This window comes from Cupriavidus oxalaticus, from assembly GCF_038900635.1.
In the GTDB taxonomy this organism is placed as follows: Bacteria; Pseudomonadota; Gammaproteobacteria; order Burkholderiales; family Burkholderiaceae; genus Cupriavidus; species Cupriavidus oxalaticus_B.
The window spans coordinates 511,632-566,087 of record NZ_JAYMRX010000001.1; the positions used below are offsets into that span (position 1 = coordinate 511,632).

Annotated in this window: 56 protein-coding genes, 1 tRNA gene and 1 riboswitch (2 of these 58 running past the window's edge); of the genes, 30 read left to right on the forward strand and 27 right to left on the reverse strand. The window is 67.5% G+C overall.

Going from position 1 to position 54,456, the window contains the following annotated elements; translation table 11 throughout:
• Positions 1-467 carry the 3' portion of a PhzF family phenazine biosynthesis protein gene (locus tag VSR71_RS02360; protein WP_342912329.1) on the forward strand. The gene continues 394 nt to the left of window position 1, outside the view, so 467 of the gene's 861 nt are visible here — the last part of the coding sequence; the start codon falls outside the window, past its left edge; the stop codon is at positions 465-467.
• A gap of 76 nt (positions 468-543) precedes the next feature.
• Positions 544-1,161, forward strand: a complete 618-nt coding sequence (locus VSR71_RS02365; protein WP_342912330.1) for a pyridoxamine 5'-phosphate oxidase family protein — start codon at positions 544-546, stop codon at positions 1,159-1,161.
• Here VSR71_RS02365 and VSR71_RS02370 read toward each other — a convergent pair.
• Positions 1,158-2,603: a CoA transferase gene (locus tag VSR71_RS02370; protein WP_342912331.1), complete on the reverse strand. Its 1,446-nt coding sequence runs from the start codon at positions 2,601-2,603 to the stop codon at positions 1,158-1,160. The genes VSR71_RS02365 and VSR71_RS02370 overlap by 4 nt on opposite strands.
• Before the next feature lie 271 nt (positions 2,604-2,874).
• On the opposite strand from VSR71_RS02370, the gene VSR71_RS02375 reads away from it, so the two are divergent.
• From VSR71_RS02375 to VSR71_RS02405, 7 genes are all read left to right on the forward strand, one after another.
• Positions 2,875-4,632: a glutamine--tRNA ligase/YqeY domain fusion protein gene (locus tag VSR71_RS02375; RefSeq protein WP_342912332.1), complete on the forward strand. Its 1,758-nt coding sequence runs from the start codon at positions 2,875-2,877 to the stop codon at positions 4,630-4,632.
• Entirely contained in the window at positions 4,632-4,868 is a 237-nt protein-coding gene (locus VSR71_RS02380) for an RNA-binding S4 domain-containing protein (RefSeq protein ID WP_029045503.1), read from the forward strand. Before VSR71_RS02375 ends, VSR71_RS02380 begins: the two co-directional genes overlap by 1 nt.
• Before the next feature lie 73 nt (positions 4,869-4,941).
• Positions 4,942-5,325, forward strand: coding sequence for an MAPEG family protein (locus VSR71_RS02385; RefSeq protein WP_342912333.1), 384 nt, complete (start codon positions 4,942-4,944; stop codon positions 5,323-5,325).
• Positions 5,326-5,327: 2 nt separating this feature from the next.
• The gene (locus VSR71_RS02390; protein WP_428979333.1) at positions 5,328-5,933 is read left to right on the forward strand and encodes a YceI family protein; all 606 of its coding nucleotides are present in this window, start codon (positions 5,328-5,330) and stop codon (positions 5,931-5,933) included.
• Positions 5,934-6,032: 99 nt separating this feature from the next.
• Complete coding sequence (locus tag VSR71_RS02395) at positions 6,033-6,341, forward strand: hypothetical protein (protein WP_342912334.1); 309 nt, start codon at positions 6,033-6,035, stop codon at positions 6,339-6,341.
• 141 nt (positions 6,342-6,482) lie between these two features.
• On the forward strand, positions 6,483-7,031 hold the full coding sequence (locus tag VSR71_RS02400; RefSeq protein ID WP_063240456.1) for a YaeQ family protein: 549 nt from the start codon (positions 6,483-6,485) through the stop codon (positions 7,029-7,031).
• Between the two features lie 71 nt (positions 7,032-7,102).
• A complete protein-coding gene (locus tag VSR71_RS02405) occupies positions 7,103-7,450 on the forward strand; it encodes an FKBP-type peptidyl-prolyl cis-trans isomerase (protein WP_342912335.1) in 348 nt (115 codons plus the stop codon).
• Positions 7,451-7,521: 71 nt separating this feature from the next.
• Here VSR71_RS02405 and VSR71_RS02410 read toward each other — a convergent pair whose 3' ends face one another.
• Positions 7,522-7,842: a hypothetical protein gene (locus tag VSR71_RS02410; RefSeq protein WP_063240457.1), complete on the reverse strand. Its 321-nt coding sequence runs from the start codon at positions 7,840-7,842 to the stop codon at positions 7,522-7,524.
• A 267-nt stretch (positions 7,843-8,109) separates the two neighbouring features.
• Here VSR71_RS02410 and VSR71_RS02415 point away from each other — a divergent pair, with 267 nt between their 5' ends.
• Both VSR71_RS02415 and VSR71_RS02420 read left to right on the forward strand, forming a co-directional pair.
• Positions 8,110-8,901 (forward strand): gamma-glutamylcyclotransferase, encoded by a 792-nt coding sequence (locus VSR71_RS02415; RefSeq protein ID WP_342912336.1) that lies wholly within the window; start codon positions 8,110-8,112, stop codon positions 8,899-8,901.
• A gap of 17 nt (positions 8,902-8,918) precedes the next feature.
• Entirely contained in the window at positions 8,919-9,716 is a 798-nt protein-coding gene (locus tag VSR71_RS02420) for an ankyrin repeat domain-containing protein (protein ID WP_342912337.1), read from the forward strand.
• Positions 9,717-9,779: 63 nt separating this feature from the next.
• On the opposite strand, the gene VSR71_RS02425 is transcribed toward VSR71_RS02420, so the two are convergent.
• A complete protein-coding gene (locus tag VSR71_RS02425) occupies positions 9,780-11,495 on the reverse strand; it encodes a long-chain fatty acid--CoA ligase (protein WP_342912338.1) in 1,716 nt (571 codons plus the stop codon).
• A gap of 186 nt (positions 11,496-11,681) precedes the next feature.
• On the opposite strand from VSR71_RS02425, the gene trxA reads away from it, so the two are divergent.
• Positions 11,682-12,527 carry a thioredoxin gene (trxA, locus tag VSR71_RS02430; protein ID WP_342912339.1) on the forward strand — a complete coding sequence of 282 codons (846 nt, stop codon included), beginning with the start codon at positions 11,682-11,684 and terminating at the stop codon, positions 12,525-12,527.
• A gap of 17 nt (positions 12,528-12,544) precedes the next feature.
• Positions 12,545-12,922 carry a cupin domain-containing protein gene (locus tag VSR71_RS02435; RefSeq protein ID WP_342912340.1) on the forward strand — a complete coding sequence of 126 codons (378 nt, stop codon included), beginning with the start codon at positions 12,545-12,547 and terminating at the stop codon, positions 12,920-12,922.
• 21 nt (positions 12,923-12,943) lie between these two features.
• Here VSR71_RS02435 and VSR71_RS02440 read toward each other — a convergent pair whose 3' ends face one another.
• Entirely contained in the window at positions 12,944-13,384 is a 441-nt protein-coding gene (locus VSR71_RS02440; RefSeq protein ID WP_342912341.1) for a bacteriohemerythrin, read from the reverse strand.
• Between the two features lie 135 nt (positions 13,385-13,519).
• Here VSR71_RS02440 and VSR71_RS02445 point away from each other — a divergent pair, with 135 nt between their 5' ends.
• Complete coding sequence (locus VSR71_RS02445) at positions 13,520-14,098, forward strand: ATP-binding protein (protein WP_342912342.1); 579 nt, start codon at positions 13,520-13,522, stop codon at positions 14,096-14,098.
• A gap of 22 nt (positions 14,099-14,120) precedes the next feature.
• Here the strand turns inward: VSR71_RS02445 and tcdA are convergent, their stop codons facing one another.
• Positions 14,121-15,014: a tRNA cyclic N6-threonylcarbamoyladenosine(37) synthase TcdA gene (tcdA, locus tag VSR71_RS02450; RefSeq protein ID WP_342912343.1), complete on the reverse strand. Its 894-nt coding sequence runs from the start codon at positions 15,012-15,014 to the stop codon at positions 14,121-14,123.
• Positions 15,015-15,253: 239 nt separating this feature from the next.
• On the opposite strand from tcdA, the gene VSR71_RS02455 reads away from it, so the two are divergent.
• The 5 genes from VSR71_RS02455 (at position 15,254) to VSR71_RS02475 (ending at position 22,450) form a co-directional block, all read left to right on the forward strand.
• Positions 15,254-17,602, forward strand: coding sequence for an AsmA family protein (locus tag VSR71_RS02455; protein WP_342912344.1), 2,349 nt, complete (start codon positions 15,254-15,256; stop codon positions 17,600-17,602).
• A gap of 325 nt (positions 17,603-17,927) precedes the next feature.
• Positions 17,928-19,076: an MFS transporter gene (locus VSR71_RS02460; RefSeq protein WP_342912345.1), complete on the forward strand. Its 1,149-nt coding sequence runs from the start codon at positions 17,928-17,930 to the stop codon at positions 19,074-19,076.
• A 156-nt stretch (positions 19,077-19,232) separates the two neighbouring features.
• Entirely contained in the window at positions 19,233-19,871 is a 639-nt protein-coding gene (gene pdxH, locus VSR71_RS02465; protein ID WP_342912346.1) for a pyridoxamine 5'-phosphate oxidase, read from the forward strand.
• A gap of 212 nt (positions 19,872-20,083) precedes the next feature.
• On the forward strand, positions 20,084-21,325 hold the full coding sequence (locus tag VSR71_RS02470) for a cyclopropane-fatty-acyl-phospholipid synthase family protein (protein WP_342912347.1): 1,242 nt from the start codon (positions 20,084-20,086) through the stop codon (positions 21,323-21,325).
• 147 nt (positions 21,326-21,472) lie between these two features.
• Positions 21,473-22,450, forward strand: coding sequence for a DUF72 domain-containing protein (locus VSR71_RS02475; protein WP_428979334.1), 978 nt, complete (start codon positions 21,473-21,475; stop codon positions 22,448-22,450).
• Here the strand turns inward: VSR71_RS02475 and msrA are convergent.
• From msrA to VSR71_RS02500, 5 genes are all read right to left on the reverse strand, one after another.
• A complete protein-coding gene (gene msrA / locus VSR71_RS02480; protein ID WP_342912348.1) occupies positions 22,378-22,920 on the reverse strand; it encodes a peptide-methionine (S)-S-oxide reductase MsrA in 543 nt (180 codons plus the stop codon). The two genes, VSR71_RS02475 and msrA, sit on opposite strands and share 73 nt — an antisense overlap.
• A 114-nt stretch (positions 22,921-23,034) precedes the next feature.
• Positions 23,035-24,576, reverse strand: a complete 1,542-nt coding sequence (locus VSR71_RS02485; RefSeq protein ID WP_342912349.1) for a class I adenylate-forming enzyme family protein — start codon at positions 24,574-24,576, stop codon at positions 23,035-23,037.
• Positions 24,573-25,826, reverse strand: a complete 1,254-nt coding sequence (locus VSR71_RS02490) for an acyl-CoA dehydrogenase family protein (RefSeq protein WP_342912350.1) — start codon at positions 25,824-25,826, stop codon at positions 24,573-24,575. The genes VSR71_RS02485 and VSR71_RS02490 overlap by 4 nt, the downstream gene beginning before the upstream one ends.
• An 80-nt stretch (positions 25,827-25,906) precedes the next feature.
• Positions 25,907-26,725, reverse strand: coding sequence for an alpha/beta hydrolase (locus VSR71_RS02495; RefSeq protein ID WP_342912351.1), 819 nt, complete (start codon positions 26,723-26,725; stop codon positions 25,907-25,909).
• Entirely contained in the window at positions 26,722-27,792 is a 1,071-nt protein-coding gene (locus tag VSR71_RS02500; protein ID WP_342912352.1) for a peptidase M29, read from the reverse strand. Before VSR71_RS02500 ends, VSR71_RS02495 begins: the two co-directional genes overlap by 4 nt.
• A 153-nt stretch (positions 27,793-27,945) precedes the next feature.
• Between VSR71_RS02500 and VSR71_RS02505 the strand changes: the two genes are divergently transcribed.
• Positions 27,946-28,506, forward strand: coding sequence for a flavin reductase family protein (locus VSR71_RS02505; RefSeq protein WP_342912353.1), 561 nt, complete (start codon positions 27,946-27,948; stop codon positions 28,504-28,506).
• Between the two features lie 17 nt (positions 28,507-28,523).
• Positions 28,524-28,961 (forward strand): MarR family winged helix-turn-helix transcriptional regulator, encoded by a 438-nt coding sequence (locus tag VSR71_RS02510; RefSeq protein WP_342912354.1) that lies wholly within the window; start codon positions 28,524-28,526, stop codon positions 28,959-28,961.
• On the opposite strand, the gene VSR71_RS02515 is transcribed toward VSR71_RS02510, so the two are convergent.
• Positions 28,958-29,443: an Lrp/AsnC family transcriptional regulator gene (locus VSR71_RS02515; protein WP_342912355.1), complete on the reverse strand. Its 486-nt coding sequence runs from the start codon at positions 29,441-29,443 to the stop codon at positions 28,958-28,960. The two genes, VSR71_RS02510 and VSR71_RS02515, sit on opposite strands and share 4 nt — an antisense overlap.
• A 148-nt stretch (positions 29,444-29,591) precedes the next feature.
• On the opposite strand from VSR71_RS02515, the gene kynB reads away from it, so the two are divergent.
• Genes kynB through kynA form a run of 3 tightly spaced genes read left to right on the forward strand, consistent with a single transcriptional unit; the run spans position 29,592 to position 32,434 of the window.
• Complete coding sequence (kynB, locus tag VSR71_RS02520; protein ID WP_342912356.1) at positions 29,592-30,242, forward strand: arylformamidase; 651 nt, start codon at positions 29,592-29,594, stop codon at positions 30,240-30,242.
• 36 nt (positions 30,243-30,278) lie between these two features.
• A complete protein-coding gene (gene kynU / locus VSR71_RS02525) occupies positions 30,279-31,535 on the forward strand; it encodes a kynureninase (protein WP_342912357.1) in 1,257 nt (418 codons plus the stop codon).
• A 14-nt stretch (positions 31,536-31,549) separates the two neighbouring features.
• Entirely contained in the window at positions 31,550-32,434 is an 885-nt protein-coding gene (kynA, locus tag VSR71_RS02530; protein WP_342912358.1) for a tryptophan 2,3-dioxygenase, read from the forward strand.
• Positions 32,435-32,527: 93 nt separating this feature from the next.
• Here kynA and VSR71_RS02535 read toward each other — a convergent pair whose 3' ends face one another.
• Complete coding sequence (locus VSR71_RS02535) at positions 32,528-33,337, reverse strand: IclR family transcriptional regulator (RefSeq protein WP_342912359.1); 810 nt, start codon at positions 33,335-33,337, stop codon at positions 32,528-32,530.
• A 224-nt stretch (positions 33,338-33,561) separates the two neighbouring features.
• On the opposite strand from VSR71_RS02535, the gene VSR71_RS02540 reads away from it, so the two are divergent.
• Positions 33,562-34,755 carry an acyl-CoA dehydrogenase gene (locus VSR71_RS02540; RefSeq protein ID WP_209759731.1) on the forward strand — a complete coding sequence of 398 codons (1,194 nt, stop codon included), beginning with the start codon at positions 33,562-33,564 and terminating at the stop codon, positions 34,753-34,755.
• Positions 34,756-34,923: 168 nt separating this feature from the next.
• Here the strand turns inward: VSR71_RS02540 and VSR71_RS02545 are convergent, their stop codons facing one another.
• Positions 34,924-35,565, reverse strand: coding sequence for a peroxiredoxin (locus VSR71_RS02545; RefSeq protein WP_342912360.1), 642 nt, complete (start codon positions 35,563-35,565; stop codon positions 34,924-34,926).
• 251 nt (positions 35,566-35,816) lie between these two features.
• Between VSR71_RS02545 and VSR71_RS02550 the strand changes: the two genes are divergently transcribed.
• The 3 genes from VSR71_RS02550 (at position 35,817) to VSR71_RS02560 (ending at position 37,228) form a co-directional block, all read left to right on the forward strand.
• Positions 35,817-36,143, forward strand: coding sequence for a DUF883 family protein (locus VSR71_RS02550; protein WP_010813729.1), 327 nt, complete (start codon positions 35,817-35,819; stop codon positions 36,141-36,143).
• Positions 36,144-36,314: 171 nt separating this feature from the next.
• Positions 36,315-36,695 (forward strand): phage holin family protein, encoded by a 381-nt coding sequence (locus tag VSR71_RS02555; protein ID WP_209759728.1) that lies wholly within the window; start codon positions 36,315-36,317, stop codon positions 36,693-36,695.
• Positions 36,692-37,228, forward strand: a complete 537-nt coding sequence (locus tag VSR71_RS02560; protein WP_342912361.1) for a DUF3318 domain-containing protein — start codon at positions 36,692-36,694, stop codon at positions 37,226-37,228. The genes VSR71_RS02555 and VSR71_RS02560 overlap by 4 nt, the downstream gene beginning before the upstream one ends.
• A 15-nt stretch (positions 37,229-37,243) precedes the next feature.
• Here the strand turns inward: VSR71_RS02560 and VSR71_RS02565 are convergent, their stop codons facing one another.
• The 11 genes from VSR71_RS02565 to ybgC all read right to left on the reverse strand — a co-directional run bounded on the left by VSR71_RS02565 (position 37,244) and on the right by ybgC (position 48,069).
• Complete coding sequence (locus VSR71_RS02565; RefSeq protein WP_342912362.1) at positions 37,244-40,075, reverse strand: EAL domain-containing protein; 2,832 nt, start codon at positions 40,073-40,075, stop codon at positions 37,244-37,246.
• A gap of 315 nt (positions 40,076-40,390) precedes the next feature.
• Positions 40,391-40,466 (reverse strand) — tRNA-Lys (locus VSR71_RS02570).
• 58 nt (positions 40,467-40,524) lie between these two features.
• Entirely contained in the window at positions 40,525-41,640 is a 1,116-nt protein-coding gene (locus VSR71_RS02575; RefSeq protein WP_342912363.1) for a YeeE/YedE family protein, read from the reverse strand.
• Positions 41,641-41,685: 45 nt separating this feature from the next.
• Complete coding sequence (queC, locus tag VSR71_RS02580) at positions 41,686-42,369, reverse strand: 7-cyano-7-deazaguanine synthase QueC (protein WP_342912364.1); 684 nt, start codon at positions 42,367-42,369, stop codon at positions 41,686-41,688.
• A gap of 126 nt (positions 42,370-42,495) precedes the next feature.
• Positions 42,496-43,254, reverse strand: a complete 759-nt coding sequence (gene ybgF / locus VSR71_RS02585; RefSeq protein WP_342912365.1) for a tol-pal system protein YbgF — start codon at positions 43,252-43,254, stop codon at positions 42,496-42,498.
• Positions 43,255-43,272: 18 nt separating this feature from the next.
• Positions 43,273-43,776 (reverse strand): peptidoglycan-associated lipoprotein Pal, encoded by a 504-nt coding sequence (pal, locus tag VSR71_RS02590; protein WP_342912366.1) that lies wholly within the window; start codon positions 43,774-43,776, stop codon positions 43,273-43,275.
• A 15-nt stretch (positions 43,777-43,791) separates the two neighbouring features.
• Complete coding sequence (gene tolB, locus VSR71_RS02595) at positions 43,792-45,144, reverse strand: Tol-Pal system beta propeller repeat protein TolB (RefSeq protein ID WP_342912367.1); 1,353 nt, start codon at positions 45,142-45,144, stop codon at positions 43,792-43,794.
• A gap of 206 nt (positions 45,145-45,350) precedes the next feature.
• Positions 45,351-46,409, reverse strand: a complete 1,059-nt coding sequence (gene tolA, locus VSR71_RS02600) for a cell envelope integrity protein TolA (protein ID WP_342912368.1) — start codon at positions 46,407-46,409, stop codon at positions 45,351-45,353.
• A 69-nt stretch (positions 46,410-46,478) separates the two neighbouring features.
• Positions 46,479-46,922: a protein TolR gene (tolR, locus tag VSR71_RS02605; protein ID WP_029045462.1), complete on the reverse strand. Its 444-nt coding sequence runs from the start codon at positions 46,920-46,922 to the stop codon at positions 46,479-46,481.
• Between the two features lie 62 nt (positions 46,923-46,984).
• Positions 46,985-47,668, reverse strand: coding sequence for a protein TolQ (gene tolQ, locus VSR71_RS02610; RefSeq protein ID WP_195427295.1), 684 nt, complete (start codon positions 47,666-47,668; stop codon positions 46,985-46,987).
• Complete coding sequence (ybgC, locus tag VSR71_RS02615; RefSeq protein ID WP_029045460.1) at positions 47,665-48,069, reverse strand: tol-pal system-associated acyl-CoA thioesterase; 405 nt, start codon at positions 48,067-48,069, stop codon at positions 47,665-47,667. Before ybgC ends, tolQ begins: the two co-directional genes overlap by 4 nt.
• Before the next feature lie 154 nt (positions 48,070-48,223).
• Positions 48,224-48,325, forward strand: a riboswitch (ZMP/ZTP riboswitch).
• Positions 48,326-48,458: 133 nt separating this feature from the next.
• On the opposite strand from ybgC, the gene glyA reads away from it, so the two are divergent.
• Positions 48,459-49,706, forward strand: coding sequence for a serine hydroxymethyltransferase (gene glyA / locus VSR71_RS02620; RefSeq protein ID WP_342912369.1), 1,248 nt, complete (start codon positions 48,459-48,461; stop codon positions 49,704-49,706).
• Positions 49,707-49,863: 157 nt separating this feature from the next.
• Positions 49,864-50,328: a transcriptional regulator NrdR gene (gene nrdR / locus VSR71_RS02625; protein ID WP_133092423.1), complete on the forward strand. Its 465-nt coding sequence runs from the start codon at positions 49,864-49,866 to the stop codon at positions 50,326-50,328.
• 16 nt (positions 50,329-50,344) lie between these two features.
• On the opposite strand, the gene VSR71_RS02630 is transcribed toward nrdR, so the two are convergent.
• The 3 genes in view from VSR71_RS02630 to VSR71_RS02640 are tightly spaced (at most 41 nt apart) and all read right to left on the reverse strand, a layout consistent with a single transcriptional unit that may run on beyond the window.
• Positions 50,345-50,812: a type IV pilin protein gene (locus VSR71_RS02630; protein WP_342912370.1), complete on the reverse strand. Its 468-nt coding sequence runs from the start codon at positions 50,810-50,812 to the stop codon at positions 50,345-50,347.
• Positions 50,809-54,363: a pilus assembly protein gene (locus tag VSR71_RS02635; RefSeq protein ID WP_342912371.1), complete on the reverse strand. Its 3,555-nt coding sequence runs from the start codon at positions 54,361-54,363 to the stop codon at positions 50,809-50,811. Before VSR71_RS02635 ends, VSR71_RS02630 begins: the two co-directional genes overlap by 4 nt.
• A 41-nt stretch (positions 54,364-54,404) precedes the next feature.
• Positions 54,405-54,456, reverse strand: partial view of a pilus assembly protein gene (locus tag VSR71_RS02640; protein WP_342912372.1) — the final stretch only. It continues 563 nt past the right edge of the window; 52 of the gene's 615 nt are visible here — the last part of the coding sequence; its start codon lies beyond the right edge, outside the window; its stop codon occupies positions 54,405-54,407.

Genomic DNA, 54,456 nt, shown 5'->3' on the forward strand with positions numbered 1-54,456 from the left:
CCGACATGGCCGCCCTGCTCGGCCTGCACGAAAGCGACCTGCTCGTGTCGCCGATGTGGGTAGATACCGGCGCCGACCAACTGCTGGTGGCCGTGCGCAGCACCGATGCCGTGCGGCGCGCCAATCCCGACAGCGCGCGGCTCGACATCTGGCCGCAGAGCAGCCTCGGCCGCAAGACCGCATACGTGTTCGCCTTCGATCCCGAGCAGCCGGGCCGCGTCCTGTCGCGCTATTTCTTCACCAAGCAGGGCGGCGGCGTGGCCGAGGATCCCGGCACGGGCTCGGCTTGCGCCAACCTGGGTGGCTGGCTGCTGGCCACCAGCCGCGCGCTGCCGGCGGAATACATCATCGACCAGGGCGAGGCCGTCGGCCGCCCGTGCCGGCTGCGCCTGTCGGTCGGCTCGGACGGCGCGATCCGCGTGGGTGGCCGCGTGCTCGAGATTGGCCGCGGCACCGTGACACTCTGAGCGCGCTGCGCGGCCCTGCCGGCTGCGCTACATTGTCGGCTTGCCCCCAACCGTCCCGATCCCGCCCCGCTCCGCCATGACCTCGCACGCCATCACCTCCCTGGCCGAACTGGAAGCGCTCTACGCCCAGCCCGCGGCGCCGTCGCTGTCCAAGGAAGTCGACTACCTGCACCCGCATTACCGCGCCTTTATCGAGGCCGCGCCGTTCTGCCTGCTGTCGACCGTCGCCGACGGCTGGGCCGAATGCTCGCCGCGCGGCGACAGGCCCGGTTTCGTGCAGGTGCTGGACGAACGCACGCTGCTGCTGCCCGACCGGCGCGGCAACAACCGCATCGACAGCCTGCGCAATATCGTGGCCGATCCGCGCGTCGGCCTGCTGTTCGTGATCCCCGGCGTCAATGAGACCATCCGCGTCAACGGCACCGCGCAGATCAGCGTCGACCCGGCGCTGATCGCGCGCTGCGTGGTCGACGGCAAGGCGCCGACCACGGTGCTGGTGATCACGGTGCAGTCGGTGTTCTTCCAGTGCGCCCGCGCGCTGATCCGCTCGCGCCTGTGGGCCGCGGATGCGCAGGTCGCGCGGCAGACGCTGCCGAGCAACGGCGAGATCCTGGCCACGCTGAGCGAGAACGCCATCGACGGCGCCGCCTATGACCGCGAGCTGCCCGAGCGGCAGCGCAACACGCTCTACTAGCGCGGCAGCCACTCCGGCGCGTGGGTGCCGAGCGGCTCGGACGGCAGTGTCCAGCGCGCCGGCGTCTCAGACAGCTGCGCCGCGTGGCGTACCACGGTCAGCATGCCGAAGCCGGACGGCACCGCTTCGAGCAGGTCGGCGACATCGTCGATCTTCTGCTCGGGCGCCTTCAGCCCTTCCGGCACCCGCCCCAGCCCGCGCAGCCACTGCCCCACCTGCGCCAGCGACACGCGCACGTGCCAGCTGCCGCCTTCCAGCGCGCGCCGGTGCAGCGCGGCCATCGCGCCGAACGCCAGCAGGTAGCCCGCGGCATGGTCCAGCACCTGTGCCGGCAACGGGCGCGGCGTGTCGCTGCCGGCCGCTTCGGCCTCGGCCTGGTTGAAGCCGGTGGCGGTCTGCACCAGCGAATCGAAGCCGCGCTTGTGCGCCCACGGCCCGACGTGGCCATACGCGCTCAGAGACACATAGACGATGCCCGGACGCGCCCGCGCCGCGGCTTCCGGACCCACGCCCAGCTCGGCCAGGCCGCCGGGCCGGTAGCCCTGCACCATCACGTCGGCGCCGTGCAGCAGCCTGTGCAGCGTGCGCTTGTCGTCGGGGTCGCGCAGGTCGAGCTGGCAGCTGCGCTTGCCGCGTCCGGTGTCGATCACCAGCGGCGCGATCGACGGCAGGTGCGCGGCAGTGACCAGCAGCACGTCCGCCCCATGCGCGGCCAGCGTGCGCCCGGCGACCGGGCCGGCGATGATGCGGGTGAAATCGAGCACGCGCACGCCCGACAGCGGCTGCGCATCGGCGGATGCGGATGGTGCGGATGGTGATAACGGCTGTGGCGGCGCATCGCCGATGCGTTCCAGCGTCACCGGCGGCAGGCCGCGCAGCGCAGCGGCCTGCGGATGGCGGTCCCATTCGTCGAAACTGCGCAGCGCGGCGACCACCAGGCCGGCGTCGGACGCGGCGGTTTCGAAACTCTCGGCCTCCCATTTTTCCAGCGCCGCCTGCACCGCCGCCTTGTCATAGGCGCAGCCCAGCAAGCGCAGCACGCCGTCGCGGTGATGCGGGAAATTGGTGTGCAGCCGGACCCAGCGTCCGTCGCCGCAGCGATAGACGCCGGCGATCTTGTCCCACAGCTCCGGCGCGGGACCGCCGTCGACGCGCAGGTAGCGCTCGCTGCGGAACTCGGTGATCGCGTGGCGCATGTCGACGCCGACGTCCTGCCAGCGGCCGCTGCGGCTTTGCCACAGCGTGGCGGCGGCCAGCGCTGACGCGGCCAGGCTGGCCTGCGCCGCGGTCCCCACGGCAAAGCTTGAAGGCAGCACCGGCTCGGCGCCGTCCAGGCGCAGGTGAGCCAGCGCCTCGGCGGGCAGGCCGGCCTCGCGCCACAGCGCGGCAACGACATCGTGGGGCATGGGCGGCACTTGTGCCGCATCGGTGTGGGCGTTCATGGGCGTTCCTGCTGCGTTCCTGCTGCGATAAAGGACTGCCGGCCGTGGCCGGCCGGCACGGGTCTCCATGCTACTCCGACACGTCACTTTCGGTGCGGCCAACCTTCACTTGCAATGGACCAGCCCAGAAATGAGCCGATGCTCACCGCGTGCGGCGCCGCCGGCACGGTAAAATCCCGGTATTGGCATTCCGCCACGCAATCTGACGACCCGACCGGCCACCGTATCGATCCCTACCATCGATCCATCCGGCCGGCCAACCGGCGCCACCATGAGCCACGACAACAAGCCTACCGACAGCACCCCAGCCGCCTCCAACTTCCTGCGGAGCATCATCGACCAGGACCTCGCCGCCGGCACCTACGCCGGCCGCCAGGACAAGCAAGGCGAGCCGCTGCCGACCGTCATCACCCGCTTCCCGCCGGAGCCCAACGGCTACCTGCATATCGGCCATGCCAAGAGCATCTGCCTGAACTTCGGGCTGGCGCGCGACTACGGCGGCCGCTGCCACCTGCGCTTCGACGACACCAACCCGGTCAAGGAAGACACCGAATACGTCGATTCGATCATTGACGCCGTGCACTGGCTCGGCTTTTCCTGGGACAGCGAAGGCAAGGACGGCCAGAAGCAGCCGCACCTGTACTACGCCAGCGACTACTTCGACCAGCTCTACGCCTTTGCCGAGACGCTGATCGAGCGCGGCGCCGCCTACGTGGACAGCCAGTCGGCCGAGCAGATCGCCGCCAGCCGCGGCAACTTCTCCGAGCCGGGCAAGCCCTCGCCCTACCGCGACCGCACCGTCGAGGAAAACCTGCAGCTGTTCCGCGACATGCGCGCGGACAAGTACGGCGACGGCGAGCACGTGCTGCGCGCGAAGATCGACATGACCGCCCCCAACATCGTGATGCGCGACCCGGTGCTCTACCGCATCCGCCACGCGCATCACCACCGCACGGGCGACAAGTGGTGCATCTATCCGATGTACGACTTCACCCACTGCATCTCGGACGCGCTGGAGAACATCTCGCACTCGCTGTGCACGCTGGAGTTCGAGAACAACCGCCCGCTCTATGACTGGGTGCTGGAGCACCTGCGTGACGCCGGCGTGTTCCGCGACCCGCTGCCGCACCAGTATGAATTCGCGCGCCTGAACCTGACCTACGCCATCACCAGCAAGCGCCGGCTCAAGCAATTGGTGGACGAGAACCGTGTCGATGGCTGGGACGACCCGCGCATGCCCACGCTGGTCGGCGTGCGCCGCCGCGGCTATACGCCGGAATCGATCCAGCTGTTCTGCGACCGCGTCGGCGTGGCCAAGGCCGACAGCTGGATCGACATGAGCACGCTCGAAGGCTCGGTGCGCGACGACCTCGACGGCCGGGCTGCTCGTGGCGTGGCCGTGCTGGACCCGCTCAAGCTGATCATCGACAACTACCCCGAGGGCCAGAGCGAGGAGTGCTCGGCCCCGGTCCATCCGAAGAAGCCGGAACTCGGCAAGCGCGTGTTCCCGCTGTCGCGCGAACTGTGGATCGAGCGCGAGGATTTCAACGAAACGCCGCCCAAGGGCTATTTCCGCCTGTTCCCGGGCAACAAGGTGCGGCTGAAGTACGGCTACGTGATCGAATGCACCGGCGTGGACAAGGACGCTGACGGCAACGTCGTCGCCGTGCATGCCAGCTACCTGCCCGATACCAAGAGCGGCACGCCGGGCGCCGACAGCGTCAAGGTCAAGGGCGTGATCCACTGGGTCAGCGCCGCGCATGGCTACGAGGCCGAGGTGCGCCTGTACGACCGCCTGTTCAACGACCCCAACCCGGACGCCGGCGGCAAGAACTTCCTCGACGCGCTCAACCCCGACTCCAAGAAGGTGATCACCGCCTACCTGGAGCCGGGCCTGCGCGAGGCGCAGCCGGAAGACCGCTTCCAGTTCGAGCGCCACGGCTACTTCGTCGCGGACCGCAATGACTCGCAGCCGGGCAAGCCGGTCTTCAACCGCATCGTCGGGTTGAAGGACAGCTGGGGCAAGTGATGGGCAAGGCAACTCCGGTACAGACCATCACCTTCCCGCTCGAGGGCGAATTCATCGCCCTCAACGACCTGCTCAAGCTGGCTGGCGTATGCGACAGCGGCGGCGCCGGCAAGGCGCTGGTCGCCGCCGGCGAAGTCTCGGTGGACGGCGCGCCCGAATCGCGCAAGACTGCGAAGATTCGCGCCGGGCAGGTGGTAGGCCTGGCGGGCATCGAGATCCGCGTGGTCGCCGCCTGACCACGCTACCGGCCGCGGCGGCCGCACTGGCTGCTGCGGCTGCCGCGGCACTGCAACGGAAAGGACCGAAACCATGCCGATCGCGTTCTGGTGCGTCTTGCTGGCCGGCGTGCTGCCGCTCGCCACGGTAGCCATCGCCAAGTCCAGCGCGCCCGGTTTCGACAACCATGATCCGCGCGGCTGGCTCGACAAGCAGTCCGGGCGCGCGCGGCGCGCCGACCTGGCGCACCGCAACCATTTCGAGGCCTTCCCCTTCTTCGCCGCGGCGGTGCTCACCGCCAGCTTCCTGCAAGCGCCGCAGGCGCGCATCGACGAGTTGTCGATGGTCTTCATCCTCACCCGTATCCTCTACACCGTGTGCTACCTGACCGACCGGGCCACGCTACGCACGCTGTGCTGGACTATCGGGTACCTGTCGGTGGTAGGGATTTTCCTGCTGCCGGTGTTCGTGCACTAGCCATGGCGGCACCCGTTCGCCTGCTGGCCGCCGTTGCGATCGCCATGCTGGGCGGCGCTGGCGCTGGCGCCAGCGCCGCGCCGGTCGAATACACGCTCGACCCGGTCCACACCTCCGTCTATTTCGGCGCCAGCCATTTCGAGCGCGGCTCGGTGCGCGGGCGCTTCGGCAAGATCGACGGCCGCATCGTCTACGACGCCGACAGCGGCGCCGGCGCGGTCGACGTGACCGTCGACCTGGCCTCGGTCGATACCGGCAACCGCACGCTCGACGGCGTGCTGCGTTCGGCACAATTCTTCGATATCGCGCAGTTTCCCCTGGCGCGGCTGCGCGCCGATCGCTTTATCAGCGACGGCGGCCGGCTTGTGGCGGTGGAAGGCGAGCTGAGCCTGCACGGCGTCACCCGTCCGGTCCGGCTGCAGGCCGAGCGCTTCCGCTGCGGCGAGGTCACGCTGTTCGGCGTGGCACGCCAGGTGTGCGGCGGCGATTTCCGCACCGAAGTGCCGCGCAGTGCCTTTGGCATGACCCGCTTCGTGCCCGACGCGGGCGACATCGTGACGCTCCATGTGGCGGTCGAGGCATCGCCGGCGAGCAGTCCCGCGCGCTAGCCCAACGCGTCACCTGCCGGCCAGATTTCTCTTGTAGAATCAGCGCTTTGCCAAATCCCTGCCACGCCGCCGCGTGTGCGGCAACGCGAGACAGAGACCATGTTCGAGATCCATTCCGGCGACATCGTCGCGGCCGCCCTGGCCGCCGCTGGCGCCTGCCTGCTGTGCAGCATTCCGGGCGAATTCCTGCGCCGCTTCCCGCTGTGGGCGGTGCGCACCTATGGCCGCGGTGCCCTGCTGATGCCGTTCCTGGCCATGATGGTCGGCACCTGGCTGTTCCGCCTCGGCGTGGCTGGCCAGCTCGATACCGACGCCGGCCAGGCGCTGGTGGTGGCAGCCGGCTTTCTGACCATGCTGCTGCTGTCGGCGCTGCTGCGCTTCTACCTGAAGGAATACCGCAAGCGCTAAGGGGTCCCCGGCCGGCAATTTGTGCCGGCTGGCCCACCTTGCCCTGCCCACGCGCGTACGGCGGCGCCGCCGAATCGCGTATGATGCGGCCTTTCGCGTTCCGCGCCGCCGCGCCGGACGCAGCCGCATACCCCTCATTTCATGGCGCTCAAGTCCACCATCTTCAAAGCCGAGCTGGCCGTCTCCGACATGGACCGGCCCTACTACGGCAGCCACAGCCTCACCATCGCCCAGCATCCGTCCGAGAATGACGCGCGCATGATGGTGCGCGTGCTCGCCTTCGCCTGCGAAGCCACCGAGACGCTGGCCTTTACCCGCGGCCTGGACGAGCCCGACGAGCCGGACCTGTGGGACAAGCGCCTGACCGGCGACATCGCCCACTGGGTCGAGTTGGGCCAGCCCGACGAAGCGCGCCTGAAGCGCGCCGCCGCCCGCGCCGAGCGCGTAACTGTCTACACCTACAGCGGCGCCAGCGCGCGCGAGTGGTGGAAGGGCATGGCGGGCAAGGCCGGCAAGCTGCGCAACGTCACCGTCTACAATGTCCCGACGGAAGCGGTCGACGCGCTCGCCGCGCTGGCCCAGCGCGCGATGCGCCTGTCGGTCACGATCCAGGACGGCGATATCTGGGTCGCCGACGACGACCGCAACGTGCAACTGCAACTGGACGTGCTGCAGCGCGCCCAGGATTGAACCAGCGGCCACCGCCGCGCTCCCGATTCACCTCGACTGGCGCTGCCAGTTTTCATCGGAAGGAAATCACCATGCAAACCACGCCCTCTGGCCTGCAATACGAAGACACCACCGTCGGCTCCGGCGTCGAAGCCACCGCCGGCAAGCACGTCACCGTGCACTACACCGGCTGGCTGTACGAGAACGGCCAGGCCGGCCGCAAGTTCGATTCGAGCAAGGACCGCAACGACCCGTTCGTGTTCCCGCTGGGCGCCGGCCACGTGATCCGCGGCTGGGACGAAGGCGTGCAGGGCATGAAGGTCGGCGGCGTACGCCGCCTGGTGATCCCGGCCGACCTCGGCTACGGTGCGCGCGGCGCCGGCGGCGTGATCCCGCCGAACGCGACGCTGCTGTTTGAAGTGGAACTGCTGGCGGTCTGATCGCCGCCGCGTCGCTCCCGCGTGCGCGGGAGCGACAATATGGGCGCGCGCTGCGCGCCTCGGTATCGCCCTCAGAAACCGATGGCGGCGTTGCCGACATCGACCCGAACCTTGTCGCGGTCCAGCAGCCGCGCCGCATGGCGCGCATAGTCCTGCGCCCAGGCAGGATCGCCGGAGAAGCGCGATTCTCCGGAAAACTTGGCGACGTTCAGGATCTTGTCGATCACCAGCACCTTGCCGACCGGGCTCGACGCCTGGCAATCCAGCTCGGTGTACTCCCGGTCAAACCAGCGCCACGCCGCATCCTCGCCGACCGCGGCCAGCTCGTCCGCGCCGATCGTGAAGTCATACTCCTTGCCGCTGCCGAACACCACCGTAAGCGTACGCGCCATCGCAGCTTCCTCCTGGTTGGATTGAGGCTCCATTGTAAAGACTGCCCGCCACCGCGGGCCAGCAAAACGCCCCCGGGCTGACGGCGAACAAGCGTGCGCGGTCACCATCGGCCCCGGCATCATGCCGGGTGGCAGGGCTGCCACCCGGCGGCGATCGTTGTCTAACACCCACACCGCTGTGGCCGCCTCAGGTATTTCCGGGAAAAACTGGCACTTATGTCATTTCCCCCACCTGCCCGGGACGCTGCTTTGATTTATGCTTGCAGCATGGCCATTACGCGACAGGACCTCGAATCCGACCGGCTGCGCACCTCGCTGTGCAGTACCCCGCTCGCGTCCTCGCTGTTGCCCGAGCACGTGCTGGAGCAGTCCCTCTGCGACGCGCTGGCATGCAAGCCCGAAGATCCCGTGCTCGGTGGCGATGTCTGGGTGTTCGGCTATGGCTCCCTGATCTGGAACCCGATGGTGGTGCACACCGAGCGCCGGCGCGCGACCGTGCATGGCTACCACCGCGGCTTCTATCTTTACTCCCGCATCAACCGCGGCACCTGGGACAACCCGGGGCTGGTGCTGGGCCTGGATCGCGGTGGCTGCTGCCACGGCATGGTGTTCCGCATCCCCAGCCATGTGGTCGAACAGGAATTCCGCGTGCTGTGGCGCCGCGAGATGCTGACCGGGGCCTACCATCCGCGCTGGCTGCGCATCCGCACCGGCGCCGGTGGACATGGTGATGAAGATCGGGGGCCGGAGCAACGCGCCCTGGCCTTTGTCATGAACCGCGCGCACGAGTCGTACGCGGGCCGGCTGCCGGACACCAGCGTGGTCGAGCGGCTGCGCCACGCCGCCGGGCTGTACGGCCCCGCGCGCGAATACCTGCAGCAAACCCTGCTGGGGCTGGCCACCAACGGCGTCGATGACCCCTATCTGGGCCGGCTGTGGCGCCAGCTCCAGGCGGACGATGCCGCCGATGCCGAAAGCGCCGCCGCCAAGGCGGACACTGCCGGCACGCGTACGGACGACGCTCCGCCCTTGCCAGACCGGCCTCGCGAAACGGTCTGAGCCCAGGAGTTCCCGCCATGACGCCCCCCGCCGCCCGCAGCCGCAGACAGGTTCTCAATGAGATGCTGGGCCTGATGGGCTTGCTGGTCGGGGGCAGCCTGCTGGCGGCACAGGGCGGCCAGCCTTTGGCGGCACGCCCCGGGGCCGGCGCCGCCAGCCAGCCCGGCACCGCGCGGCCGCGCGGCACGGCGCGCGCACCGCTGCGCAGCGACGGCCTGAGCGCGCTCGACCGCAACCTGATTACCGCCGCCAGCATCGGCGACCAGGACATGGTGGCGCGCCTGCTGGCCGCGGGCGCCACCGCGCGTGCAGCCGACGAACGCGGACACAGCGCACTGCTGGCCGCCGTGCAAAGCCGCCACGTCGATGTCGCGCGGATGCTGATGCTGGCCGGCGCGGACGTGAACCACAAGGACGCCGACGCCAACAGCCCCTTCCTGCTGGCCGCCGCCAGTGGCCAGCCCGAGATCGTACGGCTGGCGCTGGCGCATGGCGCGGACCTGGCCAGCACCGACCGCTACGACGGCACCGCGCTGATCGGCGCGAGCCAGCAGGGCCATGTGGAAGTGGTGAAGCTGCTGCTGAAAGCAGGCATTGCCGTCGACCACGTCAATAATCTTGGCTGGACGGCTCTGCTCGAGGCGGTAGTGCTGGGCGATGGCAGCACGCGCTACGAGGAAACGGTGCAGCTGCTGCTGGATGCCGGCGCCGACGCCAACCTGGCCGACCGCGAAGGCGTGACACCGACCCGCCACGCCCGCGAGCGGGGGTACAAGACGATGGTCAAGATGCTGATGCGGGTGCGGGGACATTGAGCCTTGCCCTGGGCGGTCGCCTGCGATGGGATCCCGCCCCGGGCATAGGCCGGCAATCGTGGATCAGGCCGCCGCGGGCTTCTGCTCTCCCGCAGCCCGGGCGTTCTCGCTTTCCTGCAGTTGCCGCCACATCACCTTGCCGGTTCCCGACTTGGGCAGCGCATCCACGAACTCCACCACCCGCGGATACTTGTACGCGGCCATGTTCTCCTTGGCCCAATCGATGATCTGGTCCGGCGTGGTCTTGCCCTTGGCATGGGCGCGCAGCACCACCACCGCCTTGACGGTCTCGCCGCGGTACGGGTCGCGTGTGCCGATGATGCAGGCCTCCTGCACGTCGGGATGCTTGTACAGCAGGTTCTCCACCTCGGCCGGCCATACCTTGAAGCCCGACGCGTTGATCATGCGCTTGAGGCGGTCGGTGATGAAGTAGTAGCCCTCCTCGTCCACGCGCCCCAGGTCGCCGGTGCGGAAGAAGGTCTTGCCCTCGAACTCGATGAAAGACTCGCGCGTGGCGTCTTCCTTGCCCCAGTAGCCCTTGAACACCTGCGGACCGCTGACGATGATCTCGCCGATCTCGTTGGGCGGCAGTTCCTTGAGCGTGACGGGGTCGATCACGCGCGCGTCGGTGTTGAAGGTCGGCACGCCCAGGCACTGCAGCTTGGGCCGGTCCGACGGGTTGCTGTGCGTCGGCGCCATGGTCTCGGACAGGCCGTAGCCTTCCAGGTAGTGCAGCCCGAACTGCTCGCGCAGGCGCTCGGCCACGGCCTGCGGCATGGCCGCGCCGCCGCCGCCGATGTAGCGCAGGCTGGACAGGTCGAACTGGGCCAGGTTGGGGCTGGCCAGGAAGTCGATCACCATGGTCGGGATATTGGTCCAGTGCGTGACCTGGTAGCGCGAGATCAGACGGCCGGCCACTTCGCGGTCCCAGCGCGGCAGCATCACCACGGTGGCGCCGCTGTAGATCGGGCCGTTCATGCCGTACTGCATGCCGGTGACGTGGAACAGCGGCAGCACCGACAGGATCACCGACTCGGCACCCGAGCCCGACCAGGTCGCGCCGCCGACGATGTTGTGCATGACCGAGCGGTGCGTATGGATGCAGCCCTTGGGAAAGCCGGTGGTGCCGGAGGTGTACGGCATCACCGCCATGTCGTCAGGCCCGGCGGTGTGCGGTCCCGGCTGCAGGCCGGCGCCCAGCGCCTCGGCCCATGCGGTCGCGCCGGCAGGCAGCGCGTGCGGCGTGGTCAGCCACGCGGCCGGCGCGTCTTCGGGGTGCTCGTGCGTGGGCGGCAGCGCGTCGGCGTACTGCGTCACCAGCAGGTGCTGCAGGCGCTCGGCCGGCGCCAGTTCCGCCACGGCCTGGTCCACGCCGGCGGCCAGGTCGGCCGTGCAGATCGCCACGCGCGCCTGCGCATCGGTGACGTAGTGCTTGAACTCCTCGGCGCGGTTCATCGGGTTGACCGGCACCACTACGGCGTCGGCGCGCAGGATCGCGTAGTAGCTGACGATGAACTGCGGGCAGTTCTGCATGTACAGCAGCACCCGCTCGCCCTTCTTCACGCCCGCCTTCTGCTGCAGCCAGCCGGCCAGCGCGGTGGCCTGCGCTTCCACTTCGCGGAAGGTGATGGCGTTGCCGAAATAGCGGATCGCCGCCTTGTCGGCGTAGCGCAGGGCCGACACTTCCAGGTTGTACCAGAGCGACGTCTCGGGCAGCACGATGGCGGTCGGCAGGCGCTTTGGCCAGAACTGGAAATGCGGGCGAGCTGGGTTCTGCATGAAACGTCTCCTGTGCGTCGGTCTTCGGACCGGGTCTGTCGGTATGGTCAAGGACTATAACTGAACGATCGTTCTATTTTCAACCGCAGACTTTCCCGGACGCTTGCGGGCGGCTACGCGCAGCCGTTGTATTTGGCGCCTTTGCCCTCACAATGGAGGCATCTCCGCCTCTTTCCAGGATTGTTCATGAGCGACGTCAATCTTCAGAATTTCGAGACCGAAGTGATCGATGTCTCGCACCAGGCACCGGTGCTGGTCGATTTCTGGGCACCGTGGTGCGGCCCCTGCCGCACGCTGGGTCCGATGCTGGAACGGCTGGAGGCGGAGGCCGGAGGCAGCTGGAAACTGGTCAAGGTCAATGTGGACGAGAACCAGGAGCTGGCCGCGCATTTCGGCGTGCGCAGCATTCCCCATGTGGTGGCGATCGCCGACGGCCAGGCCGTGGACCAGTTCATCGGCGTGCTGCCGGAATCGGGGCTGCGCGAGTTCCTGGGCCGGCTGGCGCCGGGCCAGGCCAGGTCGCCGCTGGCGGAAGCGCAGGAGCTGGCCGCCGCCGGCAACCGCGATGGCGCCGAGACGCTGTTCGCCGACGCGATGGCCGCGGATCCGGAATCCGACACCGCGCGGCTGGCCTATATCGGCTTCCTGCTGGACGGCAACGCCGTCGACCGGGCCAGGGCTGAATTCGCGGCGCTGTCGCCGCGCGCCGAGCAGGAAGACGGCTACGGCGCACTGCGCACGCGCATCGAAGCGATGGAGAACGCCGCCGACCTGCCCGACGAGGCCACCCTTGTCGGCCGCATCGACGCCGATCCGCGCGACCTCGCGGCGCGGCTGGACCTGGCGCGGCTGATGATCGCGCGCCAGCAATACGAGCCGGCGCTGGAGCAGCTGCTGGCGATCGTGCGCGCCGACCGCGGCTTCGAGGACGATATCGGCCGCAAGACCATGCTGTCGGTATTCGAGATGCTGGCGGACCGGCCCGAAGTGGTGTCGCATTGGCGCCGCCAGCTGAGCACGTCGCTGAACTGAGCGGGGAGCCGATCGCCATGTCCACGCCCCGCCTGGTCGATTTCAGGACCGAACCCGCCCCGACCCACGACCGCCCGCGGCCTGACCGGCTGGTATCGGGCAACCCCGACCGCACCACCTGGACGCACTACAGCGCCGAACACGGCGATTTCGATTGCGGCATCTGGGCCTGCGAGCCCGGCGCGTGGCGCATCGCCTTCCCGGCTGGCAAGGAAGAGTTCTTCCATGTGATCAGCGGGCGCATCCGCATCAGCGACGAGTCCGGCCAGGCCAGCGAGTTCGGCCCGTGCGATGCCTGCGTGATCCCGGCGGGCTTCACCGGCCTGTTCCAGGTGCTGGAGCCGGTGCGCAAGTATTTCGTGGTGATCGACCGCGACGCGGTGCGGCCTGCCTGAGCCCGGCGGGCACTGGGGGGTTCAAGCCGCCGCGGTCGGCCCTTCCACCAGCGTGAAGCCGTTCTCGCGCATATGCTCGACCATCATCGCGTCCATCGACTTGACGTGATGGTCGAACCAGCCTGACAGCTCGGACACGAGCCGGCGGCCCAGCCCGAATTCGCCGTCGGTATGGACCTTGTCGCGCACGGCGACGGCCACGGCCAGCACCTGCTTGTGCTCGCCCGCGTGGCAATGGCGCGGGCCGAAGCCCATCGCCTCCATCCACTGTTCTTCCTGCGCGAAATGGTGGCGCGTATGGTCGATCCACTCGTCCATCGCGGCCAGGAAGCCGGCATCGTCCGCACTGGCCACCGCGGCCAGCAATTGCACGAACTCGGCGTGGGTGGCATCGGTGACCGGTTCGCCGAGATGGAGGTCTTCGGGCAGGCCGGCGGAGGAGAGCTGGTCTTTGGCGTCCATGGGAGCGGCGGTAATCGAGGGGAAATCGTGTGGGAAACGGCAAGGATACCGAATCGCCGCGGCCCGGACCTGATCTCGCGCAAGCCGGGCGGGTATGCTGTGGGGTATGCGCCCCGCCAGCCACCTCAATCGCACATGCCACGACTGATCTTCTTCTGCGGCCACGCCGGTACCGGCAAGACCAGCCTCGCCCACCGCCTGATCGGCCCGCTGATGCAGGCCACCGGGGAACCCTTCTGCCTGCTCGACAAGGACACGCTGTACGGCCGCTACAGTGCCGCGGCCATGGCCGCCATCACCGGCGACCCCAACGACCGCGACAGCCCGGCCTACCTCGACAACCTGCGCGACCCCGAATACCAGGGCCTGCTCGATACCGCGCGGGAAAACCTGGCGCTGGGCATCAGCGTACTGGTGATCGGCCCGCTGTCGCGCGAGATCCGCGCCCACCTGCTGAACGATCCGGAATGGCTGCAGGTGCCGCAAGCCACCACCGTCCGCATCGTCTGGGTGCATCTGCCTGAGGACGTGGCGCACGCGCGCATCATCCGGCGCGGCAACCCCAACGACGCCTACAAGCTGCAGCACTGGGACGCGTACCGCACGCGGCGCTTCATGCCGACCGCGGACGAATATCCCGAACTGATCTTCTTCAACAACCTGGCCCCGGGCGAGGCCGAAGTCGACAGCCTGCTGCGCGCGCTGAGCGCCTGAACAGCCTGAACATCGCGCGGCTTCAGCCGCGCGCAATCGCGCCGATCGCCGCCGACGCCGCCACGAAGCCGAACACGGCCGTCACCGCCACCGACGAGCCGAAGCCCGCACAGGCCAGCCCCTGCGGCCCGCTTGCAACCGGATGGCCGGCGTGGCCATCGTGCGGCGGCGCCTCGTCGATCTCGCAGGCCTGCTGCTCGGGCTCCGGATACTGCAACGGCTCGTCGGAATAGACCGCGGCAATGCCGAACTTCTTCTTGGGGTCGCGGGTGAAACCCCACTGTTTGCGCAGCCCGGCGCGCACCTTGGACAGCAGCGGGTCCTGGATCGTGCGCGCCAGGTCGTCGATGCGCACGCGCGTGGGATCGAGCTGGCCGCCGGCGCCGCCGCAGGTGATCACCGGCACGCCCTGGCGCCGCGCCCAGCCCAGCATTTCGGTCTTGACGCGCACGGCGTCGATGGCGTCGATCACATAGTCATAGCCGGCGCCGAGCAGCTCGGGCACGTTGTCCGTGGTGACGAAGTCGTCGACCTGCCTCACCCGGCAGCGCGGATTGATGGCGACGATGCGCTCCGCCATGGCCTCGACCTTGGCGCGCCCGTAGGCATCGCCCAGCGCGTGGATCTGCCGGTTGGTGTTGGACAGCGCGATATGGTCGAGGTCGATCAGCGTGATGCGTCCGACCGCATTGCGCGCCAGCGCCTCGGCGGCCCAGCTGCCCACCCCGCCGATGCCGATCACGCACACATGGGCCGCCTCCAGCCGCGCCAGGCCGGCGGCGCCATACAGCCGCGCGACGCCGCCGAAGCGGCGGTGGTAGTCGTCGTCGGCCGGGCTTTCGTGGGTCAGCGGCTCGGGCAGGCCAGGCAGATGACCGGGGAGGTCACCGGGCAAGGGGTGTGCGGCATCGTTCATGCTGAGGGCTCGGAGCGTGGGGGTGAGGCGGCCGCGGCCGGGGACCGCGCCGGCGGAAAAATCCGGCATTATCCGGCGGCGATGTCAGCCAATCCCCGACAAAGACGGGAAGCGCGCAACTATACAATAGACCTGCAGTGGTCCGTTCGCCGCCCCAGGCAAGCCCAGGCAAGCCCAGCCAAGCCTCAGAGGGCCAGCCGGTACCAGCGGACCTGCCCCGCCATAGAGGAGCCCGCCTCATGACCATGCGCCGCAAGGTCGTTCTGTGGAGTGTGCTGACACCGCTCGCGCTGATCGCGCTGCTGGTGGTCCTGTTCCTGACCTTCGACTGGAACCGCGTCAAACCCTGGCTCAACGACAAGGTTTCAGAAGCGATCGGCCGCCCCTTCGCCATCAACGGCGACCTTACCGTGACCTGGCGCCGCGGCGAGGGCGAGACCGGCTGGCATACGCTGGTGCCGTGGCCGCGCCTGTCGGCGCGCGACATCACCATCGCCAATACCGACTGGGGCAGCCAACCCAACCTCGCCACCGTCCGCGAACTGATCTTCGTGTTGCGCCCGATCCCGCTGCTGGCGCACCAGATCGCCGTGCCCACCATCGTGGTCGACAGCCCGGCGGTATGGCTGGAGCGGCTGGCCGATTCGCGCAACAACTGGACGCTCGAGTTCGGCCCCAAGAAGGGCCCCTCGAAATGGGAGCTGGATATCGGCGAGGTAGTGCTGGCGCGCGGCAACCTGGCGTTGTCCGACCAGTTAAAGAAGATCGAGTTGCAGGCCGAGCTCGACACCATCGGCGACAATCCGCTCTATGACAAGGCCCGCGACGGCGCGCTGGTCGGACCGCAGGCGTCCGCCGTGCAGCCCGGGCCGCCCGCCAGCGGCGCGGCGGCATCCGCGCCTTCCCCGCGGTCCGCGTCGGCTCCGTCCGCGTCGGGGCCGCCCGCCTCGGCCACCGCAGGCAACGACCGCTACGGCTTGCGCTGGAAAGCCACCGGCCGCTACAACGACGCCACCATCAACGCCAGCGGCAAGGCAGGCACCGTGCTGAGCCTGCGCAATACCGATGTGCCCTTCCCGTTCCTGGCCGATGTGCGCGTGGGCACCACGCGCGCGCTCATTGAGGGCACCGTTACCAATCCCGCCCACCTGGCCGCGGTCGACGTCCACCTGACGCTGGCCGGCGACAGCATGGCCAGGCTGTACGCGCTCACCGGCGTGGTGCTGCCGTCGACCCCGCCTTATGAAACACGCGGCCGGCTGATGGCCACGCTGCGCAAGGAAGGCTCGATCTACGAGTACCAGAAGTTCACCGGCCGTGTCGGCGGCAGCGACCTGTCCGGCACGCTGACCTTCACCAAGCGCGAGCCGCGCCCGCTGCTGGCCGGCACCCTGCAGTCGAACCAGCTGCGCTTTGCCGACCTGGCGCCGCTGATCGGCGCCGACGCCGAGCCCGGGCGCCCGGCCAAGGACAGTCCGGTGCGGCAACCGCCTGACAAGGCACTGCCGGTGGCGCCGTTCCGCACCGAGCGGTGGGACAAGATCGATGCCGACGTGCACTTTACCGGCAAGCGCATCATCCGCGACGCGGAGCTGCCCATCACCGACCTGGTCACGCACCTGAAGATGCAGGATGGCGTGCTGCTGCTCGATCCGCTCAATTTCGGCATCGCCGGCGGTAACCTGGTGTCGACCATCCGCCTGGACGGCAAGCGGGAGCCGATGGGCGCTGTGGTGGACATGACCGCACGCCACATGAAACTCAAGCAGCTGTTTCCCACCGTCGACCTGATGCGCGCCAGCATCGGTGAACTGAATGGGAGCGCGAAGCTGACGGCCACCGGCAATTCGGTCGGGGCGCTGCTGGGGTCGTCCAACGGCGAGGCCAAGCTGCTGGTGGAGAACGGCACGGTCAGCAAGTTCATCCTGGAAGCGATCGGCCTGAACGTGGGCAGCCTGGTGATCAACAAGCTGTTCGGCGACAGGCCGGTGCAGATCAACTGCGGCGTCAGCGACTTTGCCTTTACCAATGGCATTGCACGCGCGCGCACCTTCGTGCTCGATACCGACGATGCAGTCATCGAGACCACCGGCGGCATCGACCTGCGCAACGAGCGGCTGGCACTGACCATCCACCCTGACTCCAAGGGCCTGCGCGTCTTTTCCCTGCGCTCGCCGCTGTACGTGGGCGGGACCATGAAGAAGCCGAGCGTCAGCCCCGACATCGGCGTGCTGGCGCTGCGTGCCGGCGGCGCGCTGTCGCTGGCGCTGCTGGCGCCGGTCGCCACCGCGGTGCTGCCTTTGGTGGACTTGTCTCCCGGCGGCGACAGCAACAAATGCGCCGCGCTGCTGGCAGACCTGCGCAAGCGCCCGGTCGCGCCGCCACCCGGCAAGACCTACAAGGACCCACAGACAGGCGGCACCGCCGGCATGACCGCCGGCAAGCCGATCCCGCCGGAAACGCCCGGCACCGCTGCACAGGCCGAGGCGCAGGCCGGCCGCCCTGCACGCGCGGAGGGCCCGCTCGAGCGCGAAGCGCCCAAACCATTGCGCCCGAACAACGACGCGGCGCTGTACAAGGGCGGTTGAGCCGACGGGCACCCCGGCGCCTCGCCGGGAGTGTCGCCGCGTGGCGACATGTCTGCAGTTGTCTGAAGCGAAACCGCAACACTTCCGCCGGCTGCGACATCCCGCCGCAGATTGCCGTTGTAACCCGCCCACGTGCGGCGCATAATTAAACGGCCATTTACAAGAAGTTTAAGCATGGCAAGCATCGGATGCGATATGGGCTCGCCCGTTTGCATCCTTCGGAAGGCGCGGCTGCGGCCGCCCTTTGTTTCCGTCTTGTTGCCCGCCTCGACACGGCCGCCGGCCACCCACGAGCGCGGTCCCACGACGCCACTCGCCCGCCCCCATGTCGCTGCCGCACGCCGCCGTCCCGCCGATCACCTGGCTGATCGCGCTGACGGTGTGCAACCACGTGGCATTCAACGCCAGCCGCGTGGTGGTGTCGCTGTTCGCGATTTCCCTCAAGGCTTCCACCGTCACGCTGGGCGTGCTGATGTCGCTGTATGCGCTGCTGCCGATGCTGCTGGCCATCCGCGCCGGCAAGCGCATCGACGAGATCGGCCCGCGCAAGCCGATGACCGCCGGCTCGCAACTGGATGCGCTGTACCTGTCGTGCGCGCTGATCGGCGTGGGCTTCATGCTGGTCCAGGTGGCAATGCAGCTGCTGATCGGCCAGGTCTCGACCAACGAGACGCGGCTGCGCAACTACACCTGGCATGCGCTCGGGCTGTCGGTGTCGGGCACGCTGGGACCGGTGGCGATGGGCTACGTCATCGAGCATGCCGGCTTCCGCCCCGCCTTTGCCGTGCTGGTCGCGGTGGCGCTGGTCGGCCAGGCCGGCCTGCAGTGGGTGCGCCCGCGGCTGCCGGCGCAGGGCGGCAATGCCAGCCGCATCGCCATCGAGGACGGCACCCGCCGTTCCACGCTGGACCTGCTGCAATATCCGGAACTGCGCGCCGTCTTTGTCGCCAGCGCGGTGCTGTCGGCCGCCTGGGACCTGCACGCCTTCCTGATCCCGATCCAGGGCTCGCGCATCGGGCTGTCGCCGTCATCGATCGGCTGGGTGCTGGGCGCCTTTGCCATGGCGACCCTGATCATCCGCGTGGCGATGCCAATCGTGTCGCGCCGCCTGTCGGAGTGGAAGATCATCCGCGCCGCGCTGCTGGTGGGCGCGCTGGCCTACCTGGTCTACCCGTTCGTCACGCATTTCTGGCTGATGTGCGGACTGGCCTTCGTGCTCGGGCTGGCACTGGGCAGCGCGCAGCCCAATGTCATGAACATCCTCCACACGGTGTCGCCGCACGGACGCGCGGGCGAGGCGCTGGGGCTGCGCTCGGCGGTGCTCAACACCAGCCAGGTGGTATGGCCGCTGACCTTCGGCGTGGTCGGCACGGCGCTCGGCATGCTGCCGATCTTCCTGTCGATGGCCGGCGCCATGGGCGCGGCCGGATTCTACTCGCGGCGCCAGGGACGCAGGGCGCTGCCCCCGGCTTGAACCCCGGCGCGCCCTGCCCGCTGTGACGCCGCCCGCACGCATTGCCGACGCGCAAATGCGGCCCGCGAAGCATTCGCTATACTCGAATCAGCCGGACCTGCGCCCTCGCCCCCGGGGCTCGCCGCGCATCCCGACCGATTTTCCGATGATTGCGACATGACTCAACTCGCCGACCTCCGCCGTACCTATGTCCTGGGCTCGCTGTCCGAAACCGACGTGGCCCCCGACCCGATGAGCCAGTTCAAGCGCTGGTTCGACGAGGCGGTCACGGCCAAGCTGCCCGAACCCAATGCCATGACACTGGCTACCGTCGGCGCCGATGGCCAGCCCTCGGCACGCATCGTGCTGCTCAAGGGCATCGACGACCGCGGTTTCACCTTCTTCACCAACTACGAGAGCCGCAAGGGGCTGGATCTGGCGGCAAACCCGCGCGCCGCGCTGCTGTTCCACTGGGTACAGCTGGAGCGCCAGGTGCGCGTGGAAGGCATTGTTGAGAAGGTTGCCGACGACGAAAGCGACGCGTATTTCGCCTCGCGTCCCCTCGGCTCGCGCGTGGGCGCGTGGGCTTCCGAGCAAAGCCGCGAAGTGCCCGGCCGCGACGTGCTGGAGCAGCGCGAGCTGGAATACCGCAGCAAGTTCGGCGACAACCCGCCGCGCCCGCCGCACTGGGGCGGCTACCGGCTGGTGCCGACCGCAATGGAGTTCTGGCAGGGGCGTCCGTCGCGCCTGCATGACCGCATCGTCTATCGCGTCCACCCGGACGGCGCCTGGCAGATCGTGCGCCTGTCGCCCTGACGCGCTGGCCACGGAGGTCCGAACGGGTCTGTCCCGGGGGCTTCCCGAGGGTGCGCTGCACTGCCCGCGGAATTCGACTAAAGTGGGATTGGCGTCGCTTGGTGATTTTTACGCAAGCGCTCGCGACGGACTCGGGTCAAGGCTCGGGGCAGTACCTGCCTTGTCCGGAGGATCGGTCGAGCGCGTGCCGCAACCATCGGGAGGTAAAGCGCATGTTTTTCAAGCAAGCCCTGGAAAAGCAACTCGACAACTGGATCGCTGACCTGCGTGACAATGCCAACCTGCCGGTCTGCTTGCGCCTGTGGAATGGCACCGAATATGCCCTTGGCCATTTCGACACGCCACAGGTCACGCTGACCGTGCGCGAGGCCGCGGCACTGCCGCTGCTGCTGACGCCGAGCCTGGACAACCTGGGCGAGGCCTACGTGCAGGGCAAGATCGATTTTGACGGCAGGCTGGCCGACATCATCAAGGTCGGCTACGGCATGTCGGCGGCCGCCAAGCGGCGGGCCGGCGGCGCGCTGGCCAGGGTGGCGCAGCATTTCTCGCACACCAAGCAGGAAGACAGGGAATCGATCCAGTATCACTACGACGTCTCCAACGACTTCTACAAGCTCTGGCTCGATCCCAACATGGTGTATTCGTGCGCCTATTTCGAGAACGGCGACGAAGACCTGGCCACCGCGCAGTTGAAGAAGATCGACCATATCCTGACCAAGATCCGGCTGCAGCCAGAGCAGACGCTGCTGGACATCGGCTGCGGCTGGGGCGCGCTGGTGCTGCGCGCCGCTCAGAAATACGGGGCGCGCTGCGTGGGCATCACGCTGTCGCAAAACCAGTTCGAGCTGGCCACCGAGCGCGTCAAGGCGGCAGGACTGTCCGACCGCATCGAAATCCGGTTGCAGGATTACCGCGACACCACCGGCACCTTCGACCGCATCACCAGCGTCGGCATGTTCGAGCACGTGGGCAAGGAGAACCTGGCCGGGTATTTTCGCCGCATGCGCGACCTGCTGGCCGATGACGGCTACGCGATGAACCACGGCATCACCTCGCCCGACCCCGACAACGGCCAGACGCCGATGGATGGCGCCGAGTTCATGGACCGCTACGTGTTCCCGCAAGGAGAACTGCCGCACATCGGGCTGGTGCTGAAGACGCTGGAGCAAGGCGGCCTGGAAGCGTTCGACGTGGAACTGCTGCGCCGCCACTACGCGCAGACACTGCGCCACTGGGCCGATAATTTCGAGGCGAAGGGCGAAACCATCCGCGATATGGTTGGCGAGAAGAAGTACCGCATCTGGCGCGTGTACCTGGCCGGCTGCTCGCATGCCTTCGAGACCGACAAGATGTCGATCTACCAGGTGGTCTGCCACAAGGCGGGGATGTCGTCGGGCACGGTGCCGTGGTCGCGCCGCTATATTTATGGGCAGCCCATCGGGCGCAATGACTGAACGATACCGAACCTGAAACCGAAGCGATTGACCGAAGACCTGTTTGGCGGGCTGCCCTTGCCCGCCCCGCACCCAGGCCCCGCCCCTGTGCGAGGCGCGGGCACCAACCCTTCCGCTCCTCCCGCAAAATCCGTCCGTGCCCAGGGCGTGCAACCCGCGACCGTGGACGAGGCACTGCGCGCGCTGTCGGCGCGCCTGCCCGCCAACCTTTACTTCGGCACCTCGTCGTGGGCATACCCAGGCTGGAACAAGCTGGTCTATGACGGCGAGTACGGCGACAGCATGCTGTCGCGCAAGGGGCTGGCCGCGTACTCGCGCCATCCGCTGCTGCGAGCGGCTGGGATCGATCGCGGCTTCTACGGGCCGATCCCGCTGGCGGACTACCTGTCCTACGCGGCGCAAGTGCCGGACGGCTTCCGCTTCGTGGTCAAGGCGCCGGCCAGCGTCTGCGACGCCTGGCTGCGCGGTACGGACGGCGCCGGCCGGCTCGCCAATGCTGCATTCCTGGATGCGGAGATCGCGGTGCGCGATTTCATCGCCCCGGCGACCGCGGGCCTCGGCGGCAAATGCGGGCTGCTGCTGTTCCAGCTGTCGCCGATGGGCAGCCTCGCGGACAGCGGCGTATTCCTGGAGCGGCTCGACGCGTTCCTGAGTGCGCTGCCGCCGCTGGACCCGTCCATCACGCCGCATGCCTGCTATGCCGTCGAGCTGCGCGACCCTGCGCTGCTGACGCCGCGCTATGTCAAGCTGCTGCGCCGCCATGGCGCACGCTTTTGCCTGTCGGCGCGCGACCGGCTGCCGGCGGTGCCGCGCCAGGCCGCGGCGCAGGCCTTGATGGATGAAGCCGGCCCCGGGCCGCTGCTGCTGCGCTGGATGCTGCATGCAGGCCGGCCGTATGCGTACGCCGAGAAGCTGTACTCGCCGTTCGACCGCATTGTCGACGACGATCCCGGCACGCGCGGCGCCATCGCCGACGTCGTGGCGCGCACCCTGCGCGCCGCTGAGCATCGTGCGGCTGGCCGAGGCCATCGCCGCACGGCTGTAGGCGTCGGCTATACCCGCAGCTTGGCGGCGAACTGCTTGCGGAACTTGGCCAGCTTGGGCGAGATCACGAAGGCGCAGTAGCCCTGGCTCGGGTGGTCCTGGAAGTAGTTCTGGTGGCCCTCTTCCGCGCGCCAGTATGGCTGCTCGGGCTCGACCTGGGTGACGATGGGTGCGTCGAAGACCTTGGCCGCGACCAGCTCGCGCATCACGTACTCGGCGACGGCGCGCTGCGCTTCCGAGTGCGTGAAGATCACGGAGCGGTACTGCGGCCCGACGTCGTTGCCCTGCCGGTCCGGCGTGGTCGGGTCGTGGATGGCAAAGAAAATCTCGACAATCTCGCGGAAGGTGATCACGGACGGGTCGAAAGTGACGCGCACCACTTCGGCATGGCCGGTATCGCCTTCGCACACCTGCTGGTAGGTCGGGTGGTCCACATGGCCGCCGGTGTAGCCCGACTCCACCGCGACTACCCCCTTGACCTGCTGGTAGACCGCCTCCAGGCACCAGAAGCACCCGCCGCCCAGCGTGGCCGTATCCAATCGATGTTCCATGTGCGCCGCTCCCTTGCCTGATGTATGACTATGTCTTGGTTGTCCGGTGTCACGGACCTCAAGCATAAGCGCAGACGGGCGCGCGCGCATCGGCCATGCGGCTGGACCGCCGCGTCAGCCGGATTGGCGTTGCGACTCCAGCAGCGCCCGCAGCTGTGGCTTCATCACCTTGCCCAGCGCGCTGCGCGGCAGGTCATCGAGCAGCACCACCTCCCGCGGCAGCTTGAAGCGGGCGATGCGGGCGGCCAGCGCCTCGCGCACCGGTGCCGGGGCCAGCGGCGCGCGGTCGGCGCCCGGCGCCGGCACGATCACCGCCACCGGCACTTCGCCCCAGCGCGCATCGGCCACCCCCACCACGGCACACTCCTGCACGCCGGGCAGGCCGAGCAGCACGTTTTCGATCTCGGCCGGATAGATGTTCTCGCCACCGGAAATGATCATGTCCTTGCTGCGGCCAACCACCTCGATGCAGCCGTCGGCATCGCGGTGGGCCAGGTCGCCGGAGCGGAACCAGCCATCGGGCAGGCCATCGGCGGGCTGGTTCCAGTAACCGGCCATGACGTTGGCGCCCCGCACCCATAATTCGCCGACTTCGCCCTGCGCCACCTCGGCGCCATCGGAACCAGCCAGCCGCACAGTCACCTCCGGCACCGCCCAGCCGGCATAGCCGGCCCGCGCCATGGCGTCTTCCAGCTTCAGCACCACCGACACCGGTCCGGTCTCGGTTGCGCCATAGACCTGGCCGAGCGGCACGCCACGCGCGTGGAACGCGTCGATATACGACCGGGGGATCGTCGAGGAGCCGGCCATCACGCCGCGCAGCGGCGACAGGTCGGCGCCGTCCCAGCCGGGATGCTCCAGCACCGCGCGCAACGTGGCCGGCACCATCAGCGACAGGCTCGGGCGCGCTTGCGCGACCGACGCCAGCCACGCGCCGGGCGCGAAGCGGTCATGCAGCGTCACCTGCGCACCGGCCAGCAGCGCCGGCAGCGTCTGGATGCACAGGCCGCCGACATGGAAGGCCGGCAGCACCGACAGCACGTGGTCGTCCCGCGTCATGCCGTGCGCCCACCAGCTGGCGCGCGCATTGGCCAGCAGCCCGGCCTGCGTATGCACCGCGCCCTTGGGCTTGCCGGTGGTGCCCGAGGTATAGGCCAGCAGCAGCGGCGCGTCGCCGGCAACGCGCGGGAAGCTGGCGACGGCCGGCGCCGGGTGGTCGATGATCCGTTCCAGATGCGCCAGCCGGCACTGGCTGTCGGCTGCGTCCAGCGCCAGCGCGGCATGCGCGTCATCGTGGAACAGCAGCGCCAGCCGCGCATGGCCGGCGATGGTTTGCAGCTCTGCCGCGGCGAGCCGGTAGTTCAGCGGCACGAACATTGCCCCGACCCGCGCGCAGGCGAACAGCAGCACCAGCTGCAATTCATGGTTCAGGCACAGTGTGCCGACACGGTCGCCAGCGCGGATGCCCCATGTCGCCGCCAGATGGGCGCTGGCGCGTTCCACGCGGCGCCACAGCTTGCCGTAGCTGAAGGTGCGGCCGAGGTAATGCAGCGCGGGCCGCTGCGGCGCCGCTTCGGCGCGCGCCCACAGCATGGCCGGCAACGCGCCGAGTCCGGCGGCACCGGGACGCGAGGGCCCAACGCGGGTGCCGTTCATTCGTCGCGCTCGCCGGATTCGTACAGCGTTTCGCGGCCCATGCGGTCCAGGATCAGCTCGGCGGTCCACGGCAGCATCAGCGCGCCGCAGCGCGAATCGCGGTACAGGCGTTCCAGCGGCAGGTCCTTGAGCATCGACTGCCCGCCGCAGGTACGGATCGCCAGCCGCGCGATGTCGTTGGCACCTTCCATCACGGTGTAGTGCGCGGCGTACAGGCGCAGGCGCTCGTCCTTGGACGGGTTGGGCCTGGCCTCATGGATCACGCGCCAGAAGATCGAGCGCATGTTCTCCAGCTGGATGCGCATCTGCGCCACCGCGATCTGCTTGGTCGGGTACATGCGGCGCCTGACCGGCGGCTGGCCCGGCACCTCGCCGCGCAGGTACTGCACGGTGAAGTCGTAGGCGGCCTGCGCCACGCCCAGGTAAGTCGGCGACAGCGTGAAGAACATGGCCGGCCAGGTCTGCGCGGCGCGGTAGTAGACCCCGCGCGGCATCAGTTGCTCCTGGTCGGGCACGAACACGTCCTTGAGCAGCAGCGTGCGCGAGACCGTGCCGCGCATGCCCATCGGGTCCCATTCGCCGGTGACGGTGAGGCCGTCGGCCTTGCCCGGCACGGCGATATAGAGGGTATCGCGCATGTCGGGATGCTGGTCGCCGCGGTCCTCGGTGCAGAGGATGCCGTAGTAGTCGGCGGCGCCAGACAGCGAGGCGAAGATCTTGCGGCCGTTCAGCACCCAGCCGCCTTCGACCTTGCGCGCGGTAGTGCCGAACGGCGCCTTGCCGGCGGCCGCGGCCGAGCCTTCGGAGAACGGCTGCGCGTAGACCGCGCCGTCGCGCACCACGCGCGCGAAATGCAGGGCGCGGCGGGCCTCGTGCTCGGCGCGCTGTCCGGGCGTCATCTCGATGCCATCGGACAGCGTGCCGGTCCACATGGTCGAGCAGATATGCATGTTGTACGTGAGCGCCGTCGCGCCGCAGAAGCGGCCGATCTCGGCGCCCACCATGCAATAGGTGGCGAAGTCCGCGCCTTCGCCACCGAAGGCTTCCGGCACGCAAAGCGCGAGCAGGCCGGCTTCGCGCAGGTCGTCGTAGTTGGCGAAGGGAAAGCTGGCCTCGCGGTCCCAGGTGGCGGCGCGCGCGGCGAAGCGTTCGCGACCCAGGCGGTTGGCCAGCGCCAGCAGGCGCGCCTGGCGCGGGGTGAAATCCGCCGTACCGACGGCAGGAATGAAATCGAGCTGGCCGGATGGCATGTCGCGGTCTCCTTGGCGCCGGTCGATATTGACCTGCGCCGTTGATCTGGTTTTCAGGTATTTCGGGACCGGCGCGCGCGTCAGCGCACCGGGAAATGCCGCTGGAGGAAATCGAGTACCGGAGTGTTGAAGGCCGCCGGCCGCTCCATGCAGGCCAGGTGGCCGACATCGGGCAGGCAGTGGTATTCGGCGCCGGGGATGCGCTGCGCCATGCGCTGCATCACTTCGGGCGAGGCGTTGGTGTCGTGCTGGCCGGCCAGCGCCAGCACCGGCACGGCGATGCGCGGCAGCGCGTCGCGCTGGTTGAAGCGCACCAGCGCACCCAGCGCGGCGCGGTAGGCAGGCGCGGGCACGGCGGCCATCACTGCGGTGGCGAAGGCCACGGCGGGTCCGTCGGCATCCGGCGCCACCATCGTGCGCACCAGCCCTGCCGCCATCTCGGCCATGCTCTTGCCGGCGTCGAGCGGCGCGGTGCGCGCGGCGACGAACTCGCGCTGCCACGGCCCGTCGCCCTTGCCGAATGCGGGCGAGGTGCCGGACAGCAGCATGCCGTCGACCAGTGCCGGCGTGGCGGCATACGCCTGCTGCGCCACCATGCCGCCCATGCTGTGGCCGAGCAGCACCACGCGCCGGCCGGCATCGCGCTCGGCCTGCAACAGCGGCGCCAGCGCGCGGGCCAGGCCGTCGAAGTCGTAAGGATCGATCATGGCGCTGTCGCCATAGCCGGGCATGTCCCACGCCAGCGCGCGGTAGCCCGCCTGCGCCAGCGCTTCGCCCTGCGCCGGCCACGCGGCCTTACCGCCGCCGATGCCGTGCAGCATCACCACTGCCACCGGGCCGTCGCCCCACTCCAGCGTGGCGATGCCATTGGGGTGCTTATGGAGGGCGGGCACGCTCATGCCGGCACCTCCGCCAGCTGGCCTGCCTCGACTTCATTGCGGCCGTCTAGCGAGACCGTGCAGTTGCGCAGCGGCAGGTCGAAATGGCCCAGCGTATGGCGGCCCGCCACCTCGTTGGCGCCCGTGGAGAACAGGAAGTTGCCGCCGAACGCGCGCAGTTCGGTGCCGTTGCAGTCGCGCTTGTCGTAGAAGGCCAGCGCGTCCCAGCGCGCCGCCCGGTTCAGGCCCCAGCCGACGTGCGAGACCGCGTAGGCGTCGCGCGTACCCTCGCGATCGGCCCAGGCCTGGTAATAGCCGCGCATCATGTCGGCGTCGACGCCTTGTCCTTCGACGCCGACGATGTAGTCGTCCTCGATATGGCAGACCACGGTGTCGCGCAGGTAAGTCTTGAAGGTCAGGTTGACGTCGCCCGGTGCCAGCACCAGCGTGCCGTTGACCTGCCGGCTGGCCGGGAACGCCAGGCACAAACCGCCCGGCCAGTGCGAGACCTGCCCGGGCTTGTTGCAGAAGCCCCAGACGCCGCCCACGCGGGCATCGGCAAGGCCGATGCGCAGCTCGGTGCCGGCGGCCGAGTGCACGCGCATTTCCCTGGCGCCGCGCAGGCGCTTCATCGCCGCGCGCACGGTGCCTTCCAGCGCCGGGTCGGGCTGGCAGCGCTCCAGGATCTCCGGGTGTTCGTTGCTGACCATCAGCATGCGCGGCACCACGCCGTCCGCGCCGCGCAGGATCAGCGGCAGCTCGGGCGCGTGCAGCAGGCCTTCGACGGTGCAGTCCAGCACGAGGTGGCAGCGGGACAACGCGGCCACGACCGGGGCGAGATTCTGCAGCGCGTCGCTGGCGCCGGTCGAGCGCACCGGAGCCGGCGCGCTGAGTGCAGGCGTCGGCACCTGGATCCGCACTGGCGTGGCACCCAGCGACTGCACCGCCAACTCGGCCAAGGCCACGTTGACAGGGCGGGATTGCGACTCCGTTACAATTCCAACGACTTCCGCGCCCTGCAGGGCACAGAGTTCCAGGGTGCGCCGGAACGCCGCCAGCCAGCGGTGTTCGATCTGCTCGATGAGCATGTCTTGTCTCCTGCTTGTTATCGTGGCGGCATGCGCCGCACTCTTTTTTGCGCCTCGACCGGCACCGCTGCAGGGCGGCTTGCCAGCGGACTTGGTTGAAGTCCCTGGCGCGAATAATATATATGAAATTTCATGAACTCCAGTGGAGCCCCCATGGGCATGCCTGAGGCCCAGCCACGGATCGCCAACATTGCCGCCGCACCGGACTTCGATGCGCAGCATTTCCGTCGCACGCTGTCGCAGTTCGCGACCGGCGTGACGGTGATCACAACGCGCGCCAGCGCCGAATCGGTCGCGGCCGGCGCCCCGCCGTTCATCGGCATCACCGCCAGTTCGTTCAACTCGGTGTCGCTGGATCCGCCGCTGGTGCTGTGGAGCATGGCCACGCGCGCCAACAGCCTGCCGATGTTCCGCGACGGCACCCACTACATCATCAATGTGCTGTCGGCATCGCAACTGGACCTGTGCCAGCGCTTCGCCACGCTGAAGGGGGACCGCTTCGCGGGCGTCGACTACCGGCTGTCGGCCACCGGCCTGCCGATCCTGGCCAACGCGCTGGCGTGGTTCGAATGCCATAACCGCAGCCGCTACGACGAGGGCGACCATGTGATCTTCGTCGGCGAAGTAGAGCGCTGCGGCGTGCTCGAAGGCCCGGACGGACCGCTGGTGTTCCAGGGCGGCCAGTTTTCCACCACCACCCCGATCGAGCCCTGAGCGAGCGCGGCTCCATCATGGCGGACCAGCCTTTCGTCGACGGCTACCTGGCCTACCTGCTGGCCCGCGCCAGCCACCTGATTTCCGGCGAATTCCACCGCGAGGTCGAAGCCCGCGGCCTGTCCGTGCCGGAATGGCGCGTGCTGGCGACGCTTGCCGACCGCGCCGACTGCACCATCGGCGCGCTGGCCGAAATCACGCTGACCAAGCAGCCCACGCTGACCAAGCTGGTCGACCGCATGGCCGCCGAGGGGCTGGTCAAGCGCACCGCCGGCACCACCGACCGCCGCCATGCGCTGATCTCGATCACGCCGCACGGGCTGGCGCTGGCCCGGCCGCTGCTGGAGCGCGCCGCGCAGCATGAGCGCGCGGTGCTGAACGATTTTGGCCCCGAGCAAGGGGCGCAGCTCAAGGAAACGCTGCGGCAGCTGATCGCGCTGCACACGCAGAGCTAGGCGCCTTCCCCTGCCGCCTTCAGGATTGCTAGCGGCGAGCTGTCGGTCTTGATCCGCTGCAGCACGATGTTCGAGCGGATATCCATCACGCCCTTGGTGCGGTACAGCCGGTTCACGATGAAATCCGAGTAGTGCTTCAGGTTGCGCGCCTGCACGCGCAGGATGTAGTTGCTGTCGCCGGTGATGATGTAGGCCGACAGCACTTCGGGCCAGGACTGCACCGCGGCGATAAAGGTGTCGTGCCAGCCCTCCACGTCATGGCGCATCGACACCTGCACGATGGCCTCCAGCTCCAGCCCGAGCTGCTCGGCATCGAACCAGGCGCGGTAGCCGCCGATCACCCCTGACTCTTCCAGCAGCCGCACGCGGCGCAGGCATGCCGAAGGCGACAGCGCCACCCGGTCGGCCAGGTCCTGGTTGCTGATGCGGCCATTCTCCTGCAGGCACGCGAGGATGCGCAGATCGATGGGATCGAGGGTCATTCGAATTTCCTGCGACGAAAAGTATGATATTCGAATTTTATGCGAAAGATGGCGTGCCAGACCGCTCATTTCGCAAGCCTCTTCCCGGGGAATTTGTCTAATATGCCGACATCGAGGCAGACAAAAGACGGCACCGCCGCCCCATTCCATGACCGCCCCCAGACAAGACCCGCGCCGGCTGTGGGACATCAGCCCGCCGCTGTCCCCGGCCACCCCGGTGTGGCCCGGCGACACGCCGTTCCAGCAAGCGCCCGCGTGGCAGATGGACGAACACTGCCCGGTGAATGTCGGGCGCATCACGCTGTCGCCGCACACCGGAGCCCACGCTGACGCGCCGCTGCACTATGCGGCCGATGGCGCACCGATCGGCGACGTGCCGCTTTCGCCCTACCTCGGCATTTGCCGGGTGATCCACTGCATCGGCGCAGCGCCGGTGGTGGAGCCGCGCCATGTCGAGCACGCGCTGCAGGACTTGCCGCCGCGCGTGCTGCTGCGCACCTACCGGCAGGCGCCGCTGGCGCAATGGGACCCGGCATTCTGCGCCGTCGCCGCCGACACCGTCGCGCTGCTCGCATCGCACCGCGTGCAGCTGGTCGGAATCGACACCCCTTCTCTCGATCCGCAGGAATCCAAGACCATGGACGCGCACCGCGCCGTGCGCCGGCATGGGCTGGCGATCCTGGAAGGCATCGTGCTGGACGACGTCGCCGAAGGCGACTACGAACTGATCGCGCTGCCGCTGCGCTTTGCCGGGCTCGATGCCAGCCCGGTGCGCGCCGTGCTGCGCAGCCTGGACTGAACGCCTCAAAATTTCACGCATACCCACCATCAAGACATGACGACCATTGACCGCGAGCACTGTCTGCAGCTCGACCAGCAAGACCCGCTGCGCCCCCTGCGCGAGCAGTTCGCCCTGCCCGAGGGCGTGATCTATCTCGACGGCAATTCGCTCGGCGCCCGCCCGCGCGCGGCCGCCGCGCGCGCTGCCCAGGTCGTTGCCGAGGAATGGGGCGACGGCCTGATCCGCAGCTGGAACACCGCCGGCTGGTTCGAACTGCCGCAGCGGCTGGGCAACAAGCTCGCCCCGCTGGTCGGCGCCGGCGAGAATGAAGTGGTGGTGACCGACACCACCTCGATCAACCTGTTCAAGGTGCTGGCCGCCGCGCTGCGCGTGCAGCAGACGCGCGATCCGGCGCGCAAGGTGATCGTCTCCGAATCCAGCAACTTCCCGACCGACCTCTATATCGCCCAGGGCCTGGCCGACCTGCTGCAGCAGGGCTATTCGCTGCGACTGGTCGACTCGCCGGCCGAGATCGACGCCGCCGTCGGCGCCGATACCGCGGTACTGATGCTGACGCACGTCAACTACAAGAGCGGCGAGATGCTCGACATGGCCGCGCTGACCGAACTCGCCCATGCCCGCGGCGCGCTGACCGTGTGGGACCTGTGCCACTCCGCCGGCGCGGTACCGGTCAACCTGAAGGCATCCGGCGCCGACTACGCCATTGGCTGCACCTACAAGTACCTGAACGGGGGCCCGGGCTCGCCCGCGTTCGTGTGGGTCGCGCCGGCGCTGCGCGATGCGTTCTGGCAGCCGCTGTCGGGCTGGTGGGGCCATGCCGCGCCGTTCGCGATGGAGCCGCAGTACCGCCCGGTGGAAGGCGTGCGCCGCTTCCTGTGCGGCACGCAGCCGGTCACGTCGCTGGCGATGGTCGAGTGCGGGCTGGACATTTATGCCCAGACCAGCATGCAAGTGCTGCGCGCCAAGTCGCTGCTCTTGACCGACCTCTTTATCGAACTGGTGGAAGCACGCTGCGGCCAGCATCCGCTCACGCTGGTCACGCCGCGCGAGCACGCGCGCCGCGGCAGCCAGGTGAGCTGGGAGCATCCTGAAGGCTATGCCGTGGTGCAGGCCCTGATCGAGCGCGGCGTCATCGGCGACTACCGCGAGCCACGCATCGCGCGCTTCGGCTTCACGCCGCTGTACACCAGCTTTACCGAAGTCTGGGATGCGGTGGAGATCCTGCGCGATGTGCTGGACAGCGGCATGTATCGCGATGCGCGCTTCCAGGTGCGCGGCCAGGTGACCTGATCGGGAGTTCCATCATGAGTGAAATCAAGGGATGCCCCTTCTCGGGCACGGCGAGCGCATCGCAAACGGCATCGCAGGGCGATGGCTGGCATGGCGCGCAGATGGACTTCGCCAAGGACATGAGCTATGGCGACTATCTGGGCCTGGACCAGATCCTGAGCGCGCAGCACCCGCTGTCGCCGGACCACAACGAGATGCTGTTTATCGTGCAGCACCAGACCAGCGAGCTGTGGATGAAGCTGATGCTGCATGAGCTGCGCGCGGCGCGCGAATCGGTCAAGACCGACAGCTTGCCGCCAGCATTCAAGATGCTGACGCGCGTGTCGCGGATCATGGACCAGCTGGTGCAGGCGTGGAACGTGCTGGCGACGATGACGCCGCCGGAGTATTCGGCGATGCGGCCTTACCTGGGGATGTCGTCTGGCTTCCAGTCGTACCAGTATCGGGAAATCGAATTCATCCTCGGCAACAAGAATGCGGCCATGCTGAAGCCGCATGCGCATCGGGCCGAGCATCTGGCGCTGGTGGAGACCGCATTGAAGACGCCATCTCTTTACGATGAAGCGATCCGGCTGATGGCGCGGCGCGGGTTTGCCATCGATGCGGAATGCGTCGAGCGCGACTGGACCCAGCCTACCGCCTACAACGCTTCGGTCGAGGCGGCCTGGCTGGAGGTCTATCGCAATCCTTCCGCGCATTGGGAGCTGTATGAACTTGGCGAGAAGTTCGTCGACCTGGAGGATTCGTTCCGGCAATGGCGGTTCCGGCATGTGACTACGGTTGAACGCGTGATCGGGTTCAAGCGTGGCACCGGCGGCACCGAGGGTGTCAGCTATTTGCGCAAGATGCTGGATGTGGTGCTGTTTCCGGAGCTTTGGAAGCTCAGGACGGATCTTTGATCCCTGGTGCCCCGCATTCCGGGATTGCGGCTTCCTGCCGCCGGGCATCCACCCAATGCCCGGCCGCAAGGCAAAGACATCAACGGGAAGTCCCTAAACCCGGTCCGACAACCTGCCAGCCAATGCCACCAGCGCCGGCGCCAGCGTCTGGTGGAAAACCTCTTCCTCCACCGTGCCATAGGAAGCACTGCAACTCAACATATGCAGATCCTTCTCCCCGACGGGCCGAAACGCCACCGCGCAGGCATGAATCGCCGGATGCCAATCCCGGAATGACGACGCATAGCCCCGCTGCTGCGCATCAGCCAAGGCAACCCGCGTTGCGCCTTCCTGCTGCTTCCATTGCTCCGGAAACGCCTGGCTGAATTCGGCCAGTACCCGATCCCGCCGCGCTGCCGGCAGAGCTGCCAGATACGCCCGCCCCATCGAACTGGACACCAGCGACAGCCGCGACCCCACCCCCAGGCCCAGCATCACTCCAGCGTCATTGCGGATCGATTCGAGGTAAATCACCTCCATCCGCTCACGCTTGCCAAGCGATACCGACACGCCATACGACTGCGCGAACGCCAGCATATGCGGCCGCGCCAGCGTCACCACGTCAGACGCCGACAGGTACGCATATCCCAGCGCCAGCACCCCGGCATCGAGCGCGTACTTGCCCAGGCTGTCGTCATAGCGCAGGTAACCCAGCTGCACCAGCGTGCCGGCCAGCCGGCTGACCGTGGCCTTGGGAAACCCGGTGCGGCGCACGAAATCCTGGTTGCCAAGCATCGCTTCGCCGGTACGAAAACAGCGCAGCAGCTCCAGACCGCGCGCCAGCGCGGTGACGAAATTCGGATCGCTCTCACGTACCGGGGCGTCCGGCGTCGGTGCGTCGTTCGAAAGTGACGGACTGTTCAAGATGTGCTCCTCTCAGGTCGGCGGTTGTCCGCTCATCGCACAAGGCATGGTTGGCTCGGGGTTTTGCCTGTTGCACGGCAGACCCATTGCGATATACTAATTCAACGGAACACAGTTCCGCAATGCGGAACCAAAAAATCCTCCGCACGATCCACCGAACCCGAGACTCCGGAAGCACCCGCGCAAGTCGCCCCGCTTCCGCCGCGCCACCGAAGGAGACCTGCATGGCTGCCAACGCCGAATTCCACTGGGCCGATCCCCTGCTGCTCGACCAGCAACTGACCGCCGACGAACGCGCCGTGCGTGACGCCTCCGCGGCGTACTGCCAGGACAAGCTGATGCCGCGCGTGCTGCAGTCGTTCCGCAACGAGAAGACCGACGTCGAGATCTTCCGCGAGATGGGCGAACTGGGCCTGCTCGGCCCCACCATCCCCGAGCAATACGGCGGTCCCGGCCTGAACTACGTCAGCTACGGCCTGATCGCCCGTGAAGTCGAGCGCGTCGATTCTGGCTACCGCTCGATGATGAGCGTGCAGTCGTCGCTGGTGATGGTGCCGATCTATGAATTCGGCACCGAAGCGCAGAAGCAGAAATACCTGCCCAAGCTGGCCACCGGCGAATGGATCGGCTGCTTCGGCCTGACCGAGCCGAACCATGGCTCCGACCCGGGCTCGATGGTGACCCGCGCGAAGAAGGTCGACGGCGGCTACGAGCTGACCGGTGCCAAGATGTGGATCACCAACTCGCCCATCGCCGACGTGTTCGTGGTGTGGGCCAAGCTGGCGGGCGAAGACGGCAAGGAAGACATCCGCGGCTTCATCCTGGAAAAGGGCTGGAAGGGCCTGAGCGCTCCGGCTATCCACGGCAAGGTCGGCCTGCGTACCTCGATCACCGGCGAAATCGTGCTCGATCAGGTCTTCGTGCCGGAAGAGAACATCATGCCGGGCGTGAAGGGCCTGAAGGGTCCGTTCACCTGCCTGAACTCGGCCCGCTACGGCATCGCCTGGGGCGCGCTCGGTGCCGCCGAGTTCTGCTGGCACACCGCCCGCCAGTACACGCTGGACCGCAAGCAGTTCGGCCGCCCCCTGGCCCAGACCCAGCTGGTGCAGAAGAAGCTGGCCGACATGCAGACCGAGATCACGCTGGGCCTGCAAGGCTGCCTGCGCCTGGGCCGCATGAAGGACGAAGGCACCGCCGCGGTGGAAATCACCTCGATCATGAAGCGCAACTCGTGCGGCAAGTCGCTCGACATTGCCCGCGTGGCGCGCGACATGCTGGGCGGCAACGGCATCTCGGACGAGTTCGGCGTCATCCGCCACGTGGTGAACCTGGAAGTGGTCAACACCTACGAAGGCACGCACGACATCCACGCGCTGATCCTCGGCCGCGCCCAGACCGGCCTCCAGGCCTTCTTCTGAAGCATCCGTAACCGGGCACTTACGGACAGGAACTCCTGAAATGAAAAAAGCCCGGCTGCGGAGCCGGGCCAAGCACACTAGCAAGGAGACGACGAGGCTGCCCCCGTCGATAAAACACCTGTTCCGGACGCCGGCCCCGCAATATGTGGGGCCGCGTTCATTGGAGCGTCACGCCTTGTCGGGTTGCGGCGTCAGCCGCAGGTATGGCCGCACGGCCGTGTAGCCCTTCGGGAATTTCTCGCGGATCACGGCCTCGTCCTTCAGCGAGGGCACGATCACCACGTCATCGCCATGCTGCCAGTTGCCGGGCGTGGCCACGCTATGGCTGTCGGTCAGCTGCAACGAATCGATGACGCGCAGGATTTCGTTGAAGTTGCGCCCCGTGCTGGCCGGGTAGGTGATGGTCAGGCGCACCTTCTTCCTCGGATCGATGATGAACAGTGAACGCACCGTCAGGGTCTCGCTGGCGTTCGGATGGATCATGTCGTACAGCTGCGAGACCTTGCGGTCGCCGTCGGCCAGGATCGGGAAATTGACCGTGGTCGACTGGGTCTCGTTGATGTCGCGGATCCAGCCGTGGTGCGATTCCACGCCATCGACCGACAGCGCGATCGCCTTGACGCCACGGCGTGCGAACTCTTCCTTCAGCTTTGCGGTCAGGCCCAGTTCGGTGGTGCACACCGGCGTGTAGTCGGCCGGGTGCGAGAACAGCACGCCCCAGCTGTCGCCGAGCCACTCGTGGAAGCGGATGCGGCCTTCGCTCGAATCCTGCTCGAAGTCCGGGGCGATATCGCCGAGACGCAATGCCATGTTCAGATCTCCTGATTTCGAAGTGGAACCAGCGTATCCCGATTGATATCCAACCCAAACGAATATAAAGTCACTACAAAATCACTCGTAGTCATATAGACATTTTCTGACAGTCTTTTCGCGCGCTTTCGGGCATGCTGGCAATGGCCTCGCCGATACTGGCGATGAGGCGCGTGGCCTTGAAACCACCGTCGCCCGCCACATATGCTAAGTATCAGACAGACAATGCCGTTAGCCTCGGAGCGTAGAAAATGTCAGAATCCGCACAAACCGAACCAACCGCCCGCAAACAGGAGAAACTGATGAGCGATGTCAAGACCGTACTGTCCGACGCCGAGGAGCTGCTGAAGCAAGCCGCTTCGACCACCGGCGAAAAAGCCGCCGAACTGCGCGAGCGCGGCATGGGTCTGCTCAAGCAAGCCAAGGAAAAAGCCCAGGACCTGCAGGATGCGGTCGTGACCAAGAGCAAGGCGGCAGCTCGCGCCACCGACGACTACGTGCACGACCATCCGTGGCGCGCCGTGGGCGTGGCGGCCGGCGTGGGCCTGCTGATCGGTCTGCTGCTGAACCGCAAGTAAGCGGCTGTAGTCCGGTGCGGCCCGAGGTGCCGCACCAAAGCGGCAACCCGCGCGAGGCACGGGTTGCCAGAGGCCCGGGGGCCCGCACAGCGGCGCCCGGCCCCGTCCGCAGAAAGGCACGCTCGGCCATGCCGGCGTGCCGCTTTCACGCCGGAGCCGCCGAGCGAATCCATGAGCGAATCCACCCCCTCTCCCAAACTGCTGGAATCCGTACGCAACCTCCTCAACTCGCTGGTTGCCATGGTCCAGACTCGCCTGGAGCTTGCCAGCGTCGAATTCGCCGAGGAACGCACGCGCCTGATGAAGGTGGCCCTGCTGGCCTGCTTCGGGCTGGTGTTCTTCGGCATCGCGCTGGTCACCTTCACCGCGCTCGTCGCCATCCTGTTCTGGAACAGCTACGGCTGGCAGGCACTGGGCGTGCTGGTGGTCGTCTACCTGCTGCTATGCGCCGGCTGCCTGGCGTACGCGCGCAACCTGGTGCGCAACGCCCCGCCGATGTTCGAGGCCACGCTCGCCGAAATCGACAAAGACCGGGAGATCCTGCGCCGATGACCACCCTGGAACCCGACGAAGGCGCAAACGAGCGCAACCGCCGCGAGCACGCGCGGCCCGTCCGCTTCACGCAGGAAGTCCGTTTGCCGCTGGAGGTGCGCAAGGAACTGCTGCTCACACGCGCGGCGCTGGAACGCCACGACTGCCTGCAGGCGCTGCACCAGGTACGCGGCGGCGCACGCCGGCTGGGCAGCTTTGCCAGCTGGCTGCCGCGCATCGCACGGCCCGGCTCGCTGATGAAAGTGGCGGGCATCACCAAGGACTACCCGCTGCTGAGCACCGCCGTCACGCTGGCGCTGCCGCTGCTCCGGCGCACGCCGGTGCTGCGCTGGACCTGGAAGCTGTCCAAGGTTGGCCTGGCGGCCGGCGCGGCGTACTGGGTCTACAACACCTGGCGCGACGCCAGGCGGCAGGCGATCCCTCCTGCCACCGCACCCGCCCCCGCACCTGCCACCGTGCCGGACACCACAGGCACGGCTACGCCAGGCGCGCCTCCCGTCGACACCGGCTTCCGCGACCCGCTCGTTCGCTGAACCTCGCGTTTGACCTCAGGCCGTCCGCGCCGCCGCGGACGGCACCATTGCGGCCAGTCCGGTCGGGGCGAACGGCTCTGGCAGGCCGATATGGAAACCCTGCACCAGGTCTACGCCGAGCTCGCGCAGCCGCTCCAGCATGGCCTCGCTCTCGACGAATTCGGCGATGGTTTTCATGCCCATCGCCTGGCCAATGCGCTGTATCACCTCCACCATCACCAGGTTGACCGGATCGGCCAGCATCTCGCGCACGAAGCTGCCGTCGATCTTCAGGTACGCCGCCGGCAAGTGCTTCAGGTAGGTGAACGACGACATGCCCGCGCCGAAATCATCCAGCGCGAAACTGCAGCCGAGCTGCTGCAGTTGCTGGATGAATGATCCCGCCTGCGCGAGGTTGGCGATCGCCGCCGTTTCCGTGATCTCGAAGCAGATGCCGTCCAGCGCGATGCCGGCGCACTGCGCCTGCTCGCGCACGAACTCGGGGAAGTGGATATCCGCCAGCGACGAGCCCGACAGGTTGATGGCGCAGGTGGCGATCTCCCCCTGGCGGCCCGCCAGCGCGCGGAAGGCGGTCTCGACCACCCAGCGGTCGATCATCGGCATCAGGTTGTAGCGCTCGCACGCCGGCACGAACGCCATCGGCGGCACCAGCCGGCCGCGCTCATCGAGCATGCGCAGCAGCAGTTCGATATGGCGCCCCGGGGCCCGCGCCGCAGCGTCCGGCCGCGCCGGCACGATCTGCTGCGCATACAGGCAGAAGCGCCCCGCCGCCAGCGCGGCGTGCACGCGGCTGACCCATTCCATCTCGCCATGCCGTGCCTGCACCACGTTGTCCCTGGGATGGTAGACCTGCACGCGGTTGCGCCCGCCCTCCTTGGCCACATAGCAGGCCGCGTCCGCCGCGCTGAGCGCTTCGGCGACGCTGCCGGTCTGGGCATCCAGCAAGATCAGGCCGATGCTCACGCCCAGCGCGAAGGTGCGCTGCCGGTACGCGAAGCGGAAGCAGGCAATGGCGTGCCGCAGCGCCTCCGCCACGCGCTCGCCGTCGCTGGTAGCGCAATGCTCGAGCAGTACGCCGAACTCGTCGCCGCCAAGGCGCGCCAGCGTATCGCTGCGGCGCAGCTGGCTGCGCATGACCTCGGCCATCTGCCGGATCAGTTCGTCGCCGGCGGCATGGCCGCAGGTGTCATTGACCACCTTGAACTGGTCGAGGTCCAGGTACATCAGCGTATGGGAGACGCCTTGCGCATGCGCCCGCGTGATCGCGGCGTCGACGCGGCGCTCGAACTCGGCTCGGTTGACCAGCCCGGTCAGGCTGTCGTGGCTGGCCTCGTACGCCAGCCGCGCGGCATGCGCGCGTTCCTGGCTGATATCGTGCAGCACCACCACCACGCCGATCGATTGCGCGGCACGATCGCGGATCAGCGCCACCGAGGGCTTGACCGCAAGCGCCTGGCCGGAATGCCCCGATGCGGCGCGCTGCACCAGTTGTGCCGACTGGCTGCGCCAACGCTGCCTGAGCGCGAGCGTGACGATGTCGGGCAGCGGCGCCAGGCTGTCCTCGTCGCGCAGCATGCACACCTTGCCCAGCGGCTGCCCGAGGGCGTCGGCCTCGCGCCAGCCGGTCAGCGCCTCGGCAGCGGGATTGAGCGACTGCACGCGGCCCCACACGTCGGTGGTCACCACCGCGTCGCCGATTGCCTGCAGGGTGACCTGGGCACGCTCCTTTTCTGCAAACAGCTGGGCCTCGTAGCGCTTGTTGTCCGAGATATCCGTCAGCGAGCCCGCCATGCGCGATCGCCGCCGCGCGGCGGCGCGAACCAGCCGGCCGCGTGCGCGCACCCACAGGTAGTCGCCGTCGCGCTTGCGCAGCCGGAACTCGGTGTCATACGGCTCGCCGCTGCGCAGGTGCCGCGCCAGCTTGGATTCGAAGGCCTCGACGTCCGACGGATGCAGCAGGCCGAGCACGGTCTCCCGCGCATGCGGCAGCTCGCTGGCGCCGTAGCCCAGCATCTGGGAGCATCGCGCGGAAAAATACAGCTCGCCGCTGCCGAGATGCCAGTCCCACAGGCCGTCGTTGCTGCCCTCAACCGCCAGTTGCAGCTGCTCCTCGCGCTGGGACAGTACCTCGCGCAGCCGCCGCTCGCGCTGCAGCGGGCCGTGCGAGAGCAGGATCGCCGACATCAGCAGCAAGGTCGCCGCCACCGCGCTGCCGTTGGTCAGCAGCCGCGTCACCCGGCGCGACGCCTGCCCAAGGTGGTCCGAAAACGCACGTTCCAGCGGGGTCAGCCGCGCATCGATCTGCGCGATCCGGCGCAGCACGGGCGCCACGCAATCGTCGTCGCAACCAGGCAGGTCGACCAGCCCGCGCAGTGCCAGCGCCTGCTCGTGCAACGCGGCGATCTCTTCGTCGCCGGCGGCCCACACGCGGATCGCGGCATCGACCTCGTGGATATGGCGGAAGTTTCGGTAAAGCCGGACCATCCGCGGGATGTCGTCCGGGTGGTTGCCGCCTGCGAGCAGTCCTTCGCGCACGCGTTCCAGGTCCGGCTCGTCACGGTCGAGTTCCAGCCGGGCGCGATGGTCGCCCAGCGGAATCGCAATGGCGGCCAGATAGGCGGTGAAATCCGCAGGATTGCGGTCTTCGCCGTAGCGCAGCAAATGCAGCACCGCATTCTTCTGGCCGTTGGACCACTGGCTCTCGCCCGCGACAAACGCGCGCGCGGCCGACAACAGGTCAAGGCTGGCGATGCTGAACAATGCCAGCGCTACCACTACCGGAACGAACGGCCAGATGATGCGCAGCACGTGGCCGCTGGCCGGTAACGATTCACCCGCTTGCCGCATATGGAATCCTGCCGGGTGCTGGCCCGGCTCAATTCATTCTGTGTCTCCCGCCGCGCCCGCCATGGCAGGTCCGCCGCTCATTGTCGTGTGGACAAGACAGCAAGTCTCTAACTCGATCTGGTTAAACCAATGGTGTCGCGGGTTTTTGCGCTGGAGTCTGCACGCCGACCGGGTGCGCGGCATGGCGTGTGGTCTGCGCAACGCGGTCAATGCGTTGCGGTGCCAGATGGGGACCGCATCCCCGGAGGATGCGTTTTGCGATCTGAAAACGACGAAGGCCTGCGCATTGCGCAGGCCTTCGTGTACTTCGAATGCTGGTGGGTCGTGCGTGACTCGAACACGCGACCAACGGATTAAAAGTCCGCTGCTCTACCGACTGAGCTAACGACCCGAAAAAACAGAACCGCGATTATAGTGACATAGTTTCCAGACTGTCAAGCATTCGCGATTCACACCATGCGTTCTAGCCGCCACATCTGGTAGCGGAACGCCAGCACCGCACCCAGAAGGATGCCGGCCAGCGCGATAAAGGAACCGATTGCCAGCGTCGACACCCCCGACAGCCCCTGCCCCACCGTACAGCCCAGCGCGGTCACGCCGCCCGCCCCCATCAGGATACCTCCGACCATATGGTTGGCCACATCCTCGGCATTGCCGAAGCCTTCCCAGCGGAACGTGCGCGTGGCCAGCGCATAGACCGCCGCGCCGGCGATCACGCCGAACACGCTGACGATGCCGATGGTCAGCACCTTGCTCTTGTCGCTGAACAGCATCAGCCAGTCGAGCGTATAGGCGTAAGGCGCGACGAAGCTCAGGCTTTCCATGCGTCCCGAGTTGGTCGACACGAACAGTTCTTCAAGCGTATTCGGATCCTCGGCGACGTAGCCCAGCTGGCCGGACACGTACCACATCGCCACGATGATCAGGCCGACGCCGATGCCACCGAGCAGGTTGTCGAACGAGCGGAAGCCGCGCCCCGCCAGCGCCCACACCACCAGCAAGCCGCCCAGCAGCAGCCCGAGCCCAAGCTGCAGCGCGCCGCGCGCCGCGCCGGTGCCTTGCGCCAGCACCGACGGCAGGTCCTGCGTGGTCGGCAGCGTGACCGCCACCGCGTCGACGGTATTGACGCGCACCACGCCAAACAGGCCGCGCAGCGTCATGTACGCCGACAGCCCCAGGAACACGAACACCACCAGCGATTTCAGGTTGCCCGCGCCGATGCGCACCAGCGTCTTGCTGCCACAGCCCGATGCCAGCACCATGCCGAAGCCGAACATCAGCCCGCCCGCCAGCGCCGACAGCCAGCCCAGCTTGCTGGCGGTGTAGATGGTCTTGGTCGGATCGATCACGCCGGTCCAGGCCAGCACACCGGTGCCGATCATGGCCACGCCGATCGCCAGGCCCCACATGCGCGCGCGGGTCCAGTCTCCCATGTTGACCACATCGGAGACCGCGCCCATGGTGCAGAAGTGCGTGCGCTGCAGCACCGCGCCGAACAGGAAGGTCAGGACGAACGTGCTCAGCAGCACGGTGCGCGAGAGCGCGGCAAGGTCGATTTCAGGCATGTCGTTGATGGGGGACGGCTTCTGGCGGCGTTCGGTTCGAAATGTTCAGGCGGCGCCCTGGTATCGGGTCGGGTCGGGCACGCCGGCGGCCTCGAAGCCGGCGCGGCGGATGCGGCACGAGTCGCACACGCCGCAGGCGCGGCCGTCGTCGTCGGCCTGGTAGCACGACACCGTCAGGCTGTAGTCGACGCCCAGGCCTATGCCGGCGCGGATGATCTCGGCCTTGGTCATGTCGATGATGGGCGCGTGCACGCGGAAGCGGTCGCCCTCGACCCCCGCCTTGGTGGCGAGGTTGGCCAGGGTTTCGTAGGCGGCGACGTACTCGGGCCGGCAATCGGGGTAGCCGGAGTAGTCCACCGCATTGGCGCCGAAGAACAGGTCGCGCCCGCCCACGGCCTCGGCCCATCCGAGCGCCAGCGACAGCATGATGGTGTTGCGCGCCGGCACATAGGTGACGGGAATGCCGCCGGTGGCGCCGTCGGTCGGCACTTCCAGCGTGTCGTCGGTCAGCGCCGAACCGCCGAAGCGGCGCAGGTCGAGGTCGACGATCTCGTGGCGGGTAGCGCCCAGCGCCGCGGCCACGCGCTTCGCGGCCTCCAGTTCGGAAGAATGGCGCTGGCCGTAGCGCATCGACAGCGCATAGGTCTCGAAACCCTGGGCGCGGGCCATGGCAAGTACGGTGGCGGAGTCGAGTCCGCCGGAAAGCAGGACGATGGCGCGTTTGGTCATGGTGCGGAGGCGCACCGGGGGCGGCGCGCAAGAACATTCAGGCGAATGACATATTCTAGCGCGACAAACGAAAAAGGCCCGCCGAAGCGAGCCTTGCAGCAGCGGGCGGCGCGCCGCCGCCGACGCTTACTTCAGCGTCTTCAGCCGGTTGCTCGCCGCCTGCGCGCCTTCGGTGCCGGGATACTTGGCCACCACCTGCTCCAGCGTCTTGCGCGCGGCCGCCTTCTGGCCGGACTCGAGCTGGTTGTTGGCAATGGCGATCATCGCGTCCGGCACCTTGGGGTGCGTCGGATTGGCGTTGACCATGTTCTGCAGCACGAAGGTGGACCCCTTGTAGTCGCGCTGCGCATACAGCGAGTTGCCGAGCCAGTACTGCGCCAGCGGCAGGTACGGGCTCTGCGGGTACTTCTTGACGAACGACGAGAATGAACTCCCGGCGCTCTTGAAGTCGCCCGCCTGGAACTGCTTGAGCGCAGCATCGTATTCGGGCTTTTCGCCCGGCTGCGACACGCCTTCGCGGCCCTCGACCGTGACCTGTTGCGGCTCGAATTTCTTCAGGCGCGCATCGAGGTCGGCGTAGTAGTCCTTCTGCTGCTTCTGCAGCGTGTCCACCGTGTTCTGCAGCACTTCGTTCTGGCCGCGCAGCCGCGCCACTTCCTGGCGCATGCCCTCGAGCTGGTTCTGCATGTCGAGCGTGGTACGGCTGTTCTGCTCGATGCGCTGCGTGGCGGTCGCCTGGAAACCGTTGAACTGGTCGCGCAGGCCGATGACCGCCTTGCGGGCCTCGTCATCGTCGAACACACCGGCCTGCGCCTGCGCGAGCGGGAGCATGCCGCCGCCGGCGACGGCAGCAAGCCACAACAGGGTGGAAACGCGTGCTTTCATGGAGGGTCAGTCCGCAGATCAGTAGTTGATGTCCGCGCGGCGGTTTTCCGCCCACGAGGCTTCATCGTGGCCCGTGGCCTTGGGCTTTTCCTTGCCCAGGCTCACGGCTTCCATCTGGCCGTCGGGCACGCCCATCGAGCCCAGCGAACGGCGCACGGCCTCGGCGCGCTTCTGGCCCAGCGCCAGGTTGTACTCGCTGGTGCCACGCTCGTCGGTGTTGCCCTGGATCAGAATCTTGCGGCCCTTGTTGCCGCCCAGGTACTTGGCGTGCTCGGTCAGCATGCCCTGGTAGTCGGACTTGACCGTGTAGCTGTCGAAGTCGAAGTACACGCTGCGCTTGGCCAGCGGGCTGTTCGGGTCGTTCAGCGGATCGGCGGCGGTCACCGGCGTGACGGCGCGCGGGTCCGCACCCGTGCCGGCCTTGCCGGCGTTGGCGGTGTCGTCCAGCTTGACGCCGGAGCTGCAGGCACCCAGGGCCAGCAGTGCGGCGACGGCAAGGGTTTTGCTCATCAGTTGGGGCATAGTGAATGACTCCTGTTATTGCATGAAAGGACCCCAGGACGGCTCGCGAACATCGCCGGACTGGAGGGACAGAACCTGCCGGGTACGCCCGTCAGTGGACACCGCCGCCAGCACCGCGCGGCCGCCCACGCGGGTGGCATAGAGAATGTACTTGCCGTTGGCGGCGAAGCTCGGGGCCTCGTCGTTGGCCGTATCCGTCAGCGACGTCACGTCGCCGTTGCTCAGGTCCTGCAGTTGCAGCTTGAAGCCGCCCGCGCGGGTGATGTACGCCAGGTACTTGCCGTCCGGCGAGACCCGCGGGCTGACGTTGTAGCTGCCCTTGAAGGTGACACGTTGGGCCCCGCCGGCTTCTTCGCCGCCCGCGGGCATGCGATAGACCTGCGGCGCACCGCCGCGGTCGCTGGTGAAATAGATGCTGCGGCCATCGGGCGAGTACTGCGGCTCGGTATCGATGGCGCTGCTACGCGACAGGCGGCGGATGCCCGAGCCGTCGGCGTTCACCTGGTAGACCTGGGTATTGCCATCGCGCGACAACGCCAGCGCCAGGTGCTGGCCGTCAGGCGACCACGACGGCGCGCTGTTGTTGCCCTTCTGGTTCGACACCAGCGTGCGCTTGCCGCTGGCCAGGTCGTGCACGTACACCACCGGCTTCTTGGCTTCGAACGAGACATAGGCCACGCGGCGGCCGTCCGGCGACCATGACGGCGAGATGATCGGCTCGTTGCTGGTCAGCGCCACCTGCGAGTTCTGGCCATCCGAGTCTGAGATCAGCAGCTGGTATTTGCCGCCCACCTTGGACACATATGACAGGCGCGTGGCAAACACGCCGCGCTCGCCCAGCAGCTTTTCATAGATGTAGTCGGCGATCTTGTGCGCGGTCACGCGCAGCTGGCCCTGGTTGACGGTGAAGGCCAGCCCGCCCAGGCTCTGGCCCTTGACCGTGTCGTACAGGCGGAAACGCACCTCGTACTGGCCACCGCCGGCCGGGGTCACGCTGCCGGCGACGAAGGCGTCGGCGCCGCGCGACTTCCAGCTGCCCAGGTCGACATTGGCGGATTCCGCCACCGTGGCGCCGCCCGGGTCGACATTGCGCAGGCGGCCGCTGCGCGCCAGGTCGGCGCGGATGATCGCGGTCAGGTTTTGCGGGGCCTGGGCCTCGCCCTGGAAGTTGGCGGTGGCAACCGGGATCTGGCTGGAGCCGACCCCGGAGATCTCAACGTTGAGCTGCGCGTGCGCGGCGCCGGCGGCCACGGTCAGTGCCGCGGCCAGCCACGCCATCAGCGCGCGGCGTCCCGCCCGGCGGGCGGCTCGTTGGTTTGCATGTTGCCGCCTCTCGGACAGCCAGTTGGGGGCCCAAATCTTTCGCATGCTGCTCCTCAGTCGATTTCAAGATTCGTCGGGCACGGCAGGAATCAGGCAGACGGCAACACGGGCAGGACCGCGCATGGCGCATCCCCGTCGTGCGTGCGGTCTGCACACTGCCGGCTGCGTCAGGCAACCTGCCATCGTAGCGATGGGACTGAAGGCCGGCGATGAAGGTTGCATTATGTTGCAAATCATGGCGTGCCGGTCACTCAGTCCTTTGGCCGGAAGGTGATGGTAAAGCTGGCCGGCGCCTTGCCGTCCTCGTCGCGCGGCAGCGGATCGGAACGTTCGACCGCGCGCAGCACGGCATTGTCCCACGACGAATTGCCGCTGGACTTGGACAGCCGCGCCGACATCAGCGAGCCATCCGGCGCCAGTCGCACCGATACCACCGCGTTCGGGTTGCCCGGCACGTCTTCCGTGAACACGATGTTCGGCTTCACCCGGCGGCGCACGCGGTCCGCATAGCCGGGCGACGCCTTGCCGCCACCCCCGGCGCCCGCGCCGGTCGTGCTGCCCACGCCACCACCGCCGGCGCCGCCGCCGGCCAGCGCCTGCAGGCGCGCCAGCTCGCCCTTGCGCTGTGCATTGGCAGCCGCCTCCGACTGCGCCTTGGCCTTGGCATCGGACTGTGCCTTGGCCTTCGCCTCGGCTTGGGCCTTCGCCTTGGCGTCGGCCTGGGCCTTGGCCTTGGCGTCTGCGGCTTCCTTGCGCTCGCGCTCGGCCTGTTCCTTGCGGTCCTGCTCCTGCTGCGCGGCTTTTTTCTTCGCGTCTTCCTTGCGCTGCGCTTCCTTGCGTTCGGCTTCCTTGCGTTCGGCTTCCTTGCGGTCAGCCTCTTTACGCTCGGCTTCCTTGCGAGCCTCTTCCTTCCGTGCCTCGTCCTTGCGCGCGGCCTCCTTGCGGGCCGTTTCCTTGCGCTCGGCTTCCTCGCGCGCGGCAGCCTCGGCCTGGCGCTTTTTCTTCTCGAGCGCGATGTCGGCGTCTTCCTCGACCTTGCTCTTCACCTGCGGCGCCGGCGGCGCGGGCACCGGGCGCGGCTGCACCACCGGCTCGGGCTCAGGCTCGCGCGGAGGCGGTGGCGGCGCGGTGGCGGCGGGAATCTCTTCCCACAACTCGGCCTCGGCGCCGACCGGCGTGCTGCTCTGCCAGTGCACGCCGTAATACAGCACAATGCCCAGCAGCAGGTGCATGACGAGCGCGAGCGTGAAGGAACGCATGGTTCCCCGCTCTTTCACCGGCTGGTAGGGATAGGCGGCGACGGTATTCATCGGGCGCAACGGCAATCGCAATGGCTGTCAGTCGGGCGCATCAATGCGGCTTCAATACGGTTCAACGCGTCAGGAAGTCTTGGACTTGACCATCAGGCCCACGCGCTTGATGCCGTCGGCCTTCAGCACCGACATGACATCGAGCACGGCTTCGTACTTCACCGAACGGTCGGCGGCGATCACCACCGGCTGGTCCGGGTTCTCGTTCTGGCGCTGGTGCACGAAATCGAGCAGGCCCTGCTTGTCGAGCTTGCGCTCGAAGGCATTGCCGGCGTTGTCCTTGCCGCGCGCGGTCAGGTCGCCGTTCTCGTGCACGGTGACAACGATCGGCGGCGCCTTTTGCTGCGGCGTGGCGTTGGCCACGGTGGGCAGGTCCACGGTGGCGGGGCTCACGATCGGCGCTGCCACCATGAAGATGACCAGCAGCACGAGCATGACGTCGATATAAGGCACGACGTTGATGTCGGCGCTTGCCCGGCGGCGCGAACCGCCGCGGCGCTGAATGGCTGCCATTGCAGGACTCCTGGAAAGGACAAGCCCGGGCTGGTCACCCTGACTCCCTGTCGTGAATTCGGTTAGCGGGCCTGCCGTTGCAGGATGTTCAGGAACTCTTCCATGAAGCTCTCGAAACGGATCGCCAGGCGGTCGATTTCGGTGGCATAGCGGTTATAGGCGATCACCGCCGGGATCGCCGCGAACAGGCCGATCGCGGTGGCCACCAGCGCTTCGGCAATGCCGGGAGCCACCGATGCCAGCGTGGCCTGCTGCACATTCGACAAGCCGCGGAACGCGTTCATGATCCCCCACACCGTGCCGAACAGGCCGATATACGGGCTGACCGAGCCCACCGAGGCCAGGAACGGCAGGTGCGACTCGAGCACGTCCATCTCGCGCTGGTAGGCGGCGCGCATGGCGCGTCGGGCCGCGTCGAGCAGCGCGCCGGAATCGTTGCCGCGCTCGCGCGCCTTCAGGAACTCGCCCATGCCGGATTCGAAGATCCGCTCGAGCGCACCGGTGTTGTGGCGGTTGTTGACGGCGCTGTTATATAGCGCCTGCAGGTCGCCGCCGGCCCAGAAGTCGCGCTCGAACCCCTCGGTCTGGGTGCGCGCCGAGCGCAGCGCCAGGTGCTTGCGGAAGATATAGGTCCACGAAAACAGCGACATGACGAGCAGCAGCGCCATGACGGCCTGTGCCAGCAGGCTGGCGTGGAGCACCAGCGTTACGATCGACATGTCTTGCGTGACGGTCACGGGATTCATCGGGCGGACTTGATGGTAGCTAGGACGGGGGCGGGAATTGGAGCGGGACGGAAAGTGCTTCGATCGACACATCCGACGCGAATGGCGCCGGATGCAAGCATCAACTCGTCACGCCAGGCTTCCTGCGTGAACTGGACCGAGGCCGGGCCGACCCGGTCGATGCGCGTGCGAATCTCGAGCTGGTCGTCGAGGCGGGCGGGCGCATTGTAGTCCACCGCCGTGCTACGGACGATAAAGACCACGCCGGCTTCGTCGGCCAGCGCCTGCTGCTCGATACCGAGCGAACGCAGCCACTCGGTGCGGGCCCGTTCGAAGAACTTGAGGTAGTTGGCGTAGAACACTACGCCGCCCGCATCGGTGTCTTCCCAGTACACCCGCAGGGTCCAGACAAAGTTTGTCATGGCCGCGATTGTAACGGAGAGCGAACGCGGTTTCGTGTAAACCCGCAGTACGAGTTTGCAACAGCAAGTTGCTGGCCAGCCCTTGACCAGCCTTGGCTGGCGGGTTGACGGCTTGCGGCGGGCGCACTCTACGCGCTACACTGCGCGCAACCATTCCATCTTGCGCGACTGGCGAAGTCAGTGGGCACTACCACGAGGAAGCGCAAGTTCTCTGGCGTGTTGTATCACACGCCTGCCGCTCGCCTGGGCAGCGAATGGGAAGCAGGGTGCGCCCTGCGCCGACGGCTGCAAAGTGCCGCCAGCGCCGGTCGCCGCTAGCCTTCCCCGCGCGCCCTAACCGATGCTCCCGATGCTTGAATCGGATTCCCTTTTTTCAGACGAGTCTCGCCATGTTCGAACGCAGCCGTTTCACGATCGACCAGATCGACCCTGAGGTCTTTGCCGCCATCCAGAAGGAAAACCAGCGCCAGGAAGACCACATCGAGCTGATCGCCTCCGAAAACTACACCTCGCCGGCCGTGATGGCCGCGCAGGGTTCGCAACTGACCAACAAGTACGCCGAGGGCTATCCCGGCAAGCGCTACTACGGTGGCTGCGAGTTTGTCGACATGGTCGAGCAGCTGGCCATCGACCGCGTCAAGCAGCTGTTCGGCGCCGAGGCCGCCAACGTGCAGCCCAACTCGGGCTCGCAGGCCAACCAGGGCGTGTACTTCGCCGTGCTCAAGCCGGGCGACACCATCATGGGCATGAGCCTGGCCGAAGGCGGCCACCTGACCCACGGCATGGCGCTGAACATGAGCGGCAAGTGGTTCAACGTGGTCAGCTACGGCCTGAACGCGCAGGAAGACATCGACTACGACGCGCTGGAAAAGCTCGCGCAAGAGAAGAAGCCCAAGCTGATCATCGCCGGCGCCTCCGCCTTCGCGCTGCGCATCGACTTCGAGCGCATCGGCCGCGTCGCCAAGTCGATCGGTGCCTACTTCATGGTCGACATGGCCCACTACGCCGGCCTGATCGCGGCGGGCGTCTACCCGAACCCGGTGCCGCACGCCGACTTCGTCACCACGACCACGCACAAGAGCCTGCGCGGCCCGCGCGGCGGCGTGATCCTGATGAAGGCCGAGCATGAGAAGGCCATCAACTCGGCGATCTTCCCCGGCATCCAGGGTGGCCCGCTGATGCACGTGATCGCCGGCAAGGCGGTGGCGTTCAAGGAAGCGCTGACTCCCGAGTTCAAGGAATACCAGCAGCAAGTGGTGAAGAACGCCGCCGTGCTGGCCGAGACCCTGATCGCGCGCGGCCTGCGCATCGTGTCGGGCCGCACCGAAAGCCACGTGATGCTGGTCGACCTGCGCGCCAAGCACATCACCGGCAAGGACGCCGAGCGCATCCTGGGCGAGGCGCACATCACCGTCAACAAGAACGCCATCCCGAACGATCCGGAAAAGCCGTTCGTGACCTCGGGCATCCGCCTGGGCTCGCCGGCCATGACCACGCGCGGCTTCAAGGAAGAAGAAGCCCGCATCGTCGGCAACCTGATCGCCGACGTGCTGGAGAACCCGCACGACGCCGCCAACATCGCCAGCGTGCGCGAGCAGGTGGCTGCCCTGACCAAGCGCTTCCCGGTCTACGGCTGATGCTTCCGGGCCACCCGCGAGGGTGGCCGGCAGCCCCGCGAGCCGCGCCCTGCCACGTCACGCAGGCGGTCCGGCTTGCGGGCCTCGCCAACCCGCCCCGCCTGTGCAGATCATTGATGCGGAACAGGCGACGGAATTCAACTGAAGGTGGTCCGGCATGAAATGCCCCTTTTGCGGTCATTCCAATACCCAGGTGCTCGACACGCGCATGTCGGAAGACGGCGATGCCGTGCGCCGGCGCCGGCGCTGCGAGTCCTGCGACCGCCGCTTCACCACCTATGAGCGGATCGAGCTTTTCTTTCCCGCCATCGTCAAGAAAAACGGTTCGCGCGTCGACTACGCGCGCGCCAAGCTGAAGGACTCGATGCGCCTGGCGCTGCGCAAGCGCCCGGTTTCGGCCGAAGCCATCGATGAAGCCATCACCCGCATCGAGGAAAGACTGCTGTCGCTGGGCGAGAAGGAAATCCCCAGCAGCCAGGTCGGCGAGCTGGTGATGCGCGAGTTGCGCAAGCTCGACAAGATCGCGTATATCCGGTTTGCGTCGGTGTACCGGAGTTTCGAGGATGTTTCCGAATTCTCCGATGTGCTCGCCGAAGTGACCGCGGGCAACAGCAAGCGCTGAGCGCCCTTCCCCACCGTCAACGTTCCCAGCAGTCCTGTAAATACGCAGCGGGATTCGTCCCGACCGCGTTCAGCCGCGTGCCGGCCTGGTCCAGCAGGTAGGTACCACAGGCATCCGCCGCATCGACCGGCACGGCCCGCAGCACATAGCCGTTCGCCGTCAGCGAATTGGCCACCAGCGAGAGGTTGTAGCGCACCCGGTTGCTGTCGCGCGGCGAGGTGCGGAAGGCCGCCGGCAAGGCGAACGCCGCCCCGGCGCTGTCCTGGTCGTAGCGCCCATTGACAGAGCGGAAGCGCTCCAGCTGCTGCGCCGCCTCGGTCATCATGCCGCGCGCATCGGTACGGTAGCCGCGCCGCACGTGCTCGGTGTAGTTGGGGATGGCGATGGCGGCGAGGATGCCGAGGATCGATACCGCGACCATCAGCTCGATCAGCGTCATGCCACCCATGCCCGGCATGACGCGGCGGCTATGGAACCCGTTCATTGTGAAATCTGCCTCCACGACAGCCGGTTGCGGGCGATATTGCCCTTTTCGACCACGCTGATGACATCGCCCGTGGTGGCGCTGGCGACCTTGAGGTGGTCGCTGCTGCCGCCTCCCCCGGTAAAGATGGTCGAGCCGAAGTTGCCCTGCTGCGCGATGCCCGATATCACCAGCACCTTGTCGTTGACCTTCATGTTGTCGTCGCTATCGACCTTGCCATCGCCGTTGACGTCGAGCACCGGGTACGGCAGCGCGGCGCCGGTCAACGCGGCAAAGTCGAGCAGGTTGGAACTGATGCCGCCGACGCACTCGTCGGTCGATGGCGTCAGCGTGGTGACGACCAGCCGTTCCGCGTCTGTCTTCGGCTTGACCACCACGCGCTCGCCCTGCGTCAGCAGGTCGATGTACCAGCCGCGCCGTGTGGTGTAGTCGACCGTATTGCTGCTGAGCGTCAGGGCGGGACGCGACACCCCATCCACGAGCGTCGAGCCCAGGGTCAGCGTCTGCGCGCGCAGGTCGCTGCGCGTGGCCGCGGCGGTATTGTTGTCCCACACGCCGTAGACCGAGTTGTAGCCGGTGGCCGCGGTATCGGCGGCATCATAGAAGCGGCCGGTGCCGAAGGTCAGCAGGAAGCCTTTCTTCGGATCCTTCGGATTGACCAGCGCGGTCGGTGCGGCAGTAATCGGCTGAACCACGCCCGCGGCGCTTTGCGCAGTGAACAGCGGTGCGCCCTGCGTGGTGCCCATGCGGGCGCTCCACGCCGCCGGGTTGTCGCCGGCGAGATCGAATTTCCACAACCGGCCTTTCAGGTCGCCGGCATAGACCGCCTGGATGGTCAGGTTATCGTCGTAGACCACTTCGGGGCTGCCCAGTCCGTTGTTGTTGCCGCTGGCAGCGGTCTCCTTCGCATCGGCATAGATCTTCTGGATGCCGTTGCTGGCAAAGGGGTTGGCCAGGTCGACGATATACAGCACCGCCTTGCCCGTGCTGCTCTCGTAGCCGTTGCCGAAGATCGCCACCCATTTGCCGTTGTTGACGCGGCCAATCACCGGCGTGCCGATGGTGTAGCCCATGTCATTGTCGTTGTCGGCGGCGATCTCCCACATGACCTTCTTTTCGTCGAAGGCCGACGGGTCGGTCACGTCGAGCGCAAACATGGCCTTTCCGCCGGCGCCCATGCCCCCGACCAGCACCGTGCGCCAGCTGGCCGTGCTTTCGGTGCCGCGCCGGATGAATACGTCGCCCGCGCCTGGCGTGGCATCGACAAGAAAGCGGTGGACGTAGTCGGGCGAGGCCAGCGCCTTGACCGAATTGGTGCCGACGATAGCCTGGTTGGGCAGGTAGGCAAACTTCTCCACGCCGGTCAGCGCGTCGAAACCGTGCAGCATGCCGTCGTTGGCGCCCACATAGATCATCGCGCGGCGGTTGGTGCGGTTGTTGGCGAGGAAGGTGAAATAGCTGCTGCCGCCGTCTCCGTTCAGGTAGTCATAGCCGGCATCCGCGGCCCTCACGTAGATCGGCGAGGAATTGACGATGTCACCCAGCAGGTTGGACACCGAACCGCCGGCGCCGTTGTCGGTCACACGGTCGCGGTACTTGCCGCCATTGCGCTTTTCCAGGGTGGTGTCGCCGCGCAGGTAGGCGACGATGGCCTTGTCGCCGCCCAGCGCGGTCTTCTGCGCGGCGGTCAGCGAGGCGTCGCTGTCGCTGGTCCACTGGAACGGCTTGCCGGCCGGGGCGGTACCCGCCGACCACGTATAGATCTTGCGCGACGCCGCGGCGGGCATCTGCTGGTAGGCATTCCAGTTGAGAGCGGTAAAGGCGCGGTCCGTGGCGTTATAGCTCTGCGACAGCAGTTCGCCGGTCCATGCACCCGAGCGGAAGCGCGTCAGGAACAGCGCGGTGTCGGTGTTCAGCGTGGTCGAATTGGTCGCCGCCGACGAGGACGAGCCGCTGCGCGAGGCAATCTGCGTCAGCGCGTTGTTCAGCGCCGCGGCAAGCCCGGCGGCATCGCCCGCGCTGTAGTTGTCGGCGCGCGTGTTGACCGCGGCATGCCAGAGGTCGTCGATCTTGTTCTGGTCGCTGCCGGACGGCTTGGGCCAGCTGATGGTGCCCGCCTTCAGCTTGGCCAGGATGGCGTCGAGCACGTCGCTGCGCGTCGCATTGGCGTTGGCCGGCTTGTTGGCCGGGTCGGACTCCAGAGAACCCTTCACGCCCAGCCCCAGCGTAAAGGTGACCAGATGCTGCCAGAAGGCTTCGTCGCGCGCGTTGGTGGGGACGCGGTTTTCAGCGGTGCGCAGGTCATTGACCCAGTACTTCATCGCGACATCGGCAAGGGTATTGGAATAGCCATCCTTGTACGGCGCGGCCGGCTGGTACTGGTAGGCCGTTCCCGAAACCGGCGAGATCTTCGAGCCCTTGGTGCTGTCGACATCGCCAACCGAGGTGCTGTCGCTGTAATAGCCGTCGGTGGACAGGATGTGGTAACTGGCGCGGCAGGCGCTCTCCCTGGTGCCGCCCGGCTCGACCCACGGCTGGGCGTTGTTCTGGAAATACTTGCCCACGGTGTCCATGCCGCCCAGCAGCGGCGTGCCATTGGCACCGAGGTCCAGGCTGTAGAAGTCCTGGTAAAACTGCGTCTTGCTGGTCGCATTGAACGGCGCAACGGCGCGGCGGATGCCGGCGAAGCTGGACGAGCCCGCGCTCGTACCGTCGTTGATGCTGGTAAAGCCTACGCGGATGGCTTCGTTCTGACCGGCGAAGGCCTGTCCGACCGCCGCGCGCATGGCCAGGATGCGCGAGCGGTAATACTGGAACCAGTTGGCGAAGTTCTGGATTTCTTCGTCATAGGTGCAGCTGGCCGATGACGCGCAGTCCGTGCGCTTGCCGTTATGCGGAAATGTCGAACCGGACCGGATCTCATAGCGCTTGAAGCATTTCAGGCTCGACGTGCTGGCGTTGCAGCCGCTGAGCGTGCTGTCGTACCGATAGTAGAGGGCCGGATAGAACGTTACCCTTTTTTCGCTGAAGCCCTTGCCATCGTCGTCCAGCCAGTACGCCTTGACGGTGTTGTCGGCGGTCAGGTCGATCGAGCCGTTGTTTGGCAGCATCGGGTTGTAGTAAGCCTGCTTTGGCGACGCCTTGGCCAGCTTGCCGGTCGGATCGAACCATACGCCATAGGTAACGTCCGGGTTGTAGTACGACACATTCAGCGCCGCGGTCCGGTAGCGTGCCGCCGCCAGCGAGGTGCTGCTGAAATTGACGACCGATGCGCTGGTGTCCTTGTAGTAGGTGCTGTCGGTCGAATAGACCCGGCCGCCCGAGGGCAACGGGAACGCATAGATCAGCCAGTTGCCGCGGTCTGGCGTCAGGTCCCAGCTGGATTCGGTGCCGTTCGGCGACAGGCTTTCCGGCGTGATCTCGAACATCATCGAGCCGGAATCGTCCAGCGTGAACATCACGTTGGGCGCCACCGAGGTGCTGAAGATCAGCGGCTGCTGCGACACCGCCGCGCCGCCGGCGGCCGGCAACAGCGCGATCGCGACAGCCATCGTCGCTGCGACGCCCTGGCGGAACCTCCTGTTGAAGCCTGTCATTGCCGTACCTCCGACTGGAGCGTGACCTGCGTGCCGGGATTGATGCCG

Excerpts from the sequence above, each read along its gene's own strand:
- tolR (WP_029045462.1), bottom strand. The coding sequence starts at position 46,922 with ATGGCAGCCATTCAGCGCCGCGGCGGTTCGCGCCGCCGGGCAAGCGCC.
- VSR71_RS02395 (WP_342912334.1), top strand. The coding sequence starts at position 6,033 with ATGTTCGAGATCCATTCCGGCGACATCGTCGCGGCCGCCCTGGCCGCC.
- VSR71_RS02495 (WP_342912351.1), bottom strand. The coding sequence starts at position 26,725 with ATGAGCGTGCCCGCCCTCCATAAGCACCCCAATGGCATCGCCACGCTG.
- VSR71_RS02380 (WP_029045503.1), top strand. The coding sequence starts at position 4,632 with ATGGGCAAGGCAACTCCGGTACAGACCATCACCTTCCCGCTCGAGGGC.
- tolQ (WP_195427295.1), bottom strand. The coding sequence starts at position 47,668 with ATGAATCCCGTGACCGTCACGCAAGACATGTCGATCGTAACGCTGGTG.
- tcdA (WP_342912343.1), bottom strand. The coding sequence starts at position 15,014 with ATGAACGATGCCGCACACCCCTTGCCCGGTGACCTCCCCGGTCATCTG.
- VSR71_RS02510 (WP_342912354.1), top strand. The coding sequence starts at position 28,524 with ATGGCGGACCAGCCTTTCGTCGACGGCTACCTGGCCTACCTGCTGGCC.
- tolA (WP_342912368.1), bottom strand. The coding sequence starts at position 46,409 with ATGAATACCGTCGCCGCCTATCCCTACCAGCCGGTGAAAGAGCGGGGA.
- VSR71_RS02415 (WP_342912336.1), top strand. The coding sequence starts at position 8,110 with ATGGCCATTACGCGACAGGACCTCGAATCCGACCGGCTGCGCACCTCG.
- VSR71_RS02550 (WP_010813729.1), top strand. The coding sequence starts at position 35,817 with ATGTCAGAATCCGCACAAACCGAACCAACCGCCCGCAAACAGGAGAAA.
- VSR71_RS02370 (WP_342912331.1), bottom strand. The coding sequence starts at position 2,603 with ATGAACGCCCACACCGATGCGGCACAAGTGCCGCCCATGCCCCACGAT.
- VSR71_RS02630 (WP_342912370.1), bottom strand. The coding sequence starts at position 50,812 with ATGAACGGGTTCCATAGCCGCCGCGTCATGCCGGGCATGGGTGGCATG.
- VSR71_RS02515 (WP_342912355.1), bottom strand. The coding sequence starts at position 29,443 with ATGACCCTCGATCCCATCGATCTGCGCATCCTCGCGTGCCTGCAGGAG.
- VSR71_RS02440 (WP_342912341.1), bottom strand. The coding sequence starts at position 13,384 with ATGGACGCCAAAGACCAGCTCTCCTCCGCCGGCCTGCCCGAAGACCTC.
- VSR71_RS02400 (WP_063240456.1), top strand. The coding sequence starts at position 6,483 with ATGGCGCTCAAGTCCACCATCTTCAAAGCCGAGCTGGCCGTCTCCGAC.
- ybgF (WP_342912365.1), bottom strand. The coding sequence starts at position 43,254 with ATGAAAGCACGCGTTTCCACCCTGTTGTGGCTTGCTGCCGTCGCCGGC.
- VSR71_RS02375 (WP_342912332.1), top strand. The coding sequence starts at position 2,875 with ATGAGCCACGACAACAAGCCTACCGACAGCACCCCAGCCGCCTCCAAC.
- pal (WP_342912366.1), bottom strand. The coding sequence starts at position 43,776 with ATGCCCCAACTGATGAGCAAAACCCTTGCCGTCGCCGCACTGCTGGCC.
- glyA (WP_342912369.1), top strand. The coding sequence starts at position 48,459 with ATGTTCGAACGCAGCCGTTTCACGATCGACCAGATCGACCCTGAGGTC.
- VSR71_RS02575 (WP_342912363.1), bottom strand. The coding sequence starts at position 41,640 with ATGCCTGAAATCGACCTTGCCGCGCTCTCGCGCACCGTGCTGCTGAGC.
- trxA (WP_342912339.1), top strand. The coding sequence starts at position 11,682 with ATGAGCGACGTCAATCTTCAGAATTTCGAGACCGAAGTGATCGATGTC.
- VSR71_RS02500 (WP_342912352.1), bottom strand. The coding sequence starts at position 27,792 with ATGCTCATCGAGCAGATCGAACACCGCTGGCTGGCGGCGTTCCGGCGC.
- VSR71_RS02545 (WP_342912360.1), bottom strand. The coding sequence starts at position 35,565 with ATGGCATTGCGTCTCGGCGATATCGCCCCGGACTTCGAGCAGGATTCG.
- VSR71_RS02435 (WP_342912340.1), top strand. The coding sequence starts at position 12,545 with ATGTCCACGCCCCGCCTGGTCGATTTCAGGACCGAACCCGCCCCGACC.
- VSR71_RS02540 (WP_209759731.1), top strand. The coding sequence starts at position 33,562 with ATGGCTGCCAACGCCGAATTCCACTGGGCCGATCCCCTGCTGCTCGAC.
- kynU (WP_342912357.1), top strand. The coding sequence starts at position 30,279 with ATGACGACCATTGACCGCGAGCACTGTCTGCAGCTCGACCAGCAAGAC.
- VSR71_RS02365 (WP_342912330.1), top strand. The coding sequence starts at position 544 with ATGACCTCGCACGCCATCACCTCCCTGGCCGAACTGGAAGCGCTCTAC.
- kynA (WP_342912358.1), top strand. The coding sequence starts at position 31,550 with ATGAGTGAAATCAAGGGATGCCCCTTCTCGGGCACGGCGAGCGCATCG.
- VSR71_RS02460 (WP_342912345.1), top strand. The coding sequence starts at position 17,928 with ATGTCGCTGCCGCACGCCGCCGTCCCGCCGATCACCTGGCTGATCGCG.
- VSR71_RS02555 (WP_209759728.1), top strand. The coding sequence starts at position 36,315 with ATGAGCGAATCCACCCCCTCTCCCAAACTGCTGGAATCCGTACGCAAC.
- kynB (WP_342912356.1), top strand. The coding sequence starts at position 29,592 with ATGACCGCCCCCAGACAAGACCCGCGCCGGCTGTGGGACATCAGCCCG.
- VSR71_RS02385 (WP_342912333.1), top strand. The coding sequence starts at position 4,942 with ATGCCGATCGCGTTCTGGTGCGTCTTGCTGGCCGGCGTGCTGCCGCTC.
- VSR71_RS02635 (WP_342912371.1), bottom strand. The coding sequence starts at position 54,363 with ATGGCTGTCGCGATCGCGCTGTTGCCGGCCGCCGGCGGCGCGGCGGTG.
- pdxH (WP_342912346.1), top strand. The coding sequence starts at position 19,233 with ATGACTCAACTCGCCGACCTCCGCCGTACCTATGTCCTGGGCTCGCTG.
- ybgC (WP_029045460.1), bottom strand. The coding sequence starts at position 48,069 with ATGACAAACTTTGTCTGGACCCTGCGGGTGTACTGGGAAGACACCGAT.
- VSR71_RS02505 (WP_342912353.1), top strand. The coding sequence starts at position 27,946 with ATGGGCATGCCTGAGGCCCAGCCACGGATCGCCAACATTGCCGCCGCA.
- VSR71_RS02445 (WP_342912342.1), top strand. The coding sequence starts at position 13,520 with ATGCCACGACTGATCTTCTTCTGCGGCCACGCCGGTACCGGCAAGACC.
- VSR71_RS02470 (WP_342912347.1), top strand. The coding sequence starts at position 20,084 with ATGTTTTTCAAGCAAGCCCTGGAAAAGCAACTCGACAACTGGATCGCT.
- VSR71_RS02565 (WP_342912362.1), bottom strand. The coding sequence starts at position 40,075 with ATGCGGCAAGCGGGTGAATCGTTACCGGCCAGCGGCCACGTGCTGCGC.
- VSR71_RS02390 (WP_428979333.1), top strand. The coding sequence starts at position 5,328 with ATGGCGGCACCCGTTCGCCTGCTGGCCGCCGTTGCGATCGCCATGCTG.
- VSR71_RS02485 (WP_342912349.1), bottom strand. The coding sequence starts at position 24,576 with ATGAACGGCACCCGCGTTGGGCCCTCGCGTCCCGGTGCCGCCGGACTC.
- queC (WP_342912364.1), bottom strand. The coding sequence starts at position 42,369 with ATGACCAAACGCGCCATCGTCCTGCTTTCCGGCGGACTCGACTCCGCC.
- VSR71_RS02405 (WP_342912335.1), top strand. The coding sequence starts at position 7,103 with ATGCAAACCACGCCCTCTGGCCTGCAATACGAAGACACCACCGTCGGC.
- VSR71_RS02455 (WP_342912344.1), top strand. The coding sequence starts at position 15,254 with ATGACCATGCGCCGCAAGGTCGTTCTGTGGAGTGTGCTGACACCGCTC.
- VSR71_RS02410 (WP_063240457.1), bottom strand. The coding sequence starts at position 7,842 with ATGGCGCGTACGCTTACGGTGGTGTTCGGCAGCGGCAAGGAGTATGAC.
- VSR71_RS02425 (WP_342912338.1), bottom strand. The coding sequence starts at position 11,495 with ATGCAGAACCCAGCTCGCCCGCATTTCCAGTTCTGGCCAAAGCGCCTG.
- nrdR (WP_133092423.1), top strand. The coding sequence starts at position 49,864 with ATGAAATGCCCCTTTTGCGGTCATTCCAATACCCAGGTGCTCGACACG.
- VSR71_RS02490 (WP_342912350.1), bottom strand. The coding sequence starts at position 25,826 with ATGCCATCCGGCCAGCTCGATTTCATTCCTGCCGTCGGTACGGCGGAT.
- msrA (WP_342912348.1), bottom strand. The coding sequence starts at position 22,920 with ATGGAACATCGATTGGATACGGCCACGCTGGGCGGCGGGTGCTTCTGG.
- VSR71_RS02560 (WP_342912361.1), top strand. The coding sequence starts at position 36,692 with ATGACCACCCTGGAACCCGACGAAGGCGCAAACGAGCGCAACCGCCGC.
- VSR71_RS02420 (WP_342912337.1), top strand. The coding sequence starts at position 8,919 with ATGACGCCCCCCGCCGCCCGCAGCCGCAGACAGGTTCTCAATGAGATG.
- tolB (WP_342912367.1), bottom strand. The coding sequence starts at position 45,144 with ATGCGAAAGATTTGGGCCCCCAACTGGCTGTCCGAGAGGCGGCAACAT.